The organism is Actinomycetospora sp. NBRC 106375 (assembly GCF_030269665.1).
Lineage (GTDB): Bacteria > Actinomycetota > Actinomycetes > Mycobacteriales > Pseudonocardiaceae > Actinomycetospora.
Window position 1 is genome coordinate 1 of record NZ_BSTS01000023.1, and the last position, 57,671, is coordinate 57,671.

The window sequence follows — 57,671 nt, forward strand, 5'->3', positions numbered from 1 at the left end:
TGTGGCCGATCACCCTCTCAGGCCGGCTATCCGTCGTCGCCTTGGTAGGCCATCACCCCACCAACAAGCTGATAGACCGCGGGCCCATCCCCCACCGAAAAACTTTCCACCCACCGGCATGCACCAGTAGGTCCTATCCGGTATTAGACCCAGTTTCCCAGGCTTATCCCGAAGTGGAGGGCAGGTCACCCACGTGTTACTCACCCGTTCGCCGCTCGTGTACCCCGAAGGGCCTTACCGCTCGACTTGCATGTGTTAAGCACGCCGCCAGCGTTCGTCCTGAGCCAGGATCAAACTCTCCAACAAAAAACATTGGAACAAACAGTCCCAGCAAAAACACGCCCCCTCCCACTGGCAAACAAAAGGAGGCGCCACTCAAAGAAACCCCACGACACCACACACCCACACAAGGGCACGCAGCGCCGACGAGGACAAACACACCAAACATCGGCACACTGTTGAGTTCTCAAAGGACAACCACACGCGCATCTACCCGACCGTTTCCGGCCCAGTTCCTCGCGGTGATGACCACTGTACCCGATCGTCTTCCGGCCCGTGACCGGGGGTCCCGGTCGGCCCGGCCCGTCTCGGGCGGGTGCGATCCCTTCCGCACCGGCGACGGTGCGGTGGATCGCTGTTCTTCGACTGTACCCGGGGCTCGCGGCCCCGGTCGGCTCCCGGCCGGCCGCGTCGGCGTCCGTTCCCCGGGTGCCGATCTACTGTACGCGCCGGCACGGAGTGCGTCCGCCACCCGGGGTCAGCCGCGGCGTTGCTCCAGGTCAGCGGGCCCTTCGGTGGCCGCAGCCCCGCCCGTCTGGGCGGGCGGCTCGTCGGCGACCGCGGCCGGGCGTCCCGTGGCGGCGAGCGAGCGCAGCATCGCGTTGTACTCGGCGAGCTCGCGGTCGCCGTCGCGGTCGGCGCGACGGTCGCCCTGGCGCGCGGCGCGCTCGTCGGCCCGTGACCACTGCACGAGCAGCGCGATCAGCACCAGCAGCATCGGGACCTCACCGGTGGCCCACGCGAGGCCGCCGCCCGCGGTCTGGTCGGCGAGGCGGTCGACCCACGGCATCTCGAGCTGTTGGTAGAAGCCGGAGCCGATCACCGTGTCGGAGCTCATGACGGCGATGCCGAAGAAGGCGTGAAGGGGCACGGCGACGAAGAGCAGGCCGAGCCGTCCGATGTACGGGAGCTGCCGCGGGCTCGGATCGACCCCCACGATCGGCCAGAAGAAGAGCAGGCCGACGAGCAGGAAGTGGACGTTCATCGCGATGTGCGCCCAGTGCGACTCGAGCGCGACGTCGAAGAGCCCCGAGAAGTACAGGACGTAGAAGCTGCCGACGAACAGCGCCAGGGCGACGAGCGGCTGTGTGAGGAACCGCGCGAGGGGCGAGTGGACGGCGGCCAGCACCCACTCCCGCGGTCCGGGTGGCGCGCCGGCGCCGGCCGGGGGCAGGGCACGCAGGACGAGCGTGATGGGCGCGCCGAGGACGAGCAGGATCGGGACCAGCATGTTCAGCGTCATGTGCTGGGCCATGTGGACGCTGAACATCGTCGGCGCGTACCGGCCGATTCCCGAGGACGTCGCGACCAGCAGCGCGAGGCAGCCGAGGAGCCACGCCGTCGTCCGCCCCGGCGGCCACGCGTCCCCGCGGGTCCGCAGGCGTCGCACCCCCGCCAGGTAGAGCCCGGCGAGGACCAGGGCGAGGGTGCCGAAGACGAGGTCGAAGCGCGCCGCGCCGAGCACCGCGCCCGCCGTGAACGGCTCGTCGATCGCGTAGCCGAGCAGGGCCTCGATGCGGGTGGGTTCGGGCTGGGGCACCACCGGCGGCGGGGTGCGACCGAGGGCGACGGCGACGCCGACCGTCGCGGCCATGAGCAGGACCTCGAGCCCGCCGAACCGCACGAGCGCCCGGGAGTCCCCCGCGTCGAGGGCGGGCAGGGCGCGGCGGCGGTGCCACAGTCCGAAAGCGCCCAGGACGAGCAGGGCCGCGATCTTGACCAGGATGAGGACCCCGTACGTGCTGGTGACGAGATCGCCCGGGGTGACCCGCACGAGGGTGTTCAGCACGCCCGAGATCGCGAGCACGATCCAGCAGACCAGCGCCACCGCGGAGAAGCGGCGGGCGGCCAGCCCCGGGTGCCGGCCCCCGGCCACGAGGTGGGTGACCACCGCGACGAGCCCGCCCACCCAGACCGCAGCCGCCAGCACGTGCAGCAGCAGGCTGTTGGTCGCGACGTCGTGGTCGCTGCCCCCGGCCGAGTGACCGGTGAGCGCGAGCGGCAGCAGGCCCACGAGCGCCAGCCCGCAGCCCACGACCGTGCCGCCCCACCCGAGCACGGCGCGGGTGATGCCCAGGACGACCAGGGCGACGAGCGCGGTGAGCGCCCAGGCCGTCGTGGCCTCGATGCCCGGCACGGCGGTGGCGAGCACGCGCAGGTCGAGCATCTCGCCGACCGGACGTCCGTACGCGTCGGCGGTGCTGAGCGGGATCATCAGCAGCGCGGCGACCGACCACGCGCCCGCGCCCCACGTCGCGATCCGCACCGCGCGGTAGCCGTCGGCGGTCAGCGACCCCGACGAGGACGGCGGCGTGAAGAACCCCGCGAACAGCAGGAACCCGATGGTCACGGCGGCCGCCGCCTGGCTCGCGGCCCGCACGACGGGCAGCGCGTAGACGGTCAGCGCCCCGGGGTCGGGCAGTCCGAGGCGGGCGAACGTCGCGGCGCCCGACAGCGTGCTCAGCGCCAGCGCCACGACCGCCGCCACGGCCAGCACCGGCGCCACCTGCGAGGCGAACAGCGCCCCGGTCGTGGCCGGTCGCGCCGACGGCGCGGCGGGCTCCGGCACGTCGGCCGGCGGCGGGGTCGTCGTGGCCACGCCACCAGGGTAGGTCGCCCGCGTCTCGTGCCCGTCGGCTCGGGCTACGCTCCCCGGGCGGAGCCCCCGTAGCGCAACGGATAGCGCATCGGCCTTCTAATCCGACGGTTGCAGGTTCGAGTCCTGCCGGGGGCACTCGGACCGGACGCGGGCGGTGACGGCCCGCCGGCGACCGCCATCTGCCGACCTACCAGGCCTGCGGCTCGAGCTCCGCGCTCATCTCCCGCCACGTCAACGGCTCGGCGCAGTGCCCGCAGGTCAGCCGCGGCGCGGCCGCGTGGCCGCAGCCGCGGTGGACGAGGCGGACCGGCGGGACGTCGTTCTCGTAGGTGTCGCCCCACGTCATCAGGGCGACGAGGACGGGATAGAGGTCGGCGCCCTTCGCCGTGAGCCGGTACTCGTGACGCGGCGGGGCGTCCTGGTAGAGCACCCGCTCGAGGACGCCCTCGGCGGTGAGCACGCGGAGCCGGTCGTTGAGGACGTTGGCGCCCAGGCCCAGCTTCGTGCGGAAGTGCTCGTAGCGCCGCTCCCCGCGGAAGCACTCGCGCAGGATCATCATCGTCCAGCGCTCGCCGATGACCGACCACGTGCGCGCCACCGAGCAGTAGACGTCGCCCAACTCGTCGTGCTTCACGGCCGCAGGATAAGACTCTTTTCGAGTCCGTGCTGGTTGCTGGCTCGCGGCGGTCCCGTTACGGTCGCACTCGATTCGAGTCCGACCCGTCCCGGAGGCGAGCATGCCCTTCTACCAGTTCACCGTCCCCACCGGCGGCGCGACGCTGCGGCACAAGGCCGAGGTGGCCGCGGCGATGACGAAGGTGCACGCCGAGGTCACGGGCGCACCCGGTGCCTACGTCCACTGCTCCTTCGTCGAGGTCCCGGCGGAGAGCATCTTCGTGGCCGGCGAGCCGGTCAGCGGCCCGCGCATGGTGGGGCTGATCCGGGAGGGCCGGTCGCCCGAGGTGCGCGGCCGGCTGCTGCACGGTCTCGCCGACGCCTGGTGCGAGATCACCGGCGACCGCAAGGAGGACGTGGCGGTCTTCCTCACCGAGGTCCCCGGCGCGAACGTCCTCGAGGACGGCGCCGTCCTCCCCGAGGCCGCCGACGATCCCGGCGCCATCGCCTGACCTCACGCCCGCCGGCGCGCCTGCACCACGGCGTCGACACCGTCGTCGGCGGTGTCGCGCGGACGGTCCTCGGCGACGAGCACGTCCCAGCGGGCGGGGTCGAGCACCGACAGCGCCTCGTCGACCGACACCTGCGTCTGGCCCGCGGCGCGGGTCGGGGCGCCGGTGGCCGGGTCCACGGGGCGGTGGCCGGCGAGCAGCAGCGTCCCGCCGGGCGCGACGCCGGTGGCGAGCCGGGCCACCATGTCCGGCACCGACCCCGCCACGTGGACGTGCAGGCTGGTCACGAGGTCGAAATGAGCCGTCGGCGGCGTCCACACCCCGAGGTCGCCCTGGACCCATGTGACGCGTCCGGCCAGCCCGAGTCCCTCCGCACGGGACCGGGCGTGGGCGAGCGCGGTGGCCGCGAAGTCGACGGCCGTGACCCGCCAGCCCCGCCCGGCGAGCCAGAGCGTCTCGGCGCCGTGGCCCGCGCCGGCGTCCAGGGCGAGGCCCGCCCCGAGCTCCGCGGCCACCGCCGTCAGTCGGGGGTTCGGCGGGCGACGGGAGACCCCCGCCGCGTCGCGCTCGAGCACCTGCCCCCAGCGCCGTTCCCAGGAGCCCTGGTCGAACGCGTCGGTCACGCCGACACCTCCACGAGCCCGTCGAGCCCGTGCGCGCGGTCGCCGAGCACCCGCCGGCACACCGCCGCCTCCACCTCGTGCGCGAACGGCCCGAGGGGGTCCGTCTCCTCCGTGTCGGTCATCGTCGATCACCTCCGACCACACGGTGGTCCCGCCGGGGGCGAGCCGCCAGGATTCTTGCCGGAACAGCAAGTCCGCGACCCGAGGTCGCGCGGGCACCCTCGCACCGTCCGCCGACGACGCCCTTGTCCGGATCGTCCCGAGCGCGGTTGGCTCGCCGGGTGTTCTCCGAGCTCCCCGCCTTCGCGGCCTGGCGGTTCGTCGACGGTGTCGACGGCTTCGAGGTCCTCTACACCGCGCCGGGCCGGCTGCGCGGGCACACGTCCGCCGTCGAGGACGGGCTGCCCTACGCCGTGCGCTACGACATCACGCTCGACGAGCACTGGCGGACGCGTGGCGCCCGGGTCCGGAACGACACGCTGGACGGCCCGCGCGAGGTCGTCCTCGCCTCCGACGGGGCCGGGACCTGGACCGTCGACGGCGCGCCCGCGCCGCACCTCGACGGGCTCGTCGACGTGGACGTCGAGGCGTCCGCCTGCACCAACACGCTGCCGGTGCACCGGCTGCCGCTGCCGACCGGCGAGATGACGACGGCGTCGGCGGTCTACGTGCGCGCCCTCGACCTCGCCGTCGTCCGGCTCGACCAGACCTACCGCCGGCTCGACGACCACCGGTTCGCGTACACGTCCGAGGGCGACTTCTCGTGCGTCATCACCTATGACGACGGCGGCGTCGTCGTCGACTACCTCGGCGTCGCGCGGCGCTTCGCGTAGGGCTCCTGTATCAGTCGTCGCTGATACCGTCGGGCGGTGCACGCCATGGACGTGCTCGGCGACCCCGTCCGGCGGCGGATCCTCGAGCTGCTCGCCGACGGGGAGCGGACGTCGGGGGCGGTGGTCGAGCGGATCCGCGAGGAGTTCGGCATCTCGCAGCCGGGCGTCTCGCAGCACCTGCGGGTGCTGCGGGAGCACGGGCTGGCGACGGTGCGCGCCGAGGGCACGCGGCGGCTCTACGCCGTCGACGCGGACGGGCTGCGGGAGGTCGACGACTGGCTCGGCCCGTTCCGGCGGTTCTGGGAGCAGCGTCTCGACGCGCTGGGCACCGAGATCGCCCGCGGGCAGCGCGCCCGCCGGGGAGGAGACGCGTGAGGGCCTACGTCGCCAGCCCGTACGGCTTCGCCGAGTCGACCAGGACCTGGTACGAGACGACGCTGCTGCCGCGCCTGCGGGAGCACGTCGACGTCATCGACCCCTGGACCGTCCAGCCGGAGGCCGCCGGGCACGACCCCGCGGCGACGTGGCTCGCGCTCGGCGAGCGTCACCTGCGCACCATCGAGCACGAGGCGGACCTGGTCGTCGCCTGCCTCGACCAGGAGCCGCCCGACAACGGGACGGTCGTCGAGGTCGCGTGGGCCGCGGCGCACGGGAAGCCCGTGCTGGCCTACCGCGACGACCTGCGCCAGGGCGGCGAGGAGGGGCTGCGCTACAACCTCATGATCGGCGCGGCCGTCCGGCGCAGCGGGGGCGTCGAGGTCGCCGACCTGGACGCGCTGACGGCGGCGCTCCGTCGGTACACCGGCCCCGCGACAGTGACCGGCGAGTAGGTCACACTGACGGCGGACACGTCCGGCAGGGCGTGCCAGGGTCGGGAGGGGACCGAATTGGCGACGATGTCGTTCCGGGACGCGATGTTCCTGCTGGCGGAGTCGCGGGAGCGACCCACCCACGTCGGCTCGCTGATGCTCTTCGACCGACCCGAGGGCGCGGGCCCGGACTTCCTCGCCGACCTGCACCGCCACCTCGTCTCCGGTGACGTCGAGATCGCGCCGCTGTTCCGCAGGCGCGCGACGCGCGGGCTGTCGACGCTGGGCCAGTGGGCGTGGGCGACCGACGACGACGTCGACATCGAGTACCACGTGCGGCTCTCCGCGCTCCCGCGTCCGGGACGCATCCGCGAGCTCCTCGAGCTCGTCTCGCGGCTGCACGGCAGCCTGCTCGACCGGCACCGGCCGCTCTGGGAGTTCCACCTCATCGAGGGCGTGGAGGGCGACCGCTTCGCCGTCTACGGCAAGATCCACCACGCGATGATGGACGGGGTGCGGTCCATCCGGCACCTCGAGAAGGCGCTGAGCACCGACCCCGACCGCCGCGAGATGGCGCCGTTCTGGGCGGTCGACCCGCGGCCGGGCCGCGAGAGCCGGCCGGCGGGTGAGAAGGCGCCGGCGCCCTCGGGCATCCTCGGCGGGGCGCGGGAGTACCTCGGCGGCGCCCTGCGGACCGCGGGCACGCTCGCCGAGACCGTCGGGCAGACCCTCAACGTGGGGCCGGCGCTCGCGTCGTCGATCTACCGCGGCGTCGTCGAGCACGACCTGGCCCTGCCGTTCGAGGCGCCGCCCACCATGCTCAACGTCCCGATCACGGGGGCCCGGCGGTTCGCCGCGGAGTCCTGGCCGCTCAAGCGCATCCAGCGGGTCCGCGAACGGACCGGCACCACGGTCAACGACGTGATGCTCGCGATGAGCGCGGGCGCCCTGCGCCGCTACCTCGAGGCGCACGAGGGCCTGCCCGAGAAGCCGCTGGTGGCCGCGCTGCCCGTCGCGCTCGAGGACGCGGGCTCGGGCAACGCGCTCGGCGCCATCCTCGTCAACCTGGCCACGAACGAGCCCGACCCCGCCGCGCGGCTCGCGAAGATCCGGCAGTCGGGCCTCGCGGCCAAGGAGAACCTGCAGGGCCGCGACCCGATGACGATCGCCGCGCTCTCGGCGGCCGTCGCCGCACCCGTCGGGCTGGGGCTGGTCCCGGGCTCGTCGGCGGTGAACCAGGGCTTCAACCTGATCATCTCGAACGTGCCCGGGCCGAAGGACCCCCTGTACTGGGAGGGCGCGAAGCTCGAGGGCATCTACCCGATCTCGGTGCCGCTCGACGGGCAGGCGCTGAACATCACCGTGCTGTCCTACGCGGACGACATGGAGATCGGCGTGACCGGCGACCGCCGGGCCGTGCCGCACCTGCAGCACCTGCTGGGCTACCTCGAGGACGCGCTGGTGGAGCTGGAAGCGGTGGCGGACGCCGCCGACGACGACTAGAGGTCCACGTCCTCGAGCAGGTCGTGGACCTGCTCGAACACCGGGAGCCGGGCGGCGTGGACGGCGGCGTCGCCGCCCGGGAGCAGAGTCTCGGCGATCGGGATCCGCTCGGCCGCGTCGACGAGCGCGTCCGGCCCCGGCGCGAGCAGGCCGACGCCCTGCATCCCGAGCAGCGCCGCGCCGAAGGCGGAGCCCTGGTCGACGACCGGGAAGCCGACCGGCAGGTCGAGGGCGTCGGTGAGCAGCCGGCGCCAGAGCGCGCTGCGGGCGAAGCCGCCGGTGGCCCGGACCTCGTGCACGGCGAGCCCGGCCTCGCGCAGCGCGTCGAGGACCAGGCGCAGCTGCAGGCACACGCCCTCGAGCAGGGCCCGCGTGACGTGCCCGGGTCCGTGCCTGCGGTGGAGGCCGACGAGCGCCCCGGCGCCGCCGGCGTCCCAGTAGGGGGCGCGTTCGGGCAGCAGGTGAGGCAGGGCGAGCAGCCCGTCGGCACCCGCCGGCACGTCCGCCGCGGCGGCCAGGAGCGTGTCGACGTCGCGCCCGAGCGTCTCGTGCGCCCAGTCGAGCACGAGGCCGCCGTTCGTGATCGCCCCGCCGACGACCCAGCGCCCGTCGGCGAGGTCGTAACAGAACACGCGCCCGCGGGGGTCGACGGCGGGGCGCTCCACGGTGACGCGCAGGGCGCCGCTGGTGCCGATCGAGCACGCCGCGACGCCCGGGCGGACGGCCCCGACGCCGAGGTTGGCCAACGGTCCGTCGGCGCCGCCCGCGACGACGGGGACGCCGGCGGGCAGGCCCCAGTCGCGCTCACGGAGCCGTCCGACGACGGCGGTCGGGGCGACGAGCTCGCCGAGCCGTCCGGCGTCGATCCCCGCGATCTCGAGCGCCTCGGCGTCCCAGATACCGGTCGCGACGTCGAGCAGGCCCGTGGCGGAGGCGCACGAGGTGTCGGTGACGCGGGCGCCGGTCGCCCGCGCGAGCACGAACTCCTTGATCCCGCCCCAGGTGTGCGCGGCCGCCAGCAGGCTCGGGCGCTCGCGGCGCAGCCAGGCCAGCTTGACCAGCGGGCTCATCGGGTGGACGGGCGTGCCGGTGCGCCGGTGCAGGGCGAGCGCGTCCCGACCGTCACGGCGTCGCCGGAGCTCGCGGGCGACGTCGCCCGCGCGGCTGTCGGCCCACGTGATCAGCGGTCCGAGGGGGTCGCCGCTGGCGTCGGTGGCGAGGAGCCCGTGCATCGTCGCGCTGAACGAGATCGCGGCGACCCGCGCCGGGTCGAGGCCTGCGACGGCGTCGCGGACCGCATCACCCACCGCCTCGTACAGCGCCTCGGGGTCCTGCACGGCCGCGCCGGGCTCCGGTTCCTCCAGGCGGTGGGGCGCCTCGCCGTGCCCGTGGTCGGCCCCGTCGGCGGAGTACGCGACGGCCTTGGTGGCGGTGGTGCCGACGTCGACGCCGAGGACGAGATCACCCACGAGGACTCCGTTCCCCGACCGGCGCCACCCCACCCACGGCCCCACCCTGCGTGCCCGCAAGGCCCCGCCTAGGCTCGCCCGCGGAGGCGTCAGGGTGCCTGGTGGCCCCCGCGGTCTTCAACACCGTAGTGGCCGGGTATCTCGGCCAGGCGGGTTCGATTCCCGTCCGCCTCCGCCAGCTTCCCGGGTCCAGCCGCGGTGCCCGCAGAGACCACCACAGCTCGACCACAGCGAGGAGATGCCTGTATGGGTGTGCGCACCTGGCTGGGCGAGTGGCCGATGTTCCGGCAGGCCACCGGGTCCGACCCGCTCGGGCGCGGCGCGGCGGTGCAGTCGCCGCGCACCCGGGCGCTCGAGCCGCGCACCCGCGAGGCCGACGAGGTCGTCAAGTCGGTGTGCCCCTACTGCGCGGTGGGCTGCGGGCAGAACATCTACGTGCGCGACGGGCGCGTGACCCAGATCGAGGGCGACCCCGACTCGCCGATCTCCCGCGGCCGCCTGTGCCCGAAGGGGTCCGCGTCGACGTCGCTGGTCACCTCTCCGACCCGCGTGACGACCGTGAAGTACCGGCGTCCGTACGGCACCGAGTGGGAGGACCTCGACCTCGACACGGCGCTCGACATGATCGCCGACCGCGTCCTCGACGCCCGCCGTCGCGGATGGCAGGACACCGACGACCAGGGCCGCGTCCTGCGGCGCACGCTGGGCTTCTCGAGCCTGGGCGGGGCGACGCTGGACAACGAGGAGAACTACCTCATCAAGAAGCTGTTCATGGCGCTCGGCGCGATCCAGGTGGAGAACCAGGCGCGCATTTGACACAGCGCCACCGTCCCCGGTCTGGGGACCAGCTTCGGCCGCGGAGGGGCCTCGAACTTCCAGCAGGACCTGCAGCACTCGGACTGCATCGTCATCGAGGGCTCGAACATGGCGGAGGCCCACCCCGTGGGCTTCCAGTGGGTCATGGAGGCCAAGGCCCGCGGCGCGACGGTCATCCACGTCGACCCGCGGTTCACGCGCACCAGCGCGGTGGCCGACCTGCACGTGCCGTTCCGGGCGGGCGCGGACATCGCGTTCCTCGGCGGGCTGATCAACTACGTGCTCACCGAGGGCAAGGACTTCCGTGAGTACGTCACCGCGTTCACGAACGCGGCCGAGCTCGTCGGGGAGGACTTCGCCGACGCCGACGTCGAGGGCGTCTTCTCGGGCTACAACGCCGAGACCGGCCGCTACGACCCGATCTCGTGGCAGATGGACGGCGCGTACGAGGCGCCGGCGGCGGGCCAGCGCGACCACTGGGAGCCCGAGCTCCGCGAGGAGCACGCCGCGTTCACCTCGGACACCGCGGGCGGCGTCGGTGACCAGGCCTACGCACCGTCGGACCCCGAGCGCGACGACACCCTGCAGCACCCGCGCTGCGTCTACCAGGTGCTCAAGCGGCACTACGCGCGCTACACGCCGGAGGCCGTCTCCCGCGTGTGCGGCATGGGTGTCGAGCAGTTCCTGGCGGTGGCGCGCGCCATCACCGAGAACTCCGGGCGCGAGCGGACCACGGCGTGGGTGTACTCCGTGGGCTGGACCCACCACACCGTCGGCGCGCAGTACATCCGCGCGGCGTCGATCCTGCAGACGCTGCTGGGCAACATGGGCCGTCCCGGCGGGGGCATCCTCGCGCTGCGCGGGCACGCCTCGATCCAGGGCTCGACGGACATCCCGACGCTCTACGACCTGCTGCCGGGCTACATCCCCATGCCGAACGCGCACCTGCACGAGGATCTGCAGAGCTTCCTCGACGCGGACGCGGCCAAGACCGGCTTCTGGGGTCACATGGACGCCTACCTCGTCAGCCTGCTCAAGGCGTGGTGGGGCGACGCGGCGACCCCGGAGAACGACTTCGCGTTCGACTACCTGCCGCGCCTGACCGGCAACCACGGCACGTACGGCATCGTGCGCGACCAGATCGACCGCAAGACCTTCGGCTACTTCCTCGTCGGGGAGAACCCGGCGGTCGGGCACGCCAACGGCAAGATGCAGCGGCTCGGGATGGCGAACCTCGACTGGCTCGTCGTCCGGGACATGCAGATGATCGAGTCGGCGTCGTTCTGGAAGGACGGCCCCGAGATCGAGACCGGGGAGCTGCGCACCGAGGACATCGGCACCGAGGTCTTCTTCCTGCCGTGCGCGAACCACACCGAGAAGTCGGGGACGTTCACCAACACCCAGCGGCTGCTGCAGTGGCGGCGCGAGGCGGTGCACCCGCCGGGTGACGCGCGCTCGGAGCTGCACTTCTACTTCCACCTCGGGAAGAAGATCCGGGAGAAGCTGGCCGGGTCGACGGACGATCGTGACCGGCCTCTGCTGGACCTGACGTGGGACTACCCGACGTTCGGGGTGCACGAGGAGCCGGACCCGCAGTCGGTGCTGGCCGAGATCAACGGCTTTGACGCCGACGGGAACCACCTGGCGAGCTACACGCAGATGAAGGCCGACGGGACGACCTCGGGCGGCTGCTGGATCTACACCGGGGTCTTCAAGGACGGCGTCAACCAGGCCGACCGTCGCACGCCCGGCGCCGAGCAGACGTGGGTCGCGCCCGAGTGGGGCTGGGCGTGGCCGGCGAACCGCCGCACGCTCTACAACCGTGCCTCGGCCGACGCCGACGGGAAGCCGTGGAGCGAGCGCAAGGCGTACGTGTGGTGGGACGAGGAGTCGGGATCGTGGACCGGGCACGACATCCCGGACTTCGAGGCCACCAAGGCGCCGTCGTACCGTCCGCCGGAGGGCGCGACGGTCGAGGACGCGCTGTCGGGCACCGACGCGTTCATCATGCAGGCGAACGGCAAGGCGTGGCTCTACGCGCCGACGGGTCTCGCGGACGGGCCGATGCCCACGCACTACGAGCCGGTCGAGTCGCCGGTGGCGAACCTGCTGCACGACCAGCAGGACAACCCGGCCCGCGAGGACATCGACCGGGCGTGGAACCGGCTCAACCCGGCGATGTCGGAGACCTATCCCTACGTCTTCCTCACCTACCGGCTCACCGAGCACCACACCGCGGGCGGCATGAGCCGGTTCCTCGGCTACCTCTCGGAGCTGCAGCCGGAGTTCTTCTGCGAGGTCTCCCCCGCGCTGGCCCGTGAGCGGAACCTCGAGCACCTCGGGTACGCCACGCTGATCTCGGCCCGGACCGCGATCGAGGCCCGCGTGCTCGTCACCGAGCGGATGAAGCCGCTGCGGATCGGCGATCAGCGCATCCACCAGATCGGGCTGCCGTACCACTGGGGCTCGAACGGGCTGTCGGTCGGCGACCCGGCGAACGACCTGCTCGGCGTCGTCATGGACCCCAACGTGCACATCCAGGAGTCGAAGGTGGCGACCTGCGACATCCAGCCCGGGCGGCGTCCTCGCGGACCGGCGCTGCTGGAGTTCGTCGAGTCCTACCGACGGAAGGCCGGCGTGGAGCCGGGAGGGATCACCTAGTGACGCTCTTCGATGCGTTCTCCGGCGCCGCCTCGTCGCTGTCGGGCCCGTTGCCGGATCCGTCGGCCGACGCCGGGTGGTCGGCCGAGCACCCGAAGCGGGTCGGCTTCTTCACCGACACGTCGGTCTGCATCGGCTGCAAGGCCTGCGAGGTGGCGTGCAAGGAGTGGAACCTGGTGCCCGACGACGGCACCGACGCCTCCGACCTCTACCGCCTCACCGGGATGTCCTACGACAACACCGGTGACCTGGGCGCCTCGACGTGGCGGCACGTCGCGTTCATCGAGGACGTCCGCCCGCACGGGACGGCGACGACGGGGCACATGCCGAGCGGCCTCCCGGCGCTGGGCGGCTCCCTCCCGCGGGACGCCGCTTCGGCCCCTCCCGACGGTGGCACGGTCGACCTTCTCGCGTTGCTCCCGGACACCGGCGCGCACGGCCAGCAGACCCCGGACGACGAGCGCGACGTGCGCTGGCTGATGTCGTCGGACGTCTGCAAGCACTGCACCCACGCCGGGTGCCTGGACGTCTGCCCGACCGGGGCGCTCTTCCGGACCGAGTTCGGCACGGTCGTCGTGCAGGACGACATCTGCAACGGGTGCGGCTACTGCGTGCCGTCCTGCCCGTACGGCGTGATCGACGTGCGGGAGTCCGACGGCGGCGCCCACAAGTGCACGCTCTGCTACGACCGGCTCGGCGAGGGCCTCGAGCCGGCGTGCGCGAAGGCGTGCCCGACCAACTCCATCCAGTTCGGCGACCTGGACGAGCTCCAGGCGGCCGCGGACGCCCGGCTGGCGGAGCTCCACGGCCGCGGCGTCGAGGAGGCCCGGCTCTACGGGCGCGACCCCGACGACGGTGTCGGCGGCGACGGGGCGTTCTTCCTGCTGCTCGACGAGCCGGAGGTCTACGGCCTGCCGCCGGACCCGATCGTCACCACCCGCGACCTGCCGGAGATGTGGCGCAACGCGGCACTGACCGCGCTCGGGCTCGGCGCGGCCGCGGTGGCGGCGTTCTTCACAGGAGGTCGGCGGTGACGGACGCGAACCCGGCGGAGATGCCGGAGCGGTTCCGCGGCCGGGGTCGCGGGGGGAACCGCGAGGAGCTGCAGGTCCCCGAGGCCGAGTTCCGCTCGTACTACGGCCGACCGATCATCAAGGCGCCGGTGTGGAAGAACCCCGACGTGCCGCTCTACCTCTTCCTGGGTGGGCTCGCGGGGTCGTCGTCGGTGCTCGCGGCCATGGCCCGGGCGACCGGACGCCCCACGCTGCGGCGCGCGGGGCGTCTCGGCGCGGCGGCCGGCGCGGTGGGCGGGACGGTGTTCCTCGTCCACGACCTGCACCGCCCGCGGCGCTTCCTGCACATGCTGCGGGTGTTCAAGCCGACGTCACCGCTCTCGGTGGGGACGTGGATCCTCTCCCCCTTCGCGACGTTCGCCGCGGCGACCGCCGCGACCGAGGTGACGGGGTGGTTCCGGCGGACGGGCGACGTCACCGGCGTCGCGGCCGCCGTCGTCGGGCCCGCGCTCGCCACCTACACGGCCGTACTGTTCTCCAACACCGCGGTGCCGACCTGGCACGAGGCGCACCGGCACCTGCCGATCCTGTTCGGGTCGAGCGCGGCCGCGGCCGGCGGCGGGTTCGGGCTGGTGTTCTCGTCGGTGCGCGACAACGAGCCGGCCGCGCGGCTCGCGATCGCAGGCGCCGCGACGGAGCTCGCGATCGACGAGAAGATGCAGCGCGACCTGGGGATGCTCGCCGACGTCTACTGCAAGGGTCGCGCGAAGACGCTGATGCGGGCGTCGAAGACGTGTCTCGTGGCCGGCGCGCTGGGCGCGCTGGTGGGGCGGCGCCGGCGCTGGTCGGCGGCCCTGTCGGGGCTGGCGCTCATGGCCGGCTCGGCGCTGACGCGGTTCGGGGTGTTCGACGCCGGCATCGCGTCGGCGAACGACCCGGCGCACATCGTCGTGCCGCAGCGGGAGCGCATCCGGCAGCGGCAGGCCTCGACCGAGACCGCCACGACGCCCCCGGACCGGACCTTCGCCTGACCTCGCTCGTACGTGAGCAGTTGGCGCCCCCATGAGGGCGCCAACTGCTCACATACGGCCGGGCGGAGGTGCGGTCGGCGTGTGACGATCGGCGATCGTGACGGACGGAGCGATCGGTGCGCGGCGGGCCGGTCCGCCGGCGTGGGCGGTGGCGGTCGGGTTCGGGGCGCTCGTCGTCGCCGGCCTGCTGTGGGCGAAGTGGGCGCCGTACTGGGTGAAGGTGCCGTCCGTGGCGGGCTCCCACTCGCTCGGCTCGTCGATCCTCACCGGCGGTGCGTCCGCGCCGCCCGGGGTGTCGCTGTCGGCCGGCCTGCGGTTCGCGGGGACCTACTTCCTCGCGATCTGGCCGGCGCTCGTCGTCGCGCTCGTCCTGGCCGCGGCGGTGCAGACGGTCCTGCCCTCGGCGTGGCTGCGCCGGGTGCTCGGCCGGGGCGTGAGCGGCGGGGTGCGCGGGGGCGCGCTGGCGCTGCCGTCCCTGATGTGCACCTGCTGCGCGGCGCCGATCGCCGTCGGGCTGCGCCGTCGCGCGGCGGACCTGACCGCGACGCTCGCCTACTGGCTCGGGAACCCGGCGCTGAACCCGGTCGTGCTCGTGTTCTGCGCGTTCGTGCTGCCGTGGGAGTGGACGCTGCTGCGGGCGGTGGCCGGTGTCGCGGTCGTCGCGGCGGCGGTGGTGCTGGGCCGCCGGTGGGCTTCCCGGTCGCCCACGGGCTCCGTCGTCGAGGAGCCCGTCGTCGGGGACGCCGTTCCCGACGAGCGACCCCTGGTCGTGCGCTTCCTGGCCGCGCTGGGCGGGCTGTCGGTCCGGTTGCTGCCCGAGTACCTGCTGCTCGTCGTGGCGCTCGGGGCGTTCCGCGGTGTGCTGTTCCCGGTCGCGGCCCCGTGGCTCACGGGCACCGGGCTCGTGCTGGGCGTCCTGCTGCTGGCCGTGGCCGGGACGCTGCTACCGATCCCGACGGGCGCCGAGATCGCCGTCGTGGCGGCGCTGCTGGCCGTCGGCGTGTCCGGCCCGCTCGCGGCCGCCCTGCTGATCACCCTGCCGGCGGTGAGCCTGCCGTCGCTGCTGATGGTCCGCCGCGCCTTTCCCCGCCGGCTGCTGGTGGCGGTCACGGGAGCCGTCGTCGGGATCGGGGTGCTGACGTCGGTGGTGGCGCTGGCTGTCGGCCTGTAGCGCGCACAATGGGCCGGTGGACGACGATCACCGGCGGCGCGTCCCGCGGACCGACACGGTGCTGGCCGACGCGCGGCTGGGCCCGGCGCTGGCGACGCTCGGGCGCGCCCGGGTCAAGGAGGTCGTCGTCGCCACGCAGGAGCGGGCGCGGGCCGGGGAGATCGCGCCCGAGGCGGTCGCCGACGAGGTCGTCGCGGCCATGCCGCCGACCGCCGCGTCGCTGCGCCCGGTCGTCAACGCCACCGGCGTGCTGCTGCACACGAACCTGGGGCGCGCGCCGCTGTCGCCCGCCGCGCGGGACGCGCTGGACCTCGCCGCGGGCACGACGGACGTCGAGCTGGACCTGGCCACCGGCGGCCGGGGCCGTCGCGGGGCGGGGACGATGGCGGCGCTGGCGGCGGCCGTCCCCGACGCGGGCGGCGTGCACGTCACCAACAACGGCGCCGCGGCGCTGATCCTGGCGGCGACGGCGCTGGCGGGGGGAGACAGTCAGGGGAGCACGCCGATAGGGGAGCGGAGCTCGACCGTTCGAGGGGGCCGCGAGATCGTCATCGCACGCGGCGAGATGGTCGAGATCGGTGACGGGTTCCGGCTGCCCGACCTGCTGGAGTCGACCGGCGCGCGGCTGCGCGAGGTCGGGACCACGAACCGGGTGCACCGGTCGGACTACGAGGACGCGGTTGGCCCGGAGACCGGGATGATCCTCAAGGTCCACCCGTCGAACTTCGTGGTCACGGGGTTCACGTCATCGGTGCCGGTGTCCGCGCTGAGCGATCTCGGCGTGCCCGTCGTGTCCGACATCGGGTCCGGCCTGCTCGCGCCGCACCCGCTCCTGCCCGACGAGCCGGACGCGGCGACCGAGCTGCGCGCGGGGGCGTCGCTCGTGACGGCGTCGGGCGACAAGCTGCTCGGGGGTCCGCAGGCCGGCCTCCTGCTCGGTGACGCCGACCTCGTGCACCGGCTGCGCCGCCACCCGCTGGCGCGGGCGCTGCGCGTCGACAAGCTGACCCTGGCCGCCCTCGAGGCGACGCTGCGCGGGCCGACGCCGCCGGTGCGGGCCCTGCTCGAGGCGTCGGTGGAGTCCCTGCACACGCGGGCCACGGAGCTGGCGGAACAGATCGGCACACCGGCCACCGTCGTCGAGTGCGTGGCCCAGGTCGGCGGGGGTGGCGCGCCCGGTGTGGAACTGGCGAGCGCCGGCGTCGCGCTGCCGGTCGATCTCGCCGTCCGTCTGCGGGACGGCGCCGACCCCGTCGTCGCCCATGTCGAGCAGGGCCGCTGCGTGCTCGACCTGCGCTCGGTGCCGCCGTCGGAGGACGCGCGGCTGGCGGCGGCGGCGCGGGCGGCGCTCGGGTGAGGGTCGTCGCGACCGCCGGGCACGTCGACCACGGGAAGTCGACGCTGGTCCGCGCGCTCACCGGGATGGAGCCCGACCGCTGGGCCGAGGAGCGGCGGCGGGGCATGACGATCGACCTCGGGTTCGCGTGGACGACGTTGCCCGGTGACGACGAGCCCGTCGCCTTCGTCGACGTCCCGGGCCACGAGCGGTTCGTGACGCAGATGCTCGCCGGGGTCGGGCCCGTGCCGGCGACGATGTTCGTGGTCGCGGCGGACTCGGGGTGGATGCCGCAGTCGACCGAGCACCTCGACGCCCTGGACGCGCTCGGGGTGCGCGACGGGCTGCTTGTCGTGACGCGCAGCGACCTCGCCGACCCGGAGCTGGCGCGGGACGAGGCGCTGGAGCACCTCGCGGAGTCGTCGCTGGGGCGGTTGCCGGCGGTGTGCGTGTCGGGGGCGTCCGGGATCGGTCTGCCGGATCTGCGTGCTGCGCTGTCGTCCCTGGTCGGCGGGCTGCCCGCGCCGGACGTCGACGCGGACGTGCGCCTGTGGGTCGACCGCGCGTTCACAGTGCGGGGGGCGGGCACCGTCGTCACGGGGACGCTCGGGGCCGGCACCGTCCGGGTGGGCGACGAGCTGGCGCTGGGCTCGCGCTCGGTCACCGTCCGCGGGATCCAGGCCCTCGGCGAGACCGTCGACCCGGTCCGGGCCGTGGCGCGCGTGGCGCTGAACCTGCGGGGCGTCGGGCTCGACGAGGTCGGCCGCGGCGACGCCCTGACCACCCCCGGGCGATGGCTGCGCAGCGACGTCGTCGACGTGCGGGTCGGTCCGCCCCGGGGGGCCTCGACCGCCGTCGATCTCCCGCGGCAGGTGATGCTCCACGTCGGCTCGGCGGCGGTGGCCGCGCGGGTGCGGCCGTTGTCCCTCGAGCCGGGGGCCACGCGGACCGTCCGACTGACGTTGCGGGAGCCGTTGCCACTGCGACCCGGCGACCACGCGCTGCTGCGCGACCCCGGCGCGCACCGGGTGCTCGGCGGGGTGACCGTGCTCGACGTGCGGCCGCCCGCCCTGCGGCGGCGCGGGGCCGCCCGCGCCCGGGCCGGGGAGCTGGCGGCGACCGCGGGCGTCCCGGACGCGCGTGACGAGCTGGCGCGCCGGCGGCTGATGCGCCGTGACGACCTCGTGGCGCTCGGGGCCTCCGTCCCCGCGGACGTGCCCGCGGCGGGCGGCTGGTTGGTGGACGCCTCGTGGTTGTCGTCGCTGGCCGATCGGCTCGTGGCGGCCGTCGCCCGGCACACCGAGGAGCAGCCGCTCGACGCCGGCCTGCCCGCGAAGGCCGCCGCGCAGGCCCTCGACCTGCCCGAGCCCCGGCTGCTCGACCTCGTGCTCGCCGAGCCCGGCGCGTCGTCGCTGATCGCGGCCGGGGGGCGCGTGCGTCCGCGTGACGCCGGCGGTCTGCCCGACGCCGTGCGCGCGGCGGTGGCAACCGTGCGCTCCGACCTCGCCGAGGCACCGTTCGCCGCGCCCGAGGCCGGGCGGCTCGCCGAGCTGGGGCTGCGGACCCGCGAGCTCGGCGCGGCCGTGAAGGCCGGGGCGCTGCTGAAGGTCGGCGACGGGATCTACCTCGCGCCCGACGCCGCGGACGTCGCTCTTGCCCGCCTCGCCGACCTGCCCTCGCCGTTCACGCTCTCCGAAGCGCGCCAGGCGCTCGGCACCACCCGCCGCGTCGCCGTCCCGCTCCTGGAGTACCTGGCGAAACACGGCCGCACCCGCCGCGACGAAGAGGGCCGCCATTCACTGCGATGACGGTGTTCGAGCAATGCGGCTTTCCTGGCGTCTGACGCCAGGATCGCCACATCCTCGGTGTCGCGACACGCCGGTAGGGGCGCCTGAGGTCCGGTCGGCTGTTGTCAGCCCGGCGTCCCTGCTGACGTTCAGCGTCAGGAGATCCACCACGACCACGCGGGCTTCCTCGGGGACCCGACGCGCGCCAGGATCGCGTCATGGACCTGCGCCGCGACGTCACGCTCGGCGCGCGGCTGGCCGTGATGCGCACCGGCGGGCTGGCGATGGCGCTGGCCGGCGACCCCGTGCTGCGCCTGCTCTACCGGCCCTGGATCGACGACCCCACGCCTGTCCAGCGTCGTCTCCGGGACGCCACGCAGCCCTACGCGAGCCGCAGCGGCGTCCTCGTCGTCGCCACCCACGCGCTGTGCCGCGACCTCGTCCGCGACCGGCGCTTCCTGGTCCGGACGCGGTCCGGCGGCTCGCTGGGCGGATCCGTCGAGGGCGGGCGGGATCCGCTGCTCGAGCCCGTCGACCTGTCGTTCCTCGGTATGGATCCACCGGAGCACACGCGGCTGCGGCGGCTGGTCGGCACGTGGTTCACGCCGGCGCGGGTGAACGCCTACGAGCCGCTGGTGACTGCGCTCGCCGCGCGGCTGGCCGACGAGGCGGCGCGGCGAGAGCGCTTCGACCTCGTCGCCGACGTCGCGACGCCCCTGCCGGTCGCGGTGATCGCGGAGATCCTGGGTGTCCCGGACGACGACGCGGCCGCGTTCGCGCGATGGGGGCGGGCGGTCGCCGCCGGGCTGGGCGGGGTGCGGTCGCTGCGCGCGCTGCGCCGGCTCGAGTCCGCGGTGGTCGAGCTGCGCGGGCTGATGGGCGCCCTGCTCGAGAAGCGCCGCCACGATCCCGCCGACGACCTCATCAGCCACCTCGCCGCTCAGGACGCCGACACCGACGAGGTCGTCAGTCTCGCCGCGCTGTTGCTGCTGGCCGGTTTCGAGACGACGAGCACGCTGCTGTCGAACGCGGTCGCGGCGATGACCGACGCCCGTGGGCCCTGGGCGCAGCTGGCCGCCGATCCCGCGCGCAGCGGCGACGCCGTCGAGGAGACCCTGCGGTTCGACGCGCCCATCCAGTTCACCGCGCGGACCCCGCACGAGACCACGCGGATCGGCGACCGCGACGTCGCCCCGGACACCGTCGTCATGGCGATGCTCGGCGCGGCCGGACGCGATCCGGCGGTGCACACCGACCCGGACGTGTTCGACCTCGACCGCCCGACCAAGGGCGAGCACTTGGCGTTCTCCGGCGGCATCCACTACTGCCTCGGCGCGCCGCTGGCCCGGCTCGAGGGACGCGTCGCGCTGACGGCGCTGGCGGCGCGGATGCCGGGGCTGCACCGGGAGGACGGGGCGGTGCGGCGGCGTTCGCTGCTGCTGCGGAGCTACCAGAGCCTGCCCGTCGCTGTGTGATCGTGGCGGCTTTCCTGACGTTGGGCGCCAGCCTCGACGCCAGGCTGGCACACCCCGCACCTCGCACCCGTCGGCGTGTCGCGCGACCGAGGATGTGGCGATCCTGGCGTCAGATGCCAGCAAAGCCGCATTGCTCGAACACCAGGGCGCCTCAGGACGTCGGCGGGTCCGAGAGGTCGGCGCGCAGGGCGGCGAGGGTGCGGGTGAGCAGGCGGGAGACGTGCATCTGCGAGACGCCGACGCGTTCCGCGATCTGCGTCTGGGTCATGCCGCCGAAGAACCGGAGCATGACGATCGTGCGCTCGCGCTCGGGGAGCTTGCGCAGGGCGGGCTGCACGGTCTCGCGGTGCTCGACCTGCTCGAGCTCGGCGTCCGCGGACCCCAGGACGTCGGCGAGCCGCCCGGACGACGGGTCGTCGACGAGCATGTCGTCCAGCGAGCTGGACCGGTAGGCGTTCGCGGCCTCGAGGGCCTCGAGCACCTCCTCGCGGGTGCGCTGCAGGTGCTCGGCCAGCTCGCCGGCGGTGGGCGCGCGGTTGAGCTCCTGGGACAGGTGCGGCATCGCCGACCCGATCGCCAGGCGCAGGTCCTTGAGGCGGCGGGGTACGCGCGTCGACCACGCCTTGTCGCGGAAGTAGCGACGCACCTCGCCGGTGATGGTGGGGACCGCGTAGGACAGGAAGTCCGAGCCCCGCTCCGGCGAGAAGCGGTCGACGGCGTGGATCAGCCCCACGGTCGCGACCTGCTCGAGGTCCTCCTGCGGCTCGCCGCGCTGCGCGAAGCGGCGGGCGATGTGCCGCGCGAGCGGCAGGTAGCCCTCGACGAGGCGGTCGCGCAGGACCTCGCGGCGGGGATCGTCGGCGTCGAGGCCCGCGTGCTCCACGAGCATGGGGACGAGGTGCTCGTACGAGTCCTCGGTGCGGGACCTGCCCCCTGCCTGCGACGAGCCCTCCGCGTCGCTCGCGAGGGCGCGCGCCGGCTCGCTCACGGGGTGAGCCGTTGCTTGCGCAGGTGGATGCCGAGCCACTCGGGGTCGGCGTCGAGGACCTGGGCGTCGTCGGTCAGCGTCGTGAGCACCCGCCAGCCGAAGGTGTCCTGGCGGAGCGAGGCCTGGCCGGTGACCGGCACGCGGCAGATCACGTCGATGCGCCCCTCGGCCATGGCGAACCCGCAGCGCAGCTGCCCGCCCTCGCGCGCCAGCGGCACCAGCGCGGAGCACGCCTCGTCGACCGCCATCCGCAGGTCGGAGACGGCGTCGAGGTCGAAGTCGGCCCGCGCGGCGAGGTCGGCGGCGACGGCGCGCACCGACGGGATCAGGGCGGGGTCGGCGTGCACGCGGACCTCGACCGGGGTCGGGGTCTCGGCCAGCCCGCCCGTGGCGTCCAGGCCCGTCGTGGCGGTGGACGAGCGATCACGCTGCTGCGGTTCCGGCGTCTGCACGGCTGCTGATCTCCGTTTCGCGGCAGGTGAGGAGGTCGATGGCGGGGTCACCGTATCGGCGCATCCGTCGTGGACGGCAGGCGCCCGGCACCGGTCATCCGGCGAGGGCGGCCTCGACCGACGGGTAGAGCGCGAACAGGTCGGTGAGGCCCGTCGCCTGCAGCGGCCGGCTCACCGGGCGCGAGTTCGCGACGAGGCGCAGCGCCACGTCGCGGTTGCGGGACTCGTCGAGGGCCTCGACGAGCAGTGCCAGCCCGCTCGAGCCGAGGAACTCGACCGAGAGCATGTCCAGCACGAGCACCGTGGGCTTGCCCTGGAGCTCCTCGTTCACCTTCGCCCGCAACGCCGGCGTCGTCAGCATGTCGATCTCTCCGGCCAGCCGGATCACCGACGCGCCGTTCGACCGCTGGACGTCGACGCCGAGCGGGTCCTCCGCAGTGAGGTCGTCATCTCCTGCCACGGCGCCTGGTCCCCCTCCGGTCCTGTCGGATGTGCACCGGGTCCGCGACCCGGTGGCGGCAACGTACTTGCCGTGCTCGGCAGCGTACTCGTCACCCCCCGTGGGCACCCCTTCACGACGCGGCCGGTGACGTCACACCACAACCCCGCCCTCTCCTGCGGATCCGGAACCCACGATCGGGGTGGTCACTGGGCCGTTCAGGGGTGTTTGCGGCCGCGGAGGGAGGGGGATACCGCCGCTGCACCTGCCGTGCCGGGGGACACCGCCTTCGACCGGCCGCCCCCGACTGGGAGGACCGCGATGGCCGACATCCGACTTCTGCCGGGTCCCATCATCGACGAGTGGGACTGGCAGCTCCACGGAGCGTGCCGTGGGATGGACTCGAGCTTCTTCTTCCACCCCGACGGCGAGCGCGGCCCGCGCCGTGAGCACCGTGCCGCCGAGGCCAAGAAGGTCTGCGCGTCCTGCCCGGTCATCGAGCCGTGCCGTCGGCACGCCCTCGCCACCCGCGAGCCGTACGGCGTGTGGGGCGGCCTGACCGAGGACGAGCGCCGGTCGGCCCTGCGCGGCGCCCGCAGCTTCACCCCGCCCGAGGGCGCCGTCGTCTACGAAGCGCGCTGACCGCGCCACCCGTCAGAGGTACTGCCCACCGCCCATTCCCCCGCCGTCCCCACCGGTGACGACGCGCCCCCGTCCCTGACGCATCTGCTCGAGCTGGCCGCGCGCGGCCATCTGCTGGGCGAGCACGGCGCTCTGGATGCCGTGGAACAGCCCCTCCAGCCATCCCAGGAGCTGGGCCTGCGCGATGCGCAGCTCGGCCTGGGACGGCGTGGCGTCGCCGGAGAACGGCAGGGTGATCCGGTGGAGCTCGTCGCGCAGCTCCGGCGCGAGCCCCTGCTCGAGCTCGCGGATCGAGCGCTCGTGGATGTCGGCCAGCCGCGAGCGCCCCGCCTCGTCGAGCGGGGCGGCCCGGACCTCCTCCACGAGCTTGCCGACCATCCCGGCCACGCGCATGACCGCGCCCGGTGAGGACACCAGGTCGCCGGTCCCCGCCCCGTCCCCCGCGCCCGACGCGGCGGCCGCCGCCAACGCGGACGAGGGTGCTTCGTCCTGCTCGCTCATGACCTCCATCATGGCGCCCCGGCCGCCGCTCGGCGCGTCGGTACCGCCCGCCGGCCCGCCCGGCGCAGCGCGGCGATCGGACGCGCATGGGCGTCCGGAGGGCGGGGTACCAGGGCCCCGAGGTGAGTCGTGAGCACAAGGATCGAGCTGGCCCTCGAGCAGACGGGGGACGGCGAGACGACCGCGAGGGCGGCCGACACGCCGGGCCACGACGGCCCGGGAGTCGGGCGCACCGCCGTCGCCGACGGATTCCGCGCCCCGGTCGTCGTGGCGCTGTCCGGGCCCCTCTCCGAGATCACCGCGCACCTGCTGGTGTCACGGCTGTGCGAGGCCCTGCGCGACCACGGTGCGGTCGTCGTCGACCTCTCCGGGGTCCGGCTCACGCACTCCGGCGCCGTCTACGCCTTCGCCGAGGCCGCGTCCCGCGCCGGCGAGTGGCCCGAGATCCGGCTGGCGCTGGCCGCCCCGGACGCGACGATGGCCACGCTGCTCGTCAGCTCCCGCGTCGCTCAGCGCGTGCCCGTGCACCCCGACGTCGCCTCCGCCGCGGCCCACCTCGACGAGCGTCCGGAGCTGGTGCGCTCGTTCTGGCACTTCCAGGTCGACCCGCGCGCTCCCGGTGAGGCCCGCGGCCACGTGCGGCGTGTCTGCGCCCGCTGGACGGTGGACGAGGAGGCCCGCGAGGCCGCGGAGATCGTCGTGACGGAGCTGGTGACGAACGCGGTCGAGCACGCGGCGAGCACGTCGGTCGTGGAGGTCGAGCGCCGCGAGCACATCTTCCGGCTCACGGTGCGCGACTTCGACCTCGCCCCGCTGCCCGCGGTGCACCTGCCCGCCCCGAGCTCGCCCCGGGGGCGCGGGCTGGCCATGGTCGCCGCGGTCGCCAGCGCCTGGGGCGTCGAGGCGCACCGCGACGGCAAGACCGTCTGGGCGGAGATGCGGACGGACTAGGCGGCCAGTGCCGGGGCCGGCGTCCCCCGCTGGTCGAGCAGCGCGAGGACGGCCCGCTCGACGTGGCCGCGCAGCGCGTGGTCGTCGAGCCCCGTGCCGTCGCGCACGGCCTCGGCGATCGTGCGGCCGGACTCGAAGTGGCTGACGAGCACCGGGTCGATGTAGGAGCGCTTGCAGACCGCCGGGGTGTTGCCGAGCGTCTCGGCGACGGCCTTCATCGTGCGGGTCACCGCGCTCTGCTGCCGGCGCTGGGCGCGCGGGGGCGCACCGCCGTCGTCGCACTCCCCCGCGAGCGCCACCGCGGCCTGGACGCCGGCGTTCCACGTCCGCAGGTCCTTCGCGGTGAACTCGTCGCCGATGAGCTCCCGGACGGCGTCGTTGACGTCCTGGGCGGAGACGTCGTGCCACGGCCCGCGGTCGCCGCCGCGCCCGCCGCGCCGGTAGGCGAGCAGGTCCTCGCCGCCGCCGCGACGGCGCTTGAGCGAGCTGACCAGCCCGTGGACGTGCTCGTCGTGCAGCGTCACGCGCCGCAGCACGCCCGACTTGGCGGTGTAGCTGAACACGACGCCGCCGTCGCGGCGGGCGATCGCGTGCTCCCGGCGCAGCGTGGCGAGCCCGAAGGAGGCGTCGCCGGGCGAGTCCTCGCTCGCGTACTCCTCGCCGCCGACGCGGAAGACGCCGAGGTCGAGCATCCACACCGCGCCCGCCAGCACCCGGTCACGGCCCAGGCCACGGCTGCGGCCCAGGCGGGCGCCGATCTCGGTGCGGGCCTCGCCGATGACGTGACCGAGACGCAGGACGCGGTCGAACTTCTCGGTGTCGCGCCGGCGCGTCCACTCCTCGTGGTAGCGGTACTGGCGGCGTCCCGCGGCGTCGGTGCCGACGGCCTGGATGTGGCCCGCGGGGTCGGCGCAGATCCACACGTCCTGCCACGCGGGCGGGATCACGATCTTCCGGATCCGGTCGAGGTGCGCCGGATCCGTGACGGTCTCGGAGGTCTCGCGGTCGAAGTAGCTCCAGCCCTTGCCGCGTCGCCGACGTCCGAGGCCGGGACCGTAGGGCTCGACGTGCACCAGTTCCACCGGTCGGGCGTACCCGGGTCCCGGCGCCCACGAACGCCGTTTCCTGCGCGACGCCGTCGGCTACCACCGGCCGGTGACCCACGCCCCCGAGGACCTCCTCGGCCCCTGCGGCCCCGTCGACCGCGCCACCGCAGATGCCGTCGACGCGGCCGTCGCCCGCGTCCTCGGCGACGGCGCCGCGCTGGGCGACGGCCAGCGCGAGGCCGTGCTCGGCGCGCTCGGCGACGACTGCCTCGCCGTCCTGCCCCCGGCCGCCGGCAAGACCGCGGTGTACGCGGTGACCGGTCTCGTCCTGGGCGGGCCGACGGTCGTGGTGTCGCCGACGCTGTCGCTGCACCACGACCAGGTCGCGCACCTCGTCGACGCCGGCCTGCGTGCGGCGGCGCTGAACTCCACGGTCGCCGACCGCGACGCGGTGCTGACGCGGTTCGGCGACGGCGGGCTCGACGTGCTCGTCACCTCGCCCGAGCAGCTCGCTCGTCCCGACGTCCTCGACGCGCTCGCCGCGGGCGGGCCCACGCTGCTCGCGGTGGACGAGGCGCACTGCGTGTGCGACTGGGGCCCGGACTGCCGCCCCGACTACCTGGGGCTCGCCGTCGCCCGGCGGCGCCTCGGGCGCCCGCGCGTGCTCGCGCTGACCGCGACCGCGTCGGTGCCGGCCCGCCAGGAGATCCTCGAGCTGCTCGGGGTGCCGGACGCGTGCGTCGTCGTCCGCGACACCGACCGGCCCAACATCCACCTCGCGGGCCACCTCGTCCACGACGAGGGCGCGAAGTGGGAGCGCGTCGTGCGCGAGGTGGTCGACCTCGGCGACAGCGGCATCGTCTACGTCACCACCCGGGCGCACACGACGCTCGTGCGGGACCGCCTGCGGGCCGCGGGGATCACCGCCGAGGCCTACGACGGCGGCATGAAGGCCGCCGAGCGCGCCCGCGTGCAGGACGCCTTCATGGCGGGCGAGGTCCCCGTCGTCGTCGCGACCAGCGCGTTCGGCATGGGCATCGACAAGCCCGACGTGCGCTGGGTCGTCCACGGCGACACCCCCACGTCGATCGACGCCTATCACCAGGAGAGCGGCCGGGCCGGGCGTGACGGCGGGCCCGCCCGCGCGGTCCTGTTCCACCGGCCCCAGGACCTCGGGCGGCCGAAGCTCTTCGCGTCCGGCCGGGACGCCCGGCCCCGCGCCCTGCGGACCGTGCTCGCCGCGATCGCGCAGAACCCCGAGGGCGTCGCCCAGGACGAGCTGGCGCGCCCGGCGGGCCTGTCGAAGGCCGCGCTCGCCCGGGCGGTGCCCGCGCTGGTGGCGCTGGGGGCGGTGCGCTCGCTGCCCGGGCGCCGTCTCGCGGCTGGGGACGCGCTGGCCGACGGCGACCTGGGCGAGCTGGCCGCGGGCGCGGCCGCGCTCGTCGTGCGCCGCCGGGAGCGCGAGCAGAGCAAGGTCGAGCTGGTGCGCCGCTTCGCGGAGGGCACCGGGTGCCGGCGGCGGACGCTGCTGGAGGTGCTCGGCGACGTGCGCGACACGGCGTGCGGCCACTGCGACCACTGCGACGCCGGGCTCCCGGGCGACCCGGGACGCCGGGCCGGATCCCGCGACGGCGACCCGGCGCCGGGCGAGGCCGTCCGCCACGACGAGTGGGGCCGCGGGACCGTGACGACGGTCGCCGAGGACTCGGTCGTGGTCCTCTTCGACGAAGGCGGGTACCGCACGCTGTCGCTGCCGCTGGTGCGCGAGAAGCAGTTGCTCGCCCCGGCGTGATCGTCACGTTTCGCGCCGGGCCCACGCGGCCCATCCCCGGGGTGACACAGACGACGACAGAAGGTGACCGTGCTCCACGAGCCCACCACGCCCACCATGGCCCCGCCGGCCGCCGCCCCCGAGACCCTGCCCACGCCCCGCAGCACCGAGCCGCCCCCCGAGCCGCTCCCCGAGTCGCGCGCCGTCACCGTCGTGACCGACCCGGCGCGTCCGAACCCGCCGTCGGATCTGCGCCACCTCGCGCGCCGCGCCCGCCGCGACACCGTTGCCGCGCGGGAGCTCGCCGCCGCCCTGCTGGCCCGGGGGTGGAGCGTGCGCCGTGCCGCCGCCCTCGCCGGGCTCGCCGAGAGCGCGGTCGCCGCGCTCGCGCACGTCCGCCGACCCGGGACCGCCGCGCGCTCGGTCGCCGACGACGTCGCCGCCCGCGCCCGGCGCCGCTCCGCCGGGGCCGAGGAACTGCCGCCCGCCCCGCGGCGCCGGCCCTCGGCCTGACATCCTCCGCACCTGATCCCGTCGACCCGTTCTCTGGGGGAAATCCGGTGCCCGAGCCCGTCGAGCCGGAGCTCGCCGAGCTCGCCACCGCCCACGGCATCGCCGTGCGCTACCGCGACAGCAGTGAGCAGGAGGTCGAGGTCGACCGCGGCGTCGTCGTCGACGTCCTCTCTGCGCTCGACGTCGACGCCACCACGCCGCCGGCGCTCGCCGCGGCCCTGGCGGCGGTGCGCTCCGCGGACCCCGGGCGTCTCCCGCCGACGTTGGTCGTCGACACCGCTCGGTCGCTGCCCTTCGCCGGGACCGTCGTGCTCGAGGACGGCGGGGAGCGCGCGGTGGGCACGACCCTGCCCGCGGACCTGCCCGTCGGCTACCACCGCCTGACCGGCGGCGACCGGGACGTCACCGTGATCGTGCCCCCGCCGCGCCTGGAGCCACCTCCACCGACGTGGGGGTGGATGGTGCAGCTCTACGCGCTGCGCTCGCCGGGGTCGTGGGGGTGCGGGGACTACGCCGACCTCGCCTCGCTGCTCGCCCGGACCGCGGACGAGCAGGGCGCGGGGGCGCTGCTGGTCAACCCGCTGCACGCCCTCGCGCTGGCGCCGCGCGTGGAACCGTCGCCGTACTCGCCGTCGAGCCGGCGGTTCCTGCACCCGCTCTACGTGCGCGTGGAGGACACGGCGGCCTACGCGGCGGCGCCCTCGTCGGTGCGCTCCTCGGTCGCGGGGCTGCGGCCGGCGTCGGCGGACCTGGTGGACCACGACGCGGTGTGGGCGGCCAAGCGGACGGCGCTGGAGCTGCTGGCGCCGTACGCGTCGTCCTTCCCCCGCGACCTCGACGCGCTCGACCCCGAGCAGCGGGACGTCGCCACGTGGTACGCGCTGGCCGAGCGCCACGGCAGCGACCTGCATGAGTGGTCGGCCGACCTGCAGCACGTCGACGACACCGGCGTGGCCGCGGCCCGGGCCGAGCTGGCCGACCGCGTGCTGTTCCACGCGTGGTGCCTCGACCTCGCCGACGCGCAGCTCGCCACGGCGCACGAGGCCGCCGGCGGCATGGCCGTCGGGCTGATCGCCGACCTCGCGGTCGGGTGCTCGGCGGGCGGCGCGGACGCGTGGACGCTGGCCGGGGCGCTGGCCCGCGGGGTGACCGTCGGCGCCCCGCCCGACGACTTCAACCAGCAGGGCCAGGACTGGGCGCTCCCGCCCTGGCGGCCGGACGCGCTCGCGGCCTCGGGGTACGCCCCGCTGCGCTCCATGATCCGCGGGGTGCTGCGCCACGCCGACGGCCTGCGCGTCGACCACGTCGCAGGGCTGTGGCGGCTGTGGTGGATCCCGCCGGGCCGGGGGGCGCGCGAAGGCGCCTACGTGCACTACGACGCGCGGGCGATGCTCGCGGTGGTGGCGATCGAGGCGTCGCGGGCCGGGGCCGTGGTGGTGGGCGAGGACCTGGGAACCGTGGAGCGGGAGGTCACGTCCGGGTTGGCGGACCACGGCATGCTCGGGTGCGCGGTGATGTGGTTCCAGCGCTCCGACGACGGCGCACTGCTGCCGCCGCGGCACTGGCACCCGGAGACGCTGGCGTCGGTGTCCACGCACGACCTGCCCACGGCGGCCGGGTTCCTGCGCGACGAGCACGTGCGCGCCCGCGCCGAGGCCGGCGTGCTGACCGACGTCGACGCGGCCTACGCCGATGCGGCACGGGATCGCGCCGAGCTGCTGGAGCTGCTGCGCGCCGAGGGGTTCGCGGTGGACCCGTCCGATCCCGACGCCGTCGTCCTGGCGATGCACCGGCTGCTGGCGACGGCGCGCTCGCGGATCGTGCTCGCGGCGTTCACCGACGTCCTCGGCGACGTCCGGCAGCCGAACCTGCCGGGCACGATCGACGCCTACCCGAACTGGCGCATCCCCCTCTCCACACCCCTCCCGGACCTCCTCGCCGACCCCCGCGTCCGCGCGGTCGCCGCGGCCCTCGGTGACCGACCCATGTGAGCGAAATTCCCGGCTATGGCCGGGAATTTCGCTCACATACCTCGAGTGGCGGATCCGTGGGCGCTCCTGCTGCGTCGAACCCGGACATGGACGATCTCGACGACTGGCAACGCCTTCTCCGCGACCAGCACGGCGTGGTGACGCGTGCCCAGCTGCGTGCTCGCGGCATCACCGACCACGCCATCCAGGCCCAGCTCGACGCCGAGCGGTGGCAGCGGCTGCACGACGGCGTCTACGTCACCTACTCCGGTCCACCGACTCCTGAGGCGCGGTGGACGGGTGCACTGCTCGCATGCCGGAGCGGCGCCGTGCTCAGCCACGAGACCGCAGGCGAGCTGCACGGTTTCGTGAAGCCTGAGCGCGGGCGACCCGTCCACGTCACGGTGCGGTACGGCTGCTCGGCGACACGACTCGACGGTGTCAGGGTCCATCGCTCTCGGGCGTTCGCCCACATCGGTGTCGAGGGGAGCGATCCGCCCGTCACCAGTCGGGTGCACACCGTGCTGGATCTCGCTGCGGCGGCGCCGGACGGCAAGGAGGCCCTGCGCCGCGCCCATCAGTACGCGCTCGACGCCGGCGTCCACCCGCTCGCCCTCGCGCGGGCCGTGGAGCTGCGTCGCCCGACCCGTCATCGCCGGGCGATCTGGTACGGCACGTAGCGCTCGGGGGACGGCACGGGCTCGCCCGGCCCGTCGAGACCCAACGACTCCGCCAGGTGCAGCGCGTTCGCCGCGTTGTGCAGACGCCAGCGGTCCCAGCCCGGGCCGTCCTTCACCAGGGTCTCCGGCTCCACGGGCCCGGACCAGCGCTCGAAGGACGTGACCTCGTCGGGCCGCCGGTCCTCCGCGTGGCTCAGCGCCTGCATCGCCGCGCCGACCACGCCGCAGCGCAGCTCCCCCCATGCCTGGTGCAACCGGTCCAGGGCGCCGGGCTCGAGCCACACGTCGTCGTCGAGGTAGAGCACCGCGGGCGCGGAGGCGCACGACAGCAGGAACGCCCGCTGCTCGGCCATCCCGCGCCGCGACTCCCGACGGTGCAGCGCGACCGACGTCCCGCGCCGGCGCAGCCAGCGGATCACCGTCCACGCCGGCGGGGTGTCCCAGGAGGGCTCGTCGTCGGACTGGTCGGAGATCGTCACCGAGAACTGGACCCCGGTCTGCGCGGCGAGTCCGGCGAGGGTGGTGGCGAGCTCGACGGGGCGCCCGCGCGTCGGGATCAGGACGTCGATCACGGCGTCCCCCGGATCCGTTCCACGATCGCGCTCGTCGAGCGGTCGGGCAGGTAGTCGAGGATGACCACGCGCCCGCCGTAGGAGGTGACCGTCGCGGTCTCGCGCAGCATCTCCGGGGTGTAGTCGCCGCCCTTGGCGTAGACGTCGGGGTGCAGCAGCTCGAGCAGCTCGGCGGGGGTGTCGTCGTCGAACACCGTGACGTGGTCGACGCAGCTCAGCGCGCCGATCACGGCCGCGCGGTCGGCCAGCGGGTTCACCGGCCGCGACGGGCCCTTGAGGCGCGCCACCGAGTCGTCGGAGTTCAGCGCCACGACGAGCACGTCGCCGAGGCGCTTGGCCTGGTTCAGCGACGCCACGTGCCCGCGGTGCACGACGTCGAAGCACCCGTTGGTGAACACCACCCGCCGGCCCGCGACCCGCTGCTCGTCGACGACCGCCGCCAGCGACGCCGCGTCCAGCAGCGGGCCCTCGGCGGCGGCGACGCGCTCGGCGAGCTCGCCGGTGCCGCACACCGACGTCCCGGGCCGCCCGACGACGACGTCGGCGGCGGCCTGCGCCAGCTCGACGGCCGTCGGCGCCGGGGTGCCGGCCGCGAGCGCGAGCGACAGCGCGGCGGTGAACGTGTCCCCCGCCCCGCAGGTGTTGGCGTCCGGCGCGGGCCGGGAGAACGTGCGGTGGGACGGCGCGGCCGTGTCGGGCAGCAGCAGTGCCCCGTCGCGGTCGAGGGTGACGACGACGGCGCCCGCCCCCGACCGTGCGCGCAGCTCGGGGCCCGCGGCCTCGGCGGCCGCCACGCGATCGCCGTTCGTGCCCAGCGAGCGGCCGAGCAGCAGCGCCGCCTCCCCCGCGTTCGGGGTGACGACGTCGGGGCGCGCCGGCGCCCACCGCGCGGGGTCGTGGGCGTCGACGACCAGCCGGCACGCCCGGCCGTCGGGCGGGCCCACCAACGAGCCCACGAGGGCGACGGCGTCCTCGCCGAGCAGCCCGCCCTCGTAGTCGCAGACGACCACCGCGTCGGCACCGTCGACCGCGGCGCGCAGCGCGTCGTGCACCGCGGCGCGGACCGCCGCGTCGGGAGAGGCCCCGGGCGTCGTGTCGAACCGCGCCACCAGCGCGTCATCGGCGAGCACCCGGCGCTTGGCCGCGGTCGGGCGCGCCGGGTCGGTGACGACGCCGGCCAGATCCACGCCGTGGTCCGCGAGCAGGTCCCGCAGCGTCGCCGCGTCCGCGTCGTCCCCGAGCACCGTCACCAGTTCGGTCCGCGCGCCGAGCGCGGCGAGGTTGGCGGCGGTGTTGGCGGCGGCGCCCGGCGAGCCGCGGGTGTGGTCGACCTCCACGACCGGCACCGGGGCCTCGCGGGACAGGCGCCGCGACGGGCCGGTGAGCCACTGGTCGAGCACCGTGTCGCCGAGCACCACGACGCGCGGTGCCGCTGCCGCGAGACGGGCGGGCAGGTCGGCCGCCAGTGGCGCCGCCGCCAGCGGCGGCACCGTGCCGACGGTGCGCGTGACCTCGGGCGCGGCCATCAGCCGTACCTCCTTCCGGGGGAACCCGCACGAGTGCGGTCGGCGGGTGTCGTTCCCGCCGTCCGGCGCCGCCGGGAGGGGCTCGGTACTGTCGCCCTCCACCTCGACCCCGACGGGGTGACCCGCCAGTCCTGGGAGTACCGATGGCCAGTGACGCGCCTCGACCCGACACCTCGCTCGAAACCGCGGGCGACCAGACGGACACCATCACCGCTCGTTTCCTCGGCCCGGCCGTGGTCGTCGTCAGCCCCGTGGGCGACATCGACACCGCCACGGCGGCGCCGCTGCGCTCCGCGATCGCCGAGCAGGTCGACGCGGGCGCGACGCACGTCGTGCTCGACCTCGCCGGCGTCGACTTCCTGGGCTCGGCCGGCCTGGCACTGCTCATCGCCGAGCGCGAGGCCGCGATCGCCCGCGAGGGCCAGCTGCGCCTCGCGGGCGTGCCGCGCACGGCGGGCCGCGCCCTGTCCCTGACCGGGCTCACCGAGCTGTTCGACACCTACCCGGACGCGGAGGCGGCCGCCGCCGACCTGCCCTGAACGCGGGCCCGTCACGGGTACGAGCCCTCCTCCGACGAGGTGACGACGAGCTCGCGGACCTCGCTGCCCGCCGGCCGCGACAGCGCGTAGAGCACGGCGTCGGCGGTCTGGGCGGGGTCGTTGAGCTTGGCGTCGGCGCCGGGCTTGTACTGGTCGGGGCGGTCGTCGAAGAAGTGGGTCCACATGCCGCCGGGGACGAGCAGCGTCACCCCGACCCGGCCCGCGGTCTCGGCGGCGAGCGCGCGGGTGAAGCCGACGACGCCGAACTTCGACGCGCAGTAGGCGGTCGCGTCGGACACGGCCTTGACCCCGAGCGTCGAGGAGACGGTGACGACCTTGCCGCGGCGGGCCTCGAGCTCGGGCAGCGCGGCGCGGACGACGGCGGCGGTGCCGAGCAGGTTCACCGCGACGACGCGGTCCCACTCGCCCGGGTCGACGTCGACGAGGCGCCCGCAGCGGTCGATGCCCGCGGCGGTGACGACGGCGTCGAGCCCGCCGACCTGCTCGCTCGCGCGGGCCACGGCGGACTCGGCGGCGCGGGTGTCGGCGAGGTCGACCTCGACGAAGGCGTGCCCCGCGTCGGGGGCCTTGAGGTCGAGCACGACGGGGGTGCCGCCCTGCACGGCGACGGCGTCGGCCACCGCGGCGCCGAGGCCGGACGAGCCGCCGGTGACGAGGACGGTGCCGGGGTTGCTGGTCATGGGGTTCCTCCAGAAGTGACGGGGTCGGTCTCCAGGCGCGCCAACAGCCGCGTCGACGACCGACCGGCGTGGTACGGGACGGCGACGACCTCCCCGCCCCAGCTGTGCACCAGCGGGGTCTCGAGCAGCTCGTCGGTCGCGTAGTCGCCGCCCTTGACCCAGACGTCGGGTCGCAGGCGGTCGAGCACCGCGCGCGGGTCGTCCTCGTCGAACACCTCGACGGCGTCGACGGCGGCGAGCGCGCGGAGCATCTCGGCGCGGTCGGCCTCGCTGACCACGGGCCGGTCGGGGCCCTTGAGCCTTCGCACCGAGGCGTCGGAGTTGAGGCAGACGACGAGCGCGCCGTCCTCGCCGGCGAGCGCTCGCGCGGCGGCGAGGGTGCGGGCGTGCCCGGCGTGCAGCAGGTCGAAGCAGCCGCCGGTGGCGACGACCGTGGCGCCGCGGGCGCGGGCGGCGGCGACGGGGTCGGGCGCCTCGTCGGTCCCGGGTGCGTCGAGCGCCCCGGCACCTCCGGCGGCCACGAACGCCGCCGCGGCGGCGACCGCCTCCCCCACCGCGTCGTCGACCGCCGAGCCCTCGGCCAGCGCGACCGCGACGCTCGCCGCGAAGCGGTCGCCGGCGCCGCAGGGGTCGCCGCCGCGGGCGGGCGCGGCGGGCACGACGGACGTGCCCGTGGCCGCGCGCAGCACCGCGCCCTCGGCGCCCGCGGTCACGGCGACGGCGTCCACGCCCCAGTGCTCGCGCAGCGCCTCCCCGAGCGCGGCGGGCTCGGCCGGGAAGGTATGTGAGCGGAATTCCCGGCCATAGCCGGGAGTTCCGCTCACATACCCACGGGCCTCGGACAGGTTCGGGGTCACGAGGGTGGCGCCGGGGACGGGCGGGGCGCCGTGGGGGTGCGGGTCCCAGACGACGGGCACGCGCGTCGCGGCCTCGCTCAGCGCCGCGCGGACCGCCGGGTCCGCGGTCATCCCGCGCCCGTAGTCCGAGACCAGCACGACGCCCGCGCCGGCGATGGCCTCGACCATCGCCGACGACATCGCGAACGGGCCCAGCCCGCCGTCGTCGACCCGCAGGAGCACGCGGTCGTCGGCGATCATCCGGGTCTTGGTCGGGACGGTGCCCTCAGCGGTCGCGGCGACCACGTCGACCCCGGGCAGCAGGGCACCGACGGGATCGCCGGGACCCAGCACCGTCACCAGCCGCACCGGCCGCTCGGTGCTCCGGGCCGCGAGCAGCGCCGTGAGCCCGGCGCCGCCGGGGCGTTCGCGACGCTCCGCGGCGCCGAGCACCGGGGCGGGCGCGTCGGGACAGAGCTTCTCCACGTCCCCGACCACGTCGACGTCGCGCAGGCAGTCGCCGACGACCACGATCGAGCCGCGGGTCCGCGGGCTCACGGGACGAGCTCCTCGGCGGCGACCCGCGGCGCACGGGTCAGCGCCTTGTCGACCATCTCGCACAGCAGGTGCACCGTGACGAGGTGCGCCTCCTGCACCGAGGGGGTCGCGCCGGGCAGGCACAGCGCCTCGGTGGCGGCGGCCGCGAGCGGGTTGGGGCCCGGCCCGGTCAGCGCCCAGACGGTCAGCCCGAGCGCGCGGGCGGCCTCGGCGGCCGCGACGAGATTGGGGCTCGACCCGCTCGTCGAGAGCAGGACGAGGAGGTCGCCCGGCCGCCCGTGCGCGCGGACCTGACGGGCGAAGACCTCCTCGTAGCCGTAGTCGTTGCCCAGCGCGGTGACCGTCGACGTGTCGGCGTGCAGCGCGATCGCCGAGAGCGGCTCGCGCTCGCCGCGGTAGCGCCCGACGAGCTCGGCGGTGAGGTGCTGGGCCTCGGCGGCGCTGCCGCCGTTGCCCGCGGCGAGCAGACGCGCGCCGCGGCGCAGGCGGTCGGCGATCTCGCCGCCCCACCGCTCGATGCGCCCGGACTCGCCGGCGAGCCCGTCGAGCGTGGCGCGCAGCCCGCCGAGGTGCTGGTGGACGATCTCGACGCTCATGCGGGGCTCCCGGTGGTCAGCGCGGTCCTCAGCGCGGGAACGGTGGCGGCGACCTCGCGGTACACCCGGGCGGCGGCCGCGGCGACGCGGTCCCAGCCGTACTCGGTCTCGGTCCGGCGGCGCCCGGCGCGGCCGAGGGCGCGGGCCCGCGCCGGGTCGGCCCGCAGCGCCGAGAGCGCGGAGGCCACCGCGGCGGGGTCGCCGGGACGGACGTGGTGGCCGGTGACGCCGTCGACGACGGTGTCGGCGAGCCCGCCGACCCGGGCCGCGACGACGGGCCGCCCGCACGCCATCGCCTCGAGCGGCACGAGACCGAACGGCTCGTAGGCCGGCACGCAGGCCACGGCGTCGGCGGAGCGGTACAGCTGCGGCAGCGCGTCGTGGCCGACCGCGCCGGCGAACCGGACGCGGTCGGCGACCCCGGCCGCACGTGCCAGGTCCCGCAGCCGCGCCACCTCGGGGTCGCTGTCGAGCTCCGGGAGCCGCGGCCCGCCGGCGACCACGAGCGAGACGTCGTCGGGCAGCCGCGCCAGCGCGGCGATCACGGTGTCGACGCCCTTGCGCGGGACCAGCCGGCTGACGGTCAACACGCGGAAGTCGTCGCCGGCGACCGCGTCGCCCGGCGTGAAGTGGCCGACGTCCACGCCGCACGGCACGACCGTCGCGCGGTCGGCGGGCACGCCGAGCGCCACGAGCTCGTCGACCTCGTCGCGGCACGTCGCGAGCACCCGGTCGACCGACGCCCCCAGGTCGCTCTCGACCGCGACGCGGCGCGGCGGGCTCGTGTCGTCGGCGCCCTGGTGGCGGCGCTTGACCGACCCGAGCGCGTGGAACGTCTGCACCACCGGCACCCCGAGCGCGCGGGCCGCGGGCAGCGCCGCCAGCCCCGACATCCAGAAGTGCGCGTGCACGACGTCGGGGACCTCGTCGCGCCAGCAGGCGGCGAGCTCCGCCGAGAAGGCGTCCATGTGGTGGACGAGGTCGTCCTTGGGCAGCTCGTGCGGCGGGCCGGCGTCGACGTGGTCGACGACCGCGCGCAGAGCGATCGGCACCCGCCGCGGCGACGTCCGGTCGGTCCGGCGGGTGTGGACGACGACCTCGTGGCCGGCGTCGGCCAGCGCCAGCGCCAGCGCGCGCACGGCGACGTTCTGGCCGCCGGCGTCGACCCCGCCGAGCCCGCGCGAGGCCGCGAGCGGACTGGCGTGCTCGGACACCATCGCGATCCGCATGCGCACTCCTCCCTCGGCCCGCGCAGGGGCCGGGACATGAATCACCGAGCGGCGCGCGTGGGCGCCGAGGGGACAGGAGGGACCGGGCCGGCCCGTGGTCTGGACCGGTCCTCGTGTCCCGCGAAGATCAGGACGCGGGGGGCAGGACGCCGGGGGCGGGGGCGCCGCGAGTCAGGACGCCGCAGGTCAGGACGTGCTGGTCAGGACGCCGTCGTCAGCGCGTGGCGAGCGGAGGCCCGGTGCTCGACCACCTCGTCGAGCAGCCGGTCCCAGTCGTCGAGGAAGCGGCCGACGCCGTGTCTGGCGAGCGCCGCGGCGCGGGCGGCGCTGCCCGCCGCGCGGGCGAGCCCGGGGTCGTCGCGGAAGGTGCGCAGGCCCTCGTGCAGGGTCCGCAGGTCGGTGGCGACGACGCCGGCGTCGGGCGGGACGTCGACCGCCGCCTCGGTGGTGGCCAGCGCCACCACCGGCATCCCGAGCATCATCGCCTCGATCAGCGACAGGCCCAGCGACGTCCACCGCACCGGGTGCAGGTAGGCGCGGTGCCGGGCGATCTCGGTGTGCAGCCGGTCCTGCGGCAGGTCGCCGCCGATCGCGACGCCGGGGTGGCGCACGGCCTCGCCCAGGCGCTCGCTGCCGATCCCGTAGACGTCGAGACCGATGGTGTCGGCGAACTCCGCGAGCAGGTCGGTGCCGGTGACGCGCCCGCGGCGCACCGGCTCGTTGACGACGACCGCCGCCCGGTCGAGCTCGCCGGTGTAGCGCTCGCCGGGGTCGAGCACGCCGTGCTCGATCACGTGGACCGGTGCGCGGCCGGTGTCCCACATGAGGGCGTTGAAGTGCGTGACGTGCACGACGGGGATGTCGTCGCGGTCGGCCAGCGGGTGCCGGGACGACGGGACGTCGCCCTTGGGCGTGTTGTGCTCGACGAAGACGGCGGGCAGGTCGCGTCCCGGTCGCCGTCCGGTCCAGCGCTCGGTCAGCTCGATCTCCTCGGGCCGCTGCAGCACGACGGCGTCGATGTCGTCGGCGCGGTCGCGCAGCTGCTCCGGGGTGGCCTCCTCGGCCCGCGCGGGCCAGTCCCAGGCCGCGGGCCGGCCGCCGCCCCAGGGCCCGCCCTCGGGCAGGACCGGCAGCAGGCACGTGTGCCGGCCCTGCACGAAGGCGGTCGTCCACGAGCCGTGGACGTGCCAGTGCAGGACGGTGCGCGCCGTCTGCGAGGTCCGCGAGGCGGAGGGCGGGAAGGTCACCGGCGAGGTATTGGTTCCGGGCGGAGCCCATAAACTCTCCCTCCGGAACTACTACTCTCCGTGGAGGATCTCGCCGACCGCGGTGACGACGTCCGCGCCGCGCACGGAGTCGAGGCACGGGTGACCAGGCACGGGACAGGTCCGGGCCCGTGTGCCCCGGCACGGCGCGCCCTGATCGCCGAGAAGAATTCGTCGCACTCCGTAAGGAGCCCACCGTTCCGGGGGAACGACCGGGGCGAACAACGAGACGACCGGCACACCCACGGCGGCGGCCAGGTGGGCGGGTCCTGTGTTGCCGACCACGACCGCCCGCGCCCCGGCGAGCACGGCCGCGAGCGACCCGAACCCGGTGCACCCGCCGAGATCGACACCGTGCTCGCCGGCGACCCGGGCGGTGAGCGCGGCCTCGCCCGGCGCGCCCGTGACGACGACCCGGTACCCGGCCGCGGTGAGCGCGGCGACGCCCTCGGCGGCGCGGTGCGGCGACCATGCCCGGGCCGGCACCGACGCGCCCGGGTGCAGCACGACGTAGTCGCCGGTCCCGGGGAGCAGCTCCGCGGCCTCGCGGCGCGCGGCGTCGTCGACGGTCACCGCGAGGCGGCCGTCGTCGCCCGGTGGCAGCGCGTAGCCCGCGCGGTCCGCGATCGCCAGGGCGCGCTCGGGCTCGGGGAGGTCCTCCGGGAGGTCCTCGCCGGGGCGCAGTCGGACGTCGAGGAGGCTGCCGGGGTAGTCGACCGAGGCGGCGGTGATCCGCGGGACGCCGGCGAGGCGCAGCACCAGGGCGGTCGGCAGCGGCGACTGGTGGAACGAGGTCAGGATCACCGCCTCGTCGGCGTCCAGCGCGGCGAGCGTGTCGACGAGCGCCGCGGTGTCCTCCCGCGTCACCGGCGGCGGCTCGGCGTCCACCCACGCGCACCGCCAGACGACGACGTCGTCGACACCGGGCAGCAGCCCGGCGGCCTGCCGCCCGCGGGGGCCGACGACGGCCACCACCTCGTCGGCGCCGGCGGCCACGGCGCGCACGGCGGGGCCGGACAGGAGGACGTCGCCGTCGCTGTCGAGGCGCACGATGAGGACGCGGGTCCCGGGAGACGGAGCCTGCGGAGCTCGACCCGTGGTCACGGCCCGAACCCCAGCAGCTCGACCGCCGCGAGGAGGTCGTCGGCGACGATCCCGCGCGCCGCGGCGTCGACGACCTCCTCGGCGCGCGTCGCGGCGGTGGGCACGAGCACGGCCCGGGCACCGGCGGCGTCGGCGGCCCCGACGTCGGCGGCGATGTCCCCGACGACGGCGACGTCGCGCGGCGCCAGACCGAGCGTCGCGGCCGCGTCCAGCACCATCCCGGGGGCGGGCTTGCGGCAGGCGCAGCCGTCCGACGCGCCGTGCGGGCACCACCGGATCACGGCGAACGGGCCCAGCAGCTCGTCGAGGCGCGCGTTGACCGCCGTCACCTGCTCGGTGGTGAGCAGCCCGCGCGCGATCCCGGACTGGTTGCTCACCACCCCGACGGGCACGCCCGCGGCGCGGACCCGGGCCAGCGCCGGGGCGGCGGCCGCGACCGGCCGGACGGCGGCGGGGTCGCCGTTGTAGGGGACGTCCACGACGAGGGTGCCGTCGCGGTCGAACAGCACCGCACGCGGTCGGTCGCTCACGGACGCGCAGCTCACCACGGGTGCCGGTGCTCCGCAGCGCCGTGAGCCCGCCGTGTGGTGCCGACCGGGCTCGGTTTGTGGTCAGGGGCCCCGGGTACACGCCGGGAGACCGGAGCCTCGCCGGTTCGTCCTCGGCCCCGAGCGGGCGTGACCGACCTGGAGGAAGCCCTCGTGATCCGCCCCCTGCCACCCGAGAACCGGGGACCGGTGGCGTTGCGTGACGTCGAGGTGCGGGTGCTGGCGGTCCCCGAGGCGCTGGTCACCGTGCGCACCGTCGCCGGCGATCTCGCCGCGCGCGCCGAGTTCCCCCTCGACACGGTCGACGACCTCAAGCTCGCCGTGGACGAGGCGTGCACCTGCCTCGCCGACATCGCCCGGCCCGACACCCGGCTCACCGGCACGTTCAGCGTCGACGAGGACGGCATCACGATGACGGTGTCGGTCTCGACGCTCGGCCCGATCTCGCTGCCCACCGACACGTTCGCGTGGCGCGTGCTGACGGTGCTCGCCGACGACGTCCGCGTCCTCGCCGAGGCCCCCACCGAGCCCGGCGGCGCGCACCGGCTCGCGCTGCGGATGACCCTCGACCGGCCCGCGCTGGTGCCGCGCGGGGACACCGGGATCGCCGACGACGCCGAGGAGCTCGCCGCCGTCGCCTCCTTCCCCGCACGCCCCGGGGCCCCGGCTCCGTGACACCGGCCGGCTCGCCCGACCCCACCGACCCGCGCGCCCTGGCGCGACCCGCCGATCCCACGGATGTGAGCTCGATCGACGCCATGACCGACACCGCCGGCGTGACCGGTACGCCGACCGCCGACGGTGCTGCCCCGGAGCGCGACGGCACCCCCGCCACGACACGCGAGACGACGCGCGAGACCACCGGCAGCACCGGGCGCCGCAGCGGCTCGCGGGGCGAGTACGACCACCTGATGCCGAAGCTCGCCGAGCACGCCGCGCTCGAGAAGGGCACCGCCGAGCGCCGGCGCCTGCGCGACGAGCTGGTGCGCGGGCACCTGCCGGTCGCCCAGCACATCGCGCGGCGGTTCTCCCGGCGTGGCGAGCCGGAGGAGGACCTCGAGCAGGTCGCCACCCTCGGCCTGATCAACGCCGTCGACCGCTACGACCCGGCCCGCGGCACCGACTTCCTGTCGTACGCGGTGCCGACGATCACCGGCGAGGTCCGCCGGCACTTCCGCGACCAGGCCTGGTCGATGCGCGTACCGCGCCGGCTCAAGGACCTCAACGTCACGCTGTCCTCGGCGATGTCGCAGATGTCGCAGACGCTGGGCCGCGCGCCCAACGCCGCCGAGCTCGCCGAGCACCTCGGGATCGCGAAGGAGGAGGTGCTCGAGGCCCTCGAGGCGTCGAACGCCTACCGCAGCGGGTCGCTCGACGAGATGCTCGTCGACGACCCGGACTCGGGCACCGTGTCCGACCTGCTCGGCGAGGCCGACGCGGCGCTCGACCAGGTCGAGTACCAGCAGTCGCTGGCCCCGTTGCTCGAGAAGCTCCCCCAGCGCGAGCGCACGATCATCAAGCTTCGCTTCTTCGGGAACCTGACGCAGTCGCAGATCGCCGAGCAGGTCGGGATCTCGCAGATGCACGTCTCGCGGCTGCTCGCCAAGACCCTCGCCCAGCTGCGCGAAGGACTCGGCGACGCCCGGTGAGAGCCGTCGTCCTGCGCGACCTCGGCCTCGGTGACCTGCTCGTCGCCGTCCCCGCGCTGCGCCTGCTGCGCCGCGCCCTCCCCGATCACGAGATCACCCTCGTCGCCCCGGCCGCCCTGTCCCCGGTGGTGGCGCGCATCGAGGCCGTCGACTCCCACGTGAGCAGTTGCGGGCCCTCTAGGGGCGCCAACTGCTCACATACGGCGGTCAACCTCCACGGCAAGGGGCCGGAGAGCCACGCGCGGTTGGAGGCCCTGGAGCCGGCGGTCCGGATCGGGCACGCCGCACCGGGCTGGGACGGGCCGTCGTGGGTCGACGACCCGACCGTGCCCGAGCGCCGGCGCTGGACCGACCTGCTCGCCGCGACCGGGCTCGTCTCCCCCGGGGACGCCCGCGACGGCGCCGACGACCTCGCCCTGCCCGGCCGCCGCGCCGTCCCCGGCGGGCCGGTCGTCGTGCACCCCGGCGCCGCGTACGGGTCCAAACGCTGGCCGCCCGAACGCTTCGCCGCGTGCGCGGCGGCGCTGCACCGGCGGGGCCGGGCGGTCGTCGTCACCGGCGGCACCGACGAGCGCCGGCTGACCGCCGAGGTCGTGGCCCGTGCCGGCCTGCCCGCCGACGCCGACCTCGGCGGGCGCACCGACCTCGCCGGCCTGCTCGACCTCGTCGCCGCCGCCTCGCTCGTCCTCGCCGGCGACACGGGCGTCAGCCACGTCGCCACGGCCTTCGGCACGCCGTCGGTGACGCTCTTCGGCCCGGTGCCCGCGACGCAGTGGGGCCCGCCGCCCGGCGGCCCGCACGTCGTCCTCGGTGACGACACCGCCCGGCGCGGCGAGCGCTTCGCCGCTGACCCCGACCCCGCCCTGCTCGCCGTCACGCCCGACCAGGTGCTCGCCGCGATCCCCTCCCCGGCCCGCGCCGTTCCCGCCTAGCATCACCCTCCGTGAAGCTGCGCTACGAGCTGCTGGGCTGTGCGCTGCACGGGCACGCGCTCGTCGGCACCGACGCGGCCACCGTGCGTGCCCAGGACGCGCCGCTGGTCCGCGAGGACGCCGAGAACCCGGCCGGGCTGCGCTGGTACCGGTGCCTGCGCTGCGACGCCTGGGAACCGCGGCCGGCGCCCGCCGACGCCGCCCGCGACACCGTGCCCGGCCCCGACGAGATCGAGGTGCCGCTGCGCGGCCGCCCGCTGCGCGACCGCTTCGTGCTGCGCCTCATCGCGCTCGACCGGGCGGTGCACGTCGTCGGGCTCGGGCTCCTCGGCGTCGCGGTGCTGGCGTTCGCCACCTACCGCGAGGCGTGGGGTCCCACCGTCGGCCAGATCATCGGCATCCTGCAGGCGACGCTCGGCGGCCCGGTCGGGCACGGCGGGCCGACGCTGCTCGTCGAGGTCGAGCGCGCCTTCGACGTCGCGAGCGCCACCCTGTACTGGCTCGCGGCGGCCCTGCTCGCCTACGCGGTGCTCGAGGCCGTCGAGGCCGTCGGCCTCTGGTACGCCCGGCGCTGGGCGGAGTACCTGACGTTCGTCGCCACCACGGTCCTGCTCGCCCCCGAGATCTGGGAGATCAGCCACGGCCCGACCGTGACGAAGGTGATCGCGCTGGTGATCAACCTCGCGGTCGTCGCCTACCTGCTGGTCGCCAAGCGGCTGTTCGGGCTGCGCGGCGGCGGGCGCGCCGAGGCCGCCGAGCGCGCGCACGACACCGGGTGGCCGGCGGTCGAGCGGACCACGCCGGGCCACATCACCCTGACGGTGCGCTGAAATCACGTCACACCACGCTGCCGAGACCTCCGGCACGGGGTAGGCAGGACCCGTGAGGCTGCTGCCGGGGACCGCCCCGGTCAGGGACGACGCGACACGTGGCCTTCCCGGCGCTCCCGACCCCGACTGGCACCGCGACGAGCACGACGCCCCCGGCCACTGGTCGGAGGTGCTCGGCCGCGTCGGCCTCGGCGCCTACGGCGTCGTCCACCTGCTGCTGGGCTGGCTCGCGGTCGCCATCGCGATGTCCGGCGAGCGGTCGCCGGTCGACCAGCGCGGCGCCGTCGCGATCGTCGCCCACGGCGGTCTCGTCGGACGGTTCCTGCTCGCGCTGGCGACCGTGTGCCTGGTGACGTTCGCGGTGTGGCAGCTGCGCGCCTGCGCGGTCGGCTTCCGCTGGGTCGACGAGCCGAACCTGCGGTGGCGCAAGCGCATCGGGGCGTTCGCCAAGGCCCTCGGCGTCGGCGGCGTCGCCTACTTCGCCGTGCGTGTGACGGTCGCGCCCAGCGAGAACGCCTCCGAGCTCCAGGTCGTCGCCCACGAGACCTTCGCGCTGCCCGGCGGGCGCCTGCTCGTGCTCCTCGCGGCGGTGGTCGTCCTCGTCACCGCGGTGTCCACGGCGTTCACCGGCATCGCGGCGACGTTCCTCGGCGACCTCGTCCCCGAGAAGCTCACCCCGCGCCTGCGCCACGCCGCCCGCTTCCTCGGCGGGATCGGCAACCTGACCCGCGCCGTGGTGTTCGGTGCGGTCGGCGTGCTGGCGCTCGAGGCCGTCGTCGACGACGACCCGGACGAGGTGGGCGGTCTCGACGTGGCGCTGCGCGCCCTCGCCGACCACACCCTCGGCACCTGCGTCCTGGTCATCGCCGGCGTCGGCTTCGCCGCCTACGGGCTGTACTGCCTCGTCGACGCCTACGCCCGGCACCCCTGAACCTCCGGCTCACGCACCCGGCCGGGCACGCACGCCCCCGCCACCGCGCCCGCCGCGACGATGGCCGCGCAGGCCGCCATCGCGGGCACGAACCCGGCGAGGAACTCCGCGGGGCTCCCGTAGCCGCCGCGCGGCGCGAACACCGCCACGAGCACGGCGAGCCCGAGGACGCCGCCGAGCTCGCGCAGCGTGCTGTTGACGCCGACGGCCTTCCCGACGTCGTCCGGCCCGAGCCCACCGAGCACCGCGTTGGCGGCGGCCGGCATGGCCAGCGAGCCGCCGATGCTGGCCACGACGAAGCCCGGGACGAGGTCGCCGTAGGACAGGGCCGGCGCCGCGACCGCCACCCACGCCAGCCCCAGCGCCGTGAGGGCGAGGCCGACGGTCAGCGGCAGGCGGTTGCCGATCCGGTCGGCGAGCATCCCGCCGACCGGCCCGAGCACGAACAGCGACGACGTCCACGCCATGAGCCCGAGACCGGTCTGCAGCGGCGAGAAGCCCAGGCCCACCGACAGCAGCTGGCTGAAGAAGAACAGGCCCCCGAACACGGACACGAACAGGCCGACCGTGGCGAGGTTGCCGGCGACGAAGCCGGGCGCGCGCACGAGGCGCCCGGGCAGCAGGGGCAGGTCCGCGCTGCGCTGGCGGACCACGAACGCGCCGGCCAGGACGACCGCGGCGGCGAGGGCCGCCAGCACCTCGGCGGACATCCAGCCCGCGACGTTGCCGCGGGTCAGGGCCCAGACGACGCCGAGCGCGGCGCCCGCGAGCAGCACCACGCCGGGCGCGTCCATCGTCGCGTCGCCGCCGCGCGACTCCGGGACGACCGCGAGCACGAGCGGCACGACGACGAGCCCGATCGGCACGCCCGGCCAGAACACGAACTCCCAGCCCACGAGGTCGGTGACCACGCCGCCGAGCCCGGGGCCCGCCAGCACCGCGAGCCCGGTGACGCCCTGGAGCACGCCGAGCGCGCGGCCGCGGTGCTCGGGCGGGTAGGCGGCGCCCACGATCGTCATCCCGAGCGCGGTGCCCGCCGCGGCCCCGGCGCCCTGGACGGCCCGCGCGACGACGAGCGTGCCGACGTCGGGGGCGAGCGCGCACGCCGCCGACGCGACGGTGAACAGCACGAGCCCCGCGGTGAAGACCCGCCGGCGCCCGAAGCGGTCGCCGAGCGCGGCGGCGGGCACGAGCAGCACGGCGAGGGTGAGGTTGTAGGCGTTCACCGTCCACTCGAGCGACTCGACGCCCGCACCGAGGTCGTGGCGGATGGTGGTCAGCGCGGTGGACACGACGAGCGTGTCCAGCGCACACATCAGCGAGGTCACCGACACGAGCAGGAGCACCGTGGTGCGCTGTCGCGGGGTCATGACCCGTCCTCCTCCGGGAGCGGGCGGGGTCTCTTCCCCGCCCTGTCCTCGGTGGTGACTCGGTACGATCTCAGGACTCATCGGTCCGTCGGCGATACTTTCGTGGTATGTGAGCGAAATTCCCGGCCAGAGGCGGGAATTCCGCTCACATAGGTCCGGCTGTGACGCCCGCCGGGACCGGTTGTGGGCGCTCGGGTCGGGGTACGCCCGGCCGGTGCCCGGAGCCTCCCTCACCCGCGTGCCCGTGGCCCTCGCCCGGGACGTGGCGTCGACCCTGCGGGGCCGGGACCTCGCCGCCGTCGCGGCCGGGCTGACGTACTTCGCCGGCCTGGGCGTCGTGCCGTGGCTGCTGCTGGCGGTGTCGGGCGCGGCGCTGATCGGCTCGCCGGAGACCGTCGCCGCCCACCTCGCCGACCTGCGCCTGCTCGTCCCGCCCGGGATGGGGGCGCGGCCGGTGTACGACGCGCTCGTGCGCGCCGGGCTCGACCTCGGCTCCTGGGGCGCGCTCGTCACGATCTTCCCCGCCACGTTCTACGGCGAGGGTCTGCGTCGCGCGTGCCTGCGCCTGTCCCCGCGCCGCGACCGCTTCACCGGCTGGCGCGCCCGGCTGGCCCTGCTGCCGCTGGTGCTCGCCGTCCCCGTCCTCGCGCTCGGCGTGTTCGCCGCCGGGCCGTGGCTCGCCGACCTCGCCGGGACCGGCGGCGTCGCGGGGACCGCCGGCCAGGTCGTCGTCGCCTTCCACCTCTCGTGGCTCGCGATCGGCGCGGTGCTGGCGTGGGGGTTCCGCGTCGTCGCGCCGGGCGGGCCCGGGTGGGTCGCCACGCTGGTCGGGGCGTACGGGACGTCGGCGGTGCTCGCCGGCTTCCTGCAGGGGTTCCTGCTCTTCCTCGCCCTGCCCATCGACCTCGGCATCCCGTTCGGCGGGCTGGACGTCGTCGGCGCGACCGTCGCCGTCGCGCTGTGGCTGTTCGTGCTGCACGTGCTGCTGCTCGTGGGCTGGGCGACGACCGACGCCCTGGACCGTCGCCTGCGGGGGCGGCAGGAGACGCGGCAGGCCTGGGAGCTGGCCGGGGCGGCGCGGTGAGCCGGGCGACGCTCACGGCCTCACGCACGCCCCAGCGCCACACGGGGCGGGCCGCGGAGATCGTGCCCTGGCTGCTCGGCGCCGGGGTGATCGGCGTGCAGATCGCCTTCCCGCTGACCGGGGGCGGGACGCCGGCGATGACGATCGCGGCGGTCGTGCTGTTCGCGCTGGCGTCGGTGGGGCACGCGCTGCTCACGCGCGGGCCGGCGGCCGCGGCCGGTCTCGTCGCCGTCGCCGGGGGCGGCGGGCTGCTCGTCGAGGCCGTCGGGCTCGCGACCGGCCTGCCGTTCGGCGAGTACCGCTACTCCGGCTCGCTCGGCGCCGCGGTGCTCGGCGTGCCACTGGTGGTGCCCGCGGCGTGGACGATGATGGCGTACCCGGCACTGCTCGTCGGGCGTCGCCTCGGACGGGCGCTCCCGCTGCGCTGGGGGCACCTGACCGCGACCGTCCTCGGCGCCTGGGCGCTCGCGACGTGGGACGTCTTCCTGGACCCGCAGATGGTCGAGGCGGGGCACTGGACGTGGCTCGACCCCACCCCCGCCCTGCCCGGGGTGCCGGGGATCCCGGTGTCGAACTTCGCCGGCTGGCTGCTCGTCGCCGTCGTGATGATCGCCGTGCTGGACCGGCTCCTGCCCGAGCGCCCCCTCGTCGACGACGGGCTGCCGCTCGTGATGTGGCTGTGGACCTTCCTGTCCTCGACGATGGCCGCGGCCGTGTTCTTCGGGCGGCCCTCGGTGGCGCTGGTCGGCGGCGTGCTCATGGGCCTCGTGGGCGTCCCCCTGATCGTGCTCCTGCGCCGCCACGGACCGGACCTGCGCCCGCGCGTCCTGCGCCACCGCACGTGAGGGCCGCGGTCGCCGTCGGCACCGCGCTCGCCTGCGCGTCGCTCGGCCTCACCGTCGACAACCTGCGGCGGCTGCGCGTCCCCGACCCGCACACGGCGCCGCCCCGCGAGCGGGTGGCGGTGCTCGTGCCCGCCCGCGACGAGGAGGACCACATCGGCGCCTGCGTGCGGGCGCTGCGCGCCGCCGTGGACCGGTGGACGGTGCCGGCCGAGATCGTCGTACTCGACGACGGGTCCCGCGACGCCACGGCCGCCCGGGCCCGCGAGCTCGGCGTCCGCGTGCTCGACGGCGTCCCCCCACCACCCGGCTGGCTGGCGAAGCCCTGGGCCTGCCACCAGCTCGCCCTCGCCACCGACGCCGACGTGCTCGTGTTCGTCGACGCCGACGTCGTCGTCGCCCCGCACGGGCTCGCCGCCACCGTGGACCTGCTGCGCCGCAGCGGGCTCGACCTCGTCTCCCCGCACCCGCGCCAGCACGCCGAGGGCGTCGCGGAGCGCCTGGTGCAGCCGCTGCTGGCGTGGTCGTGGCTCTCGACGCTGCCGCTCGGGGTCGCCGAACGCTCGGCGCGGCCGTCCCTGACGGCAGCCAACGGCCAGCTGCTCGCCGTCGACGCCCGCGCCTACCGGTCCGCCGGCGGCCACCCGCCCGGCGACGTGCTCGACGACATCGCCCTGCTGCGGGCGATCAAGCGTGCCGGTGGCCACGGGGTGATCGCCGACGGCACGGTGGTCGCGTCGTGCCGGATGTACCTGGGCGCGGCGGAGGTGCGCGAGGGGTACGCCAAGTCGCTGTGGGCGGCCTTCGGGTCGCCGGGGAACGCGGCGGTGGTGCTCGGCCTGCTCCTGGTGACCCACGTCGTGCCCGCGCTCGCGGCCCTGGCCGGCTCGCGGGTCGGGCTGGTCGGCTACCTCGCGGGCGTCGCGAGCCGGGCGCTGGCCGCGCGGCGCACCGGCTCCCCGGTCGCTGACGCCCTCGCGCACCCGGTGTCGGTGCTCGCGGTCGGCGCCCTCACCGTCGACTCCTTCCGGCGCCGCCGCGCCGGCACGCTGCGGTGGCGGGGCCGGCGCGTCGAACCCGTCGCGGCGGCCGCGTGACCAGCACCGTCGTCGTCGGCGCCGGCCTCGGCGGGCTGGCCGTGGCGGCCCGTCTCGCCGCGGGCGGGCACCACGTGACCGTGCTCGAGGCGTCCTCGTGGGTCGGCGGCAAGCTCGGCACGGTCGAGGTCGACGGGTTCCGCTTCGACACCGGGCCGTCGCTGGTCACGATGCCCGCGGTGTTCGAGAGCCTGTTCGCCGACACCGGGGCACCGCTGCGCGACGTCCTCGACCTGCAGCCCCTCGACGTCGCGGCCCGCTACCGCTTCGGCGACGGCGTCGAGCTCGATCTGCCCGGGCGTCGCGACGCGATCGGGCCGGCCCTGGACGCCGCGCTCGGCGACGGGGCCGGCGCGCAGTGGGCCTCGTTCCTGCGGCACGCCGAGCGGCTCTGGGAGGTGACGCACGAGCCGTTCCTCGAGCGTCCGGTCACCCCCGCGGCCCTCGCCCGGCTGGCGTTGCGGGTGCGTGACCTCGTGACCGTCGCCCCGTGGCGCAGCCTGCGCGGCGTCGGCGCGCGGCACCTGCGCGACGAGCGCCTCGGGATGCTGCTCGACCGGTACGCGACGTACTCGGGGTCCGACCCGCGCCGGGCGCCGGCTGCGCTCGCGGTCGTGCCGTACGTCGAGCAACAGTTCGGGTCCTGGTATGTCCACGGGGGCCTGCGGCGGCTCGCGGACGCCGTCGCCGCACGCTGCCGGGCTCTCGGGGTGGCCCTGCGGACCGGCGAGCGCGTCGTCGGGATCGAGACCGACGACGGACGGGCGTCCGGGGTGCGCCTCGCCTCCGGGGAGCGGGTGGGCGCCGACGTCGTCGTCGCCAACGCCGACGCGGCCACCGTGTACGGCCCCGGCGGGCTGCTGCCGCACCGCGCGTCGGCCCGCCGCTTGGCCCGGACGACGCCGTCGTCCTCGGGGTTCGTGCTGCTGCTCGGGCTCGCCGGGCGCGACCCGTCCACCCCGCACCACCGGGTGCTGTTCCCCCCGACGCGGGCGACGTACGACGCGGAGTTCGACGCGTACCGGGGCGCGTCCCCGGCGGCGGCGCCCGCGGTCTACGTCCACGCGCCCGACGACCCCGCGCTGCGCCCCGACGACGACGCCGAGGCGTGGTTCGTGCTGGTCACCGCGCCACGCCACGCGCCCGGCCGCGGTGTCGACTGGGACGCGCCGGGACTCGCGCAGCGCTACGCCGACCGGATCCTCGCGGTGATGGCACGGCGCGGGCTCGACGTGCGCCACCGGATCCGCAGCTGCACGGTCCGCACCCCCGCCGACCTCGAACGCGAGACCCTCTCCCCCGGCGGCGCGATCTACGGGACGTCGTCCGACGGCGCGCTCGCGGCGTTCCTGCGCCCCGCCAACCGCTCCCCCGTCGACGGCCTCTACCTCGTCGGCGGCTCCGCCCACCCCGGCGGCGGCCTCCCCCTCGTCACCCTGTCCGCGGAGATCACCGCGCGCCTCGTCCTCTGTCAGCAGTTGGCGCCCCGATGAGGGCGCCAACTGCTCACATGAGGCGGCGGTACACCGTCACCAGGACCTGGACGAAGCCGACGACCGCGAGGACCGCGGCGAGCACCATCGCGATCGCCGCCCCCGGCACCGTCGGGCTCACCGCGGCGCCGAGCAGGCCCAGCGACGTCGCGATGACCCGCGACGGCCGCTCCCAGACGCTGACCACGCCGACGTCGGGCAGGCGTGCCGACGCGCGCACCGACTCCTGGAGGAGCGTGAGGACGCCGACGACCACCGCCAGCCAGCCCGGCGCCCCGGCCAGGACCAGGGCCACGAGGAACGCCACGTCACCGACCCGGTCCACCAGCGGGTCGAGCACGCGGCCCCACGCCGTCGCCGTGTCTGTGAGCCGGGCGACGGCGCCGTCGAGCCCGTCGAGCAGCGCGCACACCACCGCGAGCACGGCGCCGAGCAGGAACCACCAGCGTCCGAACAGCGCCGCCACCGGCACCGCGACGCCGCACACCAGCGACGCGACGGTCAGCGCCGTCGGCGGCACGCCGCGGCGGGCGAACGGCCGCGCCGCCACGCCCACCAGACGCAGCCAGCCGAGCACCAGCCCCCGCGGCTCGATCCCGCCGTGCGCCGCCGACCAGCGACCCAGGGAGTCGTTCACTGCTCCCGCACGACGTCGGCCGGGTCCTTGTCGATGCGCAGCCCCTGGTAGCGGGGGTGGCGCAGCCGGCCGTCACCGGTCCACTCGCTGAACCCCACCGCGCACACCAGCTCCGGGAGCACCCAGTGCTGCCCCTTCTCGCGGACGGCGTCGACGAACGGGGCCTCGTCGGCCGCGAGGTCGTCGAGGCGGTCCCGCAGCATCGCGAGCGTCGCCGCGTCGTAGCCGGTGCCGACCTTGCCGGCGTAGCGCAGCTGCCGAGACCCGTCGTAGTACCCCACCAGCAGCGCCCCGAGCCCGCGCCGCGACCCGCTCGGGTCGGTCCAGCCGCCGATGACGAACTCCTGGTCGCGGACGCACTTGAGCTTGAGCCAGTCGCGGCTGCGCCCGCCGAGGACATAGGGGGCGTCGCTGCGCTTGGCGATCAGCCCTTCCCAGCCGTCGCCGCAGGCCTCGGCGAGGAGCTCGCTCGGGTCCCCCTCCAGCGCCGGGCTGCGGTACAGCGGCTTCCGGAACGTCACGACGGCGTCGAGGATCCGGTGCCGTGTCGACTGCGGCAGCCGGGTCACGTCGATGTCGTCGAGCACGAGCAGGTCGAACAGGTGCGCCTCGACCTCGACGCCCGTGCGCCGGGCGCGATTCGGATCCTGGAGGTGCATACGTGCCTGGAGGCTCGAGAACGTCCCGTCGGTCGCGGTGATCTCGCCGTCGAGGACGAACCGGTCCGGGCCCTGCTCCGCGAGGGCCTCCACGATCTCGGGGTAGCTGCCGTCCATCGACTTCTGGTTGCGCGACCACAGCTGCGGCGTCCCAGCTTTGTCGCGGGTGGCGATGACCCGCACGCCGTCGAGCTTGCGCTCGAACACCCACCCTGCGCCGGGCGGGTGCTCCTTCGACAGCGTGGCCAGCATCGGCGCCCGGAACCCCGACCCGTCCGCCCGGCGCAGCGCGCGCTGCTGCTCGGGCGGGAGGTCCCACACGTCGTCGGCCACGTCGACCTCCCTACCCGACCCCGGTCGCCGGGATGCGCGCCGGCGTGTCGCTCACCTGAGGATGTGGCGATCCTGGCGTCAGACGCCAGCAATGCCGCATTGCTCGTACTCCCCTACCGTTCTGGACCATGAGCGAGCAGCGCAACGAGGCGGCGAACATCGAGCAGCGCTACGTCGCCGAGCAGAACGACGAGGAGGCGCTCGTCGAGGGTCTCGACCCGGACAAGCCACGTGAGCAGAAGACCACCGACAAGATCAAGGCGGCCGGGGACGACGTCGAGGAGCACGTCGAGGAGATGACGGACCCCGAGAGGTGACCCGCCGGTAACCCGATGCGTGGCGGTCGTCGGTGGCCTGTGCCACGATCCTCCGCCATGCGGTATCTGGTGACCGGCGGTACCGGGTTTCTCGGGCGGATGGTCCTCGCCCGTCTGCTCGCACGTGACGACTGCGAAGCGGTGTACGCGTTGGTCCGGGAGGGCTCACGCGACCGACTGCTGCGCCGGTTCGCCGACGTCGAGGGCCACGACAAGATCGTGCCGGTCGTCGGCGACCTGACCGCGCCGCGGCTGGGCCTGCACGACGCGGAGATCGACGGGCTCGGTGGGCGCGTCGACCACGTCCTGCACCTCGGCGCGATCTACGACATCACCGCCGACGACGACACCAACCACGCGGCGAACGTCGACGGTACGCGCGGCGTCGTCGAGCTGGCCGCGAGGATCGACGCCGGCTGCGTCCACCACGTCTCCTCGGTCGCCGTCGCCGGCGAGTACGAGGGCACGTTCACCGAGGACGACCTCGACGTCGGACAGCGCTTCGGCAACCCGTACCACCGCACCAAGTACGAGGCCGAGCGCATCGTCCGTGAGGAGTCGACCACCCCCTGGCGCGTCTACCGCCCCGCGGTCGTCGTCGGCGACTCGCAGACCGGCGAGATGGACAAGATCGACGGGCCGTACTACCTGCTCACCGCGATCTCCCTGCTCGGGCGCCTGCCGGCCGCCCTGCGGTTCGCCATCCCCGAGCTCGGCGCCACCAACGTCGTCCCGGTCGACTTCGTCGCCGACGCGATGGTCCACCTCGCGCACCAGCCCGGTCTCGACGGGCGCGCGTTCCACCTGGTGCACCCGCGCCCGCAGCCGGTCTCCGAGGTCTACAACGCCCTCGCCGGCCCGCTCGGCGCCCCGAAGGTGCAGGCCACGATCCCGGACGCGGTCGGGAACCTCCTCCAGCGGGCCGCCGGCGCCGCGTCGACCGTCCCCGCCCTCGCCGCCGCCCGCGACATCGTCCTCGCCGAGCTCGACATCCCGCCCGAGGTGCTCCCCCACCTGACCTTCCCGACGCACTTCACCGCCGAGAAGACGGCCGCGGCGCTCGCCGGGTCGGGCATCGCGAGCCCGGAGTTCGGCGACTACGCGCCGGTCCTCGTCGAGTGGTGGCGCGAGCACCTCGACCCCAATCGTCACCGGCGCCCACGGCCCGGCGGCCCGCTGCAGGGCCGCCGGGTCGTGATCACGGGCGCGTCGTCGGGCATCGGCCGGGAGACCGCGTTCAAGGTCGCCCGCTCCGGCGGCGTGCCGCTGCTGGTGGCGCGGCGCACCGAGGAGCTCGAGGAGGTCAAGGCCGAGATCGAGCGCGACGGCGGCCAGGCCTGGGTCTACTCGTGCGACATCACCGACGGGGAGTCGGTACAGGCGCTGGTCAAGACGATGATCAACGACCACGCCGGCCCGGACACCGGCATCGACATGCTCGTGAACAACGCCGGGCGCTCGATCCGCCGCGGGGTGCGCCTCGAGCTGGAGCGCTTCCACGACTTCGAGCGCACGATGGCGATCAACTACTTCGGCGCGGTCCGGCTGACGCTCGCGCTGCTGCCGCACATGCTCGAGCGACGGTTCGGGCACATCGTGGACATCTCCTCCATCGGTGTGCAGACGGGCCCGCCGCGGTTCTCGGCGTACGTGGCGAGCAAGGCCGCGCTGGACGCGTGGGCCTCGATCGTCGCCACCGAGGTGCTCGGCGAGGGCGTCACGTTCACGACGGTGCACATGCCGCTCGTGCGCACCCCGATGATCGCGCCGACCCGGATCTACGACGCCTTCCCCACCGACTCCCCCGAGGAGGCGGCGGACAAGGTCATGCGCGCGCTGGTCGACCGCCCCAAGCACGTCGGCACGGCGCTGGGCACCCTCGGCGCGGTGGCGGGCGCACTGACGCCGCGGATCAAGGACGGTGTCATGCACATCGCCTACCGCGTGTTCCCCGAGTCGGCGGCGGCGCGTGAGGGTAGTGACCTCGACAGGCACGACGACGCCCGCACCCTCGACACGGGCCCGCTCTCGCGCGGCGCCCAGGCCATGGCCCGACTTCTCCCTGGAGTGCACTGGTGAAGACCCCGTTCGGCACCCCCACCGAGCTCGCGACCGGGCTGCGGCTGCTGACCGGAGCAGGCGTCATCGCCCCCGTCGCCCCCCATCGCGCGGCGCTGTTCCCGACCGCGCTCTACCGCTACGGGTTCACCCCGACCACCGCGTTCGTCGTCGGGCGCTGGCGCCACCCCGACCGCGTCGCCATCGTCGACGACCGCGGCACCGTCACCTTCCGCGAGATCCACGACCGCACCGACCGGCTCGCCCGCGCCCTCGCCGACCGCCGCGTCGGGCCGGGCAGCCGTGTCGCCGTGCTCTGCCGCAACCACCGCGGGCCGATCGAGACGATCCTCGCGGTCAGCAAGGTCGGCGCCGACGTCGTCCTGCTCAACACCGGCCTCTCCCCCGCGCAGATGAAGGCCGTGGCCGAGGAGCAGGACATCACGACGATCGTCGTCGACTCCGACCTCGCCGACCGGCTCGAGCAGGTCCCCGACGACGTCAAGCGCATCCACGCCTGGACCGAGGGCACCGGCTGCTGGGGCGACGACACCCTCGAGGGCCTCATCGGCGCCGACGGGTCGCAGCCGCTGCCGACCAAGCCGCCGGTGGGCAAGACGATCGTGCTGACCTCGGGCACCACCGGCACCCCGAAGGGCGCCGAGCGCCCGTCGCCGAACGGGATCGGCGTGGTCAACGCGATCCTCTCGCGCATCCCGCTGACCGCGCAGGAGCCGGCGCTGGTCTGCGCGCCGCTGTTCCACACGTGGGGCTTCGCGGCGTTCCAGATCGGCGCGCTGATGGGCTCGACGCTGATCCTGCGCCGCAAGTTCGACCCCGAGGACGCGCTGGCCCAGCTCGCGCAGCACCGGTGCACCGCGATGTTCGCGGTGCCGGTGATGCTCCAGCGCATGCTCGAGCTCGACGACGAGGTCAAGGCGCGCTACGACACCTCGGCGCTGGTGACCGTCACCGCCACCGGCTCGGCGATGCCGCCGGCGAAGGTCACCGAGTTCCTCGAGACCTTCGGCGACAAGCTCTACATGCTCTACGGCTCCACCGAGGTGTCCTGGGCGTCCATCGCGAAACCCGAGGAGCTGCGGTCCCAGCCCGGCACCGCGGGCCGCCCGCCGGTCGGCACCACGGTGAAGATCCTCGGCGACGACGACCGCGAGCTCCCGACCGGCGAGACCGGGCGCATCTTCGTCGGCAACGACATGCTCTTCACCGGCTACACCGGCGGCCGCGGCGAGACCGAGGTCGTCGACGACATGCTCGGCACCGGCGACCTCGGGCACTACGACCGCGACGGCCTGCTGTTCATCTCCGGCCGCGCCGACGACATGATCGTCTCGGGTGGGGAGAACATCCACGCGGGCGAGGTCGAGGGCCTGCTCGCCGACATGGACGGGGTCAAGGAGGCCGCGGTCGTCGGCGTCGACGACGAGGAGTACGGCCAGCGCCTGGCCGCCTACCTCGTGCTCGAGTCCGGGGCGAAGGTCGACGCGGACGGGGTGCGCGACCACGTCAAGAACCACCTCGCCCGCTTCGCTGCGCCGCGCGACGTCGAGTTCCTCGACGAGCTGCCCCGCAACAACACCGGCAAGGTGCTGAAGAAGGAGCTGGGGACCTCGTCGTCCTGACCCGCAAGATGGACACGTGACGGAGCCCGGGCAGCACCTGCGCGCTCCCGCGCAGCGCGTCAGCCCGCGCGCCCGGCACTGGTGGGCCCTGCGCTCCGGGCTGGGCACGCTCGCGGTGCTGGTGCCGCAGGTCGGCGTCGCGCTCTTCCTGCCCGCGTACGCGGACCTCATGCTGCTCACGGGCGCGGTGACCGTCCTCGTCGGGCTCACGCACCTGCTGGTCGTGCCGCGGATGCGCTACGCCCTGCACCGCTGGGAGATCACCGACGACGCCGTGCACACCCTGACCGGCTGGCTGCGCCTGGAGTGGCGGATCGCGCCGATCACCCGCGTGCAGACCGTCGACACCGACCGCGGCCCGCTGCAGCGCGCGCTGGGGCTGTCGTCGGTGACGGTCACGACGGCCTCGTCGAGCGGGGCGCTGTCGATCGACGGGCTCGACGCCGACGACGCCCGCACCCTCGCCGACCGCCTCACCCGGGCGACCGAGCACGCGGGCGGGGACGCGACGTGAGCGCGCCGGCCGGCCCGGAGTGGCAGCGCCTCGACCGCCGGATGCTCGTCGTCCACCCCGCCGTCGACCTGATCAAGCTCGTGCCGGTCCTGCTCATCATCGCGATCACGGGCGGGTCCAGCGACGACCGCTGGCGCCTCGGCGGCGGCATGCTGCTGGCGGTCGCGGTGCTGGTGCTCGGGGTGTCGCGGTGGTTCACCACCAGCTACCGGATCGGCGACGACCGCGTGGAGCTGCGCCACGGCCTGCTGCGCCGCCACCACCGCAGCGTGCACCGCGACCGCATCCGCACGGCCGACCTCACCGCCAACCCGGCGCACCGCCTGTTCGGGCTCGCCGTGGTGCGCGTCGGGACGGGACGCCGCGAGGGCGGGGAGGACGCCGAGCTGACCCTCGACGCGGTGCGCCGCGGCGAGGCCGAGCGGCTGCGCGCCCTGCTCCTCGGCGAGCCCGACCCGGCCGCGGACGCGCCCCCGGTGCTCGCCCGCCTCCGCTGGGGCTGGGTGCGCTTCGCGCCCCTGACGTTCTCGGCGCTCGCCGTCGTCGGCGCGGTGTGGGTGGGGCTCATCCGGCTGGCCGACGAGTTCTCGGTGCGGCCCGGCGCCGTCGTGCTGGAGCAGACCGCCGGCCGCGCGCCGGTGTGGCTCGGTGCGGCGGCACTGGTCGTCACCGCGGTGTTCGGGGCGGCCGTCGTGTTCGTCGAGAACTGGTGGGGCTACCGCCTCACGCGCGCCGACGACGGCGGGCTCGTGCTGCGCCGCGGCCTGCTGACTCGCCGCACGCTCTCGCTCGAGGGGCGGCGCCTCCGCGGCGTCGAGCTCGACGAGCCCCTGCTCGTGCGTCTCGGCCGCGGTGCGCGTCCGCTCGCGCTGACCACCGGGCTGCGCGCCGACGGGTCGGGCGAGCACGTCGGCGGCGTCGGCCCCGCGATGCCCCGCCGCGAGGCGCACCGCGTGGCGGCCGGGGTGCTGGGCGTCGGCGCGCAGCAGGCGACGCGAACGCCCCTGGAGCGCCACCCGCGCGCGGCGGTGGTCCGGCGGCTGACGCGCGGCGTCGGCCCCGCGCTCGTCGTCGCCGTCGTGCTGCTCGCCCTGCCCCAGGCACCGGCCGACGGGATCGTCGTGCCGGTCCTGCTCGTCGTGGCGTTGCTGTTCGCGCTGGACCGCGTGCGCTCGCTCGGGCACGCGCTGACCGGCCAGCACCTCGTCACGCGCCAGGGCTCCTGGGTGCGCCGTACGGTCGTGCTGCGCCGCGGCGGGGTGATCGGCTGGCGGCTCACGCAGTCGTTCACCCAGCGCCGCGCCGGGCTGGTCACGCTGCACG

55 protein-coding genes, 2 tRNA genes and 1 rRNA gene (1 of these 58 running past the window's edge) are annotated in these 57,671 nt (G+C 75.3%); 35 read left to right on the top strand and 23 right to left on the bottom strand.

The genetic code is table 11. The features are described 5' to 3' along the window. Positions 1-306 (bottom strand): 16S ribosomal RNA (locus QSK03_RS27955); the annotation flags it as partial. Positions 307-757: 451 nt separating this feature from the next. After that, complete coding sequence (locus QSK03_RS27960; protein ID WP_285658861.1) at positions 758-2,878, bottom strand: bifunctional copper resistance protein CopD/cytochrome c oxidase assembly protein; 2,121 nt, start codon at positions 2,876-2,878, stop codon at positions 758-760. Positions 2,879-2,940: 62 nt separating this feature from the next. On the opposite strand from QSK03_RS27960, the gene QSK03_RS27965 reads away from it, so the two are divergent. Continuing rightward, positions 2,941-3,013: transfer RNA gene (locus QSK03_RS27965), tRNA-Arg, on the top strand. Positions 3,014-3,065: 52 nt separating this feature from the next. Here QSK03_RS27965 and QSK03_RS27970 read toward each other — a convergent pair. Then, entirely contained in the window at positions 3,066-3,512 is a 447-nt protein-coding gene (locus QSK03_RS27970; RefSeq protein WP_285658862.1) for a winged helix-turn-helix transcriptional regulator, read from the bottom strand. A 103-nt stretch (positions 3,513-3,615) separates the two neighbouring features. Here QSK03_RS27970 and QSK03_RS27975 point away from each other — a divergent pair, with 103 nt between their 5' ends. Beyond that, the gene (locus QSK03_RS27975; protein WP_285658863.1) at positions 3,616-4,005 is read left to right on the top strand and encodes a tautomerase family protein; all 390 of its coding nucleotides are present in this window, start codon (positions 3,616-3,618) and stop codon (positions 4,003-4,005) included. Positions 4,006-4,007: 2 nt separating this feature from the next. On the opposite strand, the gene QSK03_RS27980 is transcribed toward QSK03_RS27975, so the two are convergent. Then, complete coding sequence (locus QSK03_RS27980; protein ID WP_285658864.1) at positions 4,008-4,628, bottom strand: class I SAM-dependent methyltransferase; 621 nt, start codon at positions 4,626-4,628, stop codon at positions 4,008-4,010. Continuing rightward, a complete protein-coding gene (locus QSK03_RS27985) occupies positions 4,625-4,750 on the bottom strand; it encodes a hypothetical protein (protein WP_285658865.1) in 126 nt (41 codons plus the stop codon). The genes QSK03_RS27980 and QSK03_RS27985 overlap by 4 nt, the downstream gene beginning before the upstream one ends. 159 nt (positions 4,751-4,909) lie before the next feature. On the opposite strand from QSK03_RS27985, the gene QSK03_RS27990 reads away from it, so the two are divergent. From QSK03_RS27990 to QSK03_RS28005, 4 genes are read left to right on the top strand one after another with little or no spacing between them, the layout of a single operon-like run. Continuing rightward, complete coding sequence (locus QSK03_RS27990; RefSeq protein WP_285658866.1) at positions 4,910-5,461, top strand: putative glycolipid-binding domain-containing protein; 552 nt, start codon at positions 4,910-4,912, stop codon at positions 5,459-5,461. Between the two features lie 36 nt (positions 5,462-5,497). Further along, positions 5,498-5,836 (top strand): ArsR/SmtB family transcription factor, encoded by a 339-nt coding sequence (locus QSK03_RS27995; RefSeq protein ID WP_285658867.1) that lies wholly within the window; start codon positions 5,498-5,500, stop codon positions 5,834-5,836. Continuing rightward, a complete protein-coding gene (locus tag QSK03_RS28000; protein WP_285658868.1) occupies positions 5,833-6,291 on the top strand; it encodes a nucleoside 2-deoxyribosyltransferase in 459 nt (152 codons plus the stop codon). Before QSK03_RS27995 ends, QSK03_RS28000 begins: the two co-directional genes overlap by 4 nt. A gap of 57 nt (positions 6,292-6,348) precedes the next feature. Next, positions 6,349-7,773 carry a WS/DGAT/MGAT family O-acyltransferase gene (locus QSK03_RS28005; protein WP_502872230.1) on the top strand — a complete coding sequence of 475 codons (1,425 nt, stop codon included), beginning with the start codon at positions 6,349-6,351 and terminating at the stop codon, positions 7,771-7,773. Here QSK03_RS28005 and QSK03_RS28010 read toward each other — a convergent pair. Then, positions 7,770-9,242, bottom strand: coding sequence for a gluconokinase (locus QSK03_RS28010; RefSeq protein ID WP_285658870.1), 1,473 nt, complete (start codon positions 9,240-9,242; stop codon positions 7,770-7,772). The genes QSK03_RS28005 and QSK03_RS28010 overlap by 4 nt on opposite strands. An 82-nt stretch (positions 9,243-9,324) precedes the next feature. Here QSK03_RS28010 and QSK03_RS28015 point away from each other — a divergent pair. From QSK03_RS28015 to QSK03_RS28050, 8 genes are all read left to right on the top strand, one after another. Next, positions 9,325-9,420, top strand: a tRNA-Sec gene (locus QSK03_RS28015). A gap of 68 nt (positions 9,421-9,488) precedes the next feature. After that, positions 9,489-12,719, top strand: a complete 3,231-nt coding sequence (fdh, locus tag QSK03_RS28020; protein ID WP_285658871.1) for a formate dehydrogenase — start codon at positions 9,489-9,491, stop codon at positions 12,717-12,719. Further along, complete coding sequence (locus QSK03_RS28025) at positions 12,719-13,753, top strand: 4Fe-4S dicluster domain-containing protein (RefSeq protein WP_285658872.1); 1,035 nt, start codon at positions 12,719-12,721, stop codon at positions 13,751-13,753. Before fdh ends, QSK03_RS28025 begins: the two co-directional genes overlap by 1 nt. Continuing rightward, entirely contained in the window at positions 13,750-14,763 is a 1,014-nt protein-coding gene (gene nrfD, locus QSK03_RS28030) for an NrfD/PsrC family molybdoenzyme membrane anchor subunit (protein ID WP_285658873.1), read from the top strand. The genes QSK03_RS28025 and nrfD overlap by 4 nt, the downstream gene beginning before the upstream one ends. A gap of 97 nt (positions 14,764-14,860) precedes the next feature. Then, positions 14,861-15,934 carry a permease gene (locus QSK03_RS28035; protein WP_285658874.1) on the top strand — a complete coding sequence of 358 codons (1,074 nt, stop codon included), beginning with the start codon at positions 14,861-14,863 and terminating at the stop codon, positions 15,932-15,934. A gap of 16 nt (positions 15,935-15,950) precedes the next feature. Further along, positions 15,951-17,291 (top strand): L-seryl-tRNA(Sec) selenium transferase, encoded by a 1,341-nt coding sequence (gene selA, locus QSK03_RS28040; RefSeq protein WP_285658875.1) that lies wholly within the window; start codon positions 15,951-15,953, stop codon positions 17,289-17,291. Then, a complete protein-coding gene (selB, locus tag QSK03_RS28045; RefSeq protein ID WP_285658876.1) occupies positions 17,288-19,078 on the top strand; it encodes a selenocysteine-specific translation elongation factor in 1,791 nt (596 codons plus the stop codon). The genes selA and selB overlap by 4 nt, the downstream gene beginning before the upstream one ends. A gap of 197 nt (positions 19,079-19,275) precedes the next feature. Continuing rightward, a complete protein-coding gene (locus QSK03_RS28050; protein ID WP_285658877.1) occupies positions 19,276-20,532 on the top strand; it encodes a cytochrome P450 in 1,257 nt (418 codons plus the stop codon). 151 nt (positions 20,533-20,683) lie between these two features. Here QSK03_RS28050 and QSK03_RS28055 read toward each other — a convergent pair whose 3' ends face one another. The 3 genes from QSK03_RS28055 to QSK03_RS28065 form a co-directional block, all read right to left on the bottom strand. Then, entirely contained in the window at positions 20,684-21,421 is a 738-nt protein-coding gene (locus tag QSK03_RS28055) for an RNA polymerase sigma factor SigF (protein ID WP_285658935.1), read from the bottom strand. Between the two features lie 95 nt (positions 21,422-21,516). Next, positions 21,517-21,972 carry an ATP-binding protein gene (locus QSK03_RS28060; protein ID WP_285658878.1) on the bottom strand — a complete coding sequence of 152 codons (456 nt, stop codon included), beginning with the start codon at positions 21,970-21,972 and terminating at the stop codon, positions 21,517-21,519. A 94-nt stretch (positions 21,973-22,066) separates the two neighbouring features. Next, positions 22,067-22,432 (bottom strand): anti-sigma factor antagonist, encoded by a 366-nt coding sequence (locus QSK03_RS28065; protein WP_285658879.1) that lies wholly within the window; start codon positions 22,430-22,432, stop codon positions 22,067-22,069. A 300-nt stretch (positions 22,433-22,732) separates the two neighbouring features. Between QSK03_RS28065 and QSK03_RS28070 the strand changes: the two genes are divergently transcribed. After that, on the top strand, positions 22,733-23,053 hold the full coding sequence (locus QSK03_RS28070; RefSeq protein WP_285658880.1) for a WhiB family transcriptional regulator: 321 nt from the start codon (positions 22,733-22,735) through the stop codon (positions 23,051-23,053). A gap of 12 nt (positions 23,054-23,065) precedes the next feature. Here QSK03_RS28070 and QSK03_RS28075 read toward each other — a convergent pair whose 3' ends face one another. Further along, positions 23,066-23,563: a bacterial proteasome activator family protein gene (locus QSK03_RS28075; RefSeq protein WP_285658881.1), complete on the bottom strand. Its 498-nt coding sequence runs from the start codon at positions 23,561-23,563 to the stop codon at positions 23,066-23,068. Between the two features lie 120 nt (positions 23,564-23,683). Here QSK03_RS28075 and QSK03_RS28080 point away from each other — a divergent pair, with 120 nt between their 5' ends. Next, the gene (locus tag QSK03_RS28080) at positions 23,684-24,505 is read left to right on the top strand and encodes an ATP-binding protein (protein ID WP_285658882.1); all 822 of its coding nucleotides are present in this window, start codon (positions 23,684-23,686) and stop codon (positions 24,503-24,505) included. Here the strand turns inward: QSK03_RS28080 and QSK03_RS28085 are convergent. Continuing rightward, complete coding sequence (locus QSK03_RS28085) at positions 24,502-25,587, bottom strand: DNA topoisomerase IB (RefSeq protein WP_285658883.1); 1,086 nt, start codon at positions 25,585-25,587, stop codon at positions 24,502-24,504. The two genes, QSK03_RS28080 and QSK03_RS28085, sit on opposite strands and share 4 nt — an antisense overlap. 73 nt (positions 25,588-25,660) lie before the next feature. Between QSK03_RS28085 and QSK03_RS28090 the strand changes: the two genes are divergently transcribed. From QSK03_RS28090 to QSK03_RS28105, 4 genes are all read left to right on the top strand, one after another. Continuing rightward, positions 25,661-27,343, top strand: coding sequence for a RecQ family ATP-dependent DNA helicase (locus QSK03_RS28090; RefSeq protein WP_285658884.1), 1,683 nt, complete (start codon positions 25,661-25,663; stop codon positions 27,341-27,343). 63 nt (positions 27,344-27,406) lie between these two features. Next, positions 27,407-27,835 (top strand): hypothetical protein, encoded by a 429-nt coding sequence (locus tag QSK03_RS28095; protein WP_285658885.1) that lies wholly within the window; start codon positions 27,407-27,409, stop codon positions 27,833-27,835. 47 nt (positions 27,836-27,882) lie between these two features. Continuing rightward, positions 27,883-29,826 (top strand): 4-alpha-glucanotransferase, encoded by a 1,944-nt coding sequence (malQ, locus tag QSK03_RS28100; protein WP_285658886.1) that lies wholly within the window; start codon positions 27,883-27,885, stop codon positions 29,824-29,826. An 86-nt stretch (positions 29,827-29,912) separates the two neighbouring features. Continuing rightward, entirely contained in the window at positions 29,913-30,485 is a 573-nt protein-coding gene (locus QSK03_RS28105; protein WP_285658887.1) for a type IV toxin-antitoxin system AbiEi family antitoxin domain-containing protein, read from the top strand. Here the strand turns inward: QSK03_RS28105 and QSK03_RS28110 are convergent. Further along, positions 30,455-31,057: a glycosyltransferase family 2 protein gene (locus QSK03_RS28110; protein ID WP_285658888.1), complete on the bottom strand. Its 603-nt coding sequence runs from the start codon at positions 31,055-31,057 to the stop codon at positions 30,455-30,457. The two genes, QSK03_RS28105 and QSK03_RS28110, sit on opposite strands and share 31 nt — an antisense overlap. Further along, the gene (rfaE2, locus tag QSK03_RS28115) at positions 31,054-32,583 is read right to left on the bottom strand and encodes a D-glycero-beta-D-manno-heptose 1-phosphate adenylyltransferase (RefSeq protein ID WP_285658889.1); all 1,530 of its coding nucleotides are present in this window, start codon (positions 32,581-32,583) and stop codon (positions 31,054-31,056) included. The genes QSK03_RS28110 and rfaE2 overlap by 4 nt, the downstream gene beginning before the upstream one ends. A gap of 143 nt (positions 32,584-32,726) precedes the next feature. On the opposite strand from rfaE2, the gene QSK03_RS28120 reads away from it, so the two are divergent. Continuing rightward, a complete protein-coding gene (locus tag QSK03_RS28120) occupies positions 32,727-33,122 on the top strand; it encodes an STAS domain-containing protein (RefSeq protein ID WP_285658890.1) in 396 nt (131 codons plus the stop codon). A gap of 11 nt (positions 33,123-33,133) precedes the next feature. Here the strand turns inward: QSK03_RS28120 and QSK03_RS28125 are convergent, their stop codons facing one another. The 7 genes from QSK03_RS28125 to QSK03_RS28155 all read right to left on the bottom strand — a co-directional run bounded on the left by QSK03_RS28125 (position 33,134) and on the right by QSK03_RS28155 (position 39,941). Then, a complete protein-coding gene (locus QSK03_RS28125) occupies positions 33,134-33,823 on the bottom strand; it encodes an SDR family oxidoreductase (protein ID WP_285658891.1) in 690 nt (229 codons plus the stop codon). Continuing rightward, a complete protein-coding gene (locus tag QSK03_RS28130) occupies positions 33,820-35,217 on the bottom strand; it encodes a PfkB family carbohydrate kinase (protein WP_285658892.1) in 1,398 nt (465 codons plus the stop codon). Before QSK03_RS28130 ends, QSK03_RS28125 begins: the two co-directional genes overlap by 4 nt. After that, on the bottom strand, positions 35,214-35,813 hold the full coding sequence (locus tag QSK03_RS28135) for a D-sedoheptulose-7-phosphate isomerase (protein WP_285658893.1): 600 nt from the start codon (positions 35,811-35,813) through the stop codon (positions 35,214-35,216). The genes QSK03_RS28130 and QSK03_RS28135 overlap by 4 nt, the downstream gene beginning before the upstream one ends. After that, on the bottom strand, positions 35,810-37,042 hold the full coding sequence (locus tag QSK03_RS28140) for a glycosyltransferase (protein WP_285658894.1): 1,233 nt from the start codon (positions 37,040-37,042) through the stop codon (positions 35,810-35,812). The genes QSK03_RS28135 and QSK03_RS28140 overlap by 4 nt, the downstream gene beginning before the upstream one ends. Before the next feature lie 200 nt (positions 37,043-37,242). Beyond that, on the bottom strand, positions 37,243-38,289 hold the full coding sequence (locus QSK03_RS28145; protein WP_285658895.1) for a glycosyltransferase: 1,047 nt from the start codon (positions 38,287-38,289) through the stop codon (positions 37,243-37,245). A 51-nt stretch (positions 38,290-38,340) separates the two neighbouring features. Further along, entirely contained in the window at positions 38,341-39,360 is a 1,020-nt protein-coding gene (locus tag QSK03_RS28150) for a glycosyltransferase family 9 protein (protein ID WP_285658936.1), read from the bottom strand. 47 nt (positions 39,361-39,407) lie between these two features. Then, a complete protein-coding gene (locus tag QSK03_RS28155) occupies positions 39,408-39,941 on the bottom strand; it encodes an HAD-IIIA family hydrolase (protein ID WP_352232059.1) in 534 nt (177 codons plus the stop codon). A 147-nt stretch (positions 39,942-40,088) separates the two neighbouring features. Here QSK03_RS28155 and QSK03_RS28160 point away from each other — a divergent pair, with 147 nt between their 5' ends. The 5 genes from QSK03_RS28160 to QSK03_RS28180 all read left to right on the top strand — a co-directional run bounded on the left by QSK03_RS28160 (position 40,089) and on the right by QSK03_RS28180 (position 44,301). Then, positions 40,089-40,634, top strand: coding sequence for an ATP-binding protein (locus QSK03_RS28160; RefSeq protein ID WP_285658896.1), 546 nt, complete (start codon positions 40,089-40,091; stop codon positions 40,632-40,634). 236 nt (positions 40,635-40,870) lie between these two features. Next, positions 40,871-41,608, top strand: coding sequence for an RNA polymerase sigma factor SigF (locus QSK03_RS28165; RefSeq protein ID WP_285658937.1), 738 nt, complete (start codon positions 40,871-40,873; stop codon positions 41,606-41,608). After that, positions 41,605-42,540, top strand: a complete 936-nt coding sequence (locus tag QSK03_RS28170) for a glycosyltransferase family 9 protein (protein WP_285658897.1) — start codon at positions 41,605-41,607, stop codon at positions 42,538-42,540. Before QSK03_RS28165 ends, QSK03_RS28170 begins: the two co-directional genes overlap by 4 nt. Positions 42,541-42,551: 11 nt before the next feature. Beyond that, on the top strand, positions 42,552-43,370 hold the full coding sequence (locus tag QSK03_RS28175; protein WP_285658898.1) for a DUF2127 domain-containing protein: 819 nt from the start codon (positions 42,552-42,554) through the stop codon (positions 43,368-43,370). 52 nt (positions 43,371-43,422) lie between these two features. Further along, complete coding sequence (locus QSK03_RS28180) at positions 43,423-44,301, top strand: DUF1206 domain-containing protein (protein ID WP_285658899.1); 879 nt, start codon at positions 43,423-43,425, stop codon at positions 44,299-44,301. Here the strand turns inward: QSK03_RS28180 and QSK03_RS28185 are convergent. Next, a complete protein-coding gene (locus tag QSK03_RS28185) occupies positions 44,283-45,671 on the bottom strand; it encodes an MFS transporter (protein ID WP_285658900.1) in 1,389 nt (462 codons plus the stop codon). The genes QSK03_RS28180 and QSK03_RS28185 overlap by 19 nt on opposite strands. A gap of 214 nt (positions 45,672-45,885) precedes the next feature. Here QSK03_RS28185 and QSK03_RS28190 point away from each other — a divergent pair, with 214 nt between their 5' ends. The 4 genes from QSK03_RS28190 to QSK03_RS28205 are packed head-to-tail and all read left to right on the top strand — an operon-like array spanning position 45,886 to position 50,187. Further along, a complete protein-coding gene (locus QSK03_RS28190; protein WP_285658901.1) occupies positions 45,886-46,755 on the top strand; it encodes a YhjD/YihY/BrkB family envelope integrity protein in 870 nt (289 codons plus the stop codon). Then, complete coding sequence (locus QSK03_RS28195; RefSeq protein ID WP_285658902.1) at positions 46,752-47,600, top strand: carotenoid biosynthesis protein; 849 nt, start codon at positions 46,752-46,754, stop codon at positions 47,598-47,600. The genes QSK03_RS28190 and QSK03_RS28195 overlap by 4 nt, the downstream gene beginning before the upstream one ends. Beyond that, positions 47,597-48,694 (top strand): glycosyltransferase family 2 protein, encoded by a 1,098-nt coding sequence (locus QSK03_RS28200; protein ID WP_285658903.1) that lies wholly within the window; start codon positions 47,597-47,599, stop codon positions 48,692-48,694. Before QSK03_RS28195 ends, QSK03_RS28200 begins: the two co-directional genes overlap by 4 nt. Continuing rightward, positions 48,691-50,187 (top strand): phytoene desaturase family protein, encoded by a 1,497-nt coding sequence (locus QSK03_RS28205; RefSeq protein ID WP_285658904.1) that lies wholly within the window; start codon positions 48,691-48,693, stop codon positions 50,185-50,187. Before QSK03_RS28200 ends, QSK03_RS28205 begins: the two co-directional genes overlap by 4 nt. Before the next feature lie 13 nt (positions 50,188-50,200). Here QSK03_RS28205 and QSK03_RS28210 read toward each other — a convergent pair whose 3' ends face one another. Both QSK03_RS28210 and ligD read right to left on the bottom strand, forming a co-directional pair. Further along, positions 50,201-50,824, bottom strand: a complete 624-nt coding sequence (locus tag QSK03_RS28210; RefSeq protein WP_285658905.1) for a CDP-alcohol phosphatidyltransferase family protein — start codon at positions 50,822-50,824, stop codon at positions 50,201-50,203. Then, on the bottom strand, positions 50,821-51,816 hold the full coding sequence (gene ligD / locus QSK03_RS28215; protein WP_352232061.1) for a non-homologous end-joining DNA ligase: 996 nt from the start codon (positions 51,814-51,816) through the stop codon (positions 50,821-50,823). The genes QSK03_RS28210 and ligD overlap by 4 nt, the downstream gene beginning before the upstream one ends. A gap of 128 nt (positions 51,817-51,944) precedes the next feature. Here ligD and QSK03_RS28220 point away from each other — a divergent pair, with 128 nt between their 5' ends. The 5 genes in view from QSK03_RS28220 to QSK03_RS28240 are tightly spaced (at most 57 nt apart) and all read left to right on the top strand, a layout consistent with a single transcriptional unit that may run on beyond the window. Next, on the top strand, positions 51,945-52,133 hold the full coding sequence (locus QSK03_RS28220) for a hypothetical protein (RefSeq protein ID WP_285658906.1): 189 nt from the start codon (positions 51,945-51,947) through the stop codon (positions 52,131-52,133). 57 nt (positions 52,134-52,190) lie between these two features. Continuing rightward, on the top strand, positions 52,191-54,212 hold the full coding sequence (locus QSK03_RS28225; protein WP_285658907.1) for an SDR family oxidoreductase: 2,022 nt from the start codon (positions 52,191-52,193) through the stop codon (positions 54,210-54,212). Continuing rightward, positions 54,209-55,834 (top strand): AMP-binding protein, encoded by a 1,626-nt coding sequence (locus tag QSK03_RS28230; protein WP_285658908.1) that lies wholly within the window; start codon positions 54,209-54,211, stop codon positions 55,832-55,834. Before QSK03_RS28225 ends, QSK03_RS28230 begins: the two co-directional genes overlap by 4 nt. 16 nt (positions 55,835-55,850) lie before the next feature. Then, complete coding sequence (locus tag QSK03_RS28235; protein WP_285658909.1) at positions 55,851-56,348, top strand: PH domain-containing protein; 498 nt, start codon at positions 55,851-55,853, stop codon at positions 56,346-56,348. Further along, positions 56,345-57,671 carry the 5' portion of a PH domain-containing protein gene (locus QSK03_RS28240; RefSeq protein ID WP_285658910.1) on the top strand. It continues 146 nt past the right edge of the window, so only the first 1,327 of its 1,473 coding nucleotides appear in the window; its start codon is at positions 56,345-56,347; its stop codon lies beyond the right edge, outside the window. Before QSK03_RS28235 ends, QSK03_RS28240 begins: the two co-directional genes overlap by 4 nt.

Bases quoted from the DNA above. Each gene is read 5' to 3' on its own strand.
- QSK03_RS27975 (WP_285658863.1), top strand. From the start codon at position 3,616: ATGCCCTTCTACCAGTTCACCGTCCCCACCGGCGGCGCGACGCTGCGG.
- QSK03_RS27985 (WP_285658865.1), bottom strand. From the start codon at position 4,750: ATGACCGACACGGAGGAGACGGACCCCCTCGGGCCGTTCGCGCACGAG.
- QSK03_RS28050 (WP_285658877.1), top strand. From the start codon at position 19,276: ATGGACCTGCGCCGCGACGTCACGCTCGGCGCGCGGCTGGCCGTGATG.
- QSK03_RS28055 (WP_285658935.1), bottom strand. From the start codon at position 21,421: ATGCTCGTGGAGCACGCGGGCCTCGACGCCGACGATCCCCGCCGCGAG.
- QSK03_RS28070 (WP_285658880.1), top strand. From the start codon at position 22,733: ATGGCCGACATCCGACTTCTGCCGGGTCCCATCATCGACGAGTGGGAC.
- QSK03_RS28075 (WP_285658881.1), bottom strand. From the start codon at position 23,563: ATGGAGGTCATGAGCGAGCAGGACGAAGCACCCTCGTCCGCGTTGGCG.
- QSK03_RS28105 (WP_285658887.1), top strand. From the start codon at position 29,913: ATGGACGATCTCGACGACTGGCAACGCCTTCTCCGCGACCAGCACGGC.
- rfaE2 (WP_285658889.1), bottom strand. From the start codon at position 32,583: ATGGCCGCGCCCGAGGTCACGCGCACCGTCGGCACGGTGCCGCCGCTG.
- QSK03_RS28120 (WP_285658890.1), top strand. From the start codon at position 32,727: ATGGCCAGTGACGCGCCTCGACCCGACACCTCGCTCGAAACCGCGGGC.
- QSK03_RS28125 (WP_285658891.1), bottom strand. From the start codon at position 33,823: ATGACCAGCAACCCCGGCACCGTCCTCGTCACCGGCGGCTCGTCCGGC.
- QSK03_RS28135 (WP_285658893.1), bottom strand. From the start codon at position 35,813: ATGAGCGTCGAGATCGTCCACCAGCACCTCGGCGGGCTGCGCGCCACG.
- QSK03_RS28140 (WP_285658894.1), bottom strand. From the start codon at position 37,042: ATGCGGATCGCGATGGTGTCCGAGCACGCCAGTCCGCTCGCGGCCTCG.
- QSK03_RS28165 (WP_285658937.1), top strand. From the start codon at position 40,871: ATGCCGAAGCTCGCCGAGCACGCCGCGCTCGAGAAGGGCACCGCCGAG.
- QSK03_RS28185 (WP_285658900.1), bottom strand. From the start codon at position 45,671: ATGACCCCGCGACAGCGCACCACGGTGCTCCTGCTCGTGTCGGTGACC.
- QSK03_RS28220 (WP_285658906.1), top strand. From the start codon at position 51,945: ATGAGCGAGCAGCGCAACGAGGCGGCGAACATCGAGCAGCGCTACGTC.
- QSK03_RS28225 (WP_285658907.1), top strand. From the start codon at position 52,191: ATGCGGTATCTGGTGACCGGCGGTACCGGGTTTCTCGGGCGGATGGTC.